The 56079-nt window shown below is 58.8% G+C and carries 57 protein-coding genes and 1 pseudogene (2 of these 58 cut by a window edge); 25 read left to right on the forward strand and 33 right to left on the reverse strand.

Annotated elements, in window-relative coordinates; all coding sequences use genetic code 11:
- Window positions 1–130 carry the end of a LysR family transcriptional regulator gene (locus GOV87_RS03950; RefSeq protein WP_171210897.1) on the forward strand. The gene continues 812 nt to the left of window position 1, outside the view, so the window shows 130 of its 942 coding nt (coding positions 813–942); its start codon lies beyond the left edge, outside the window; its stop codon occupies window positions 128–130.
- On the opposite strand, the gene GOV87_RS03955 is transcribed toward GOV87_RS03950, so the two are convergent.
- Window positions 127–570, reverse strand: coding sequence for a low molecular weight protein-tyrosine-phosphatase (locus GOV87_RS03955; RefSeq protein WP_171211056.1), 444 nt, complete (start codon window positions 568–570; stop codon window positions 127–129). The two genes, GOV87_RS03950 and GOV87_RS03955, sit on opposite strands and share 4 nt — an antisense overlap.
- Window positions 571–598: 28 nt before the next feature.
- On the opposite strand from GOV87_RS03955, the gene GOV87_RS03960 reads away from it, so the two are divergent.
- Window positions 599–1294 carry an NAD-dependent deacylase gene (locus tag GOV87_RS03960; protein WP_171210898.1) on the forward strand — a complete coding sequence of 232 codons (696 nt, stop codon included), beginning with the start codon at window positions 599–601 and terminating at the stop codon, window positions 1292–1294.
- A gap of 64 nt (window positions 1295–1358) precedes the next feature.
- Complete coding sequence (locus GOV87_RS03965) at window positions 1359–1967, forward strand: HdeD family acid-resistance protein (protein WP_171210899.1); 609 nt, start codon at window positions 1359–1361, stop codon at window positions 1965–1967.
- Between the two features lie 82 nt (window positions 1968–2049).
- Here GOV87_RS03965 and GOV87_RS03970 read toward each other — a convergent pair whose 3' ends face one another.
- From GOV87_RS03970 to meaB, 4 genes are all read right to left on the reverse strand, one after another.
- On the reverse strand, window positions 2050–2517 hold the full coding sequence (locus GOV87_RS03970; protein WP_171125559.1) for a copper chaperone PCu(A)C: 468 nt from the start codon (window positions 2515–2517) through the stop codon (window positions 2050–2052).
- 44 nt (window positions 2518–2561) lie between these two features.
- Window positions 2562–2957: a hypothetical protein gene (locus GOV87_RS03975; RefSeq protein WP_254447306.1), complete on the reverse strand. Its 396-nt coding sequence runs from the start codon at window positions 2955–2957 to the stop codon at window positions 2562–2564.
- A 361-nt stretch (window positions 2958–3318) separates the two neighbouring features.
- A complete protein-coding gene (gene rpmB, locus GOV87_RS03980; RefSeq protein WP_039532366.1) occupies window positions 3319–3606 on the reverse strand; it encodes a 50S ribosomal protein L28 in 288 nt (95 codons plus the stop codon).
- Between the two features lie 163 nt (window positions 3607–3769).
- Window positions 3770–4741: a methylmalonyl Co-A mutase-associated GTPase MeaB gene (gene meaB, locus GOV87_RS03985; protein ID WP_171210900.1), complete on the reverse strand. Its 972-nt coding sequence runs from the start codon at window positions 4739–4741 to the stop codon at window positions 3770–3772.
- A 228-nt stretch (window positions 4742–4969) separates the two neighbouring features.
- Here meaB and hrpB point away from each other — a divergent pair, with 228 nt between their 5' ends.
- From hrpB to GOV87_RS04000, 3 genes are all read left to right on the forward strand, one after another.
- A complete protein-coding gene (gene hrpB, locus GOV87_RS03990; RefSeq protein ID WP_171211058.1) occupies window positions 4970–7402 on the forward strand; it encodes an ATP-dependent helicase HrpB in 2433 nt (810 codons plus the stop codon).
- Between the two features lie 161 nt (window positions 7403–7563).
- A complete protein-coding gene (locus GOV87_RS03995) occupies window positions 7564–8022 on the forward strand; it encodes an NUDIX hydrolase (protein ID WP_171210901.1) in 459 nt (152 codons plus the stop codon).
- 92 nt (window positions 8023–8114) lie between these two features.
- Entirely contained in the window at window positions 8115–9593 is a 1479-nt protein-coding gene (locus GOV87_RS04000) for an inorganic phosphate transporter (protein WP_171210902.1), read from the forward strand.
- 4 nt (window positions 9594–9597) lie between these two features.
- On the opposite strand, the gene GOV87_RS04005 is transcribed toward GOV87_RS04000, so the two are convergent.
- The 3 genes from GOV87_RS04005 to GOV87_RS04015 all read right to left on the reverse strand — a co-directional run bounded on the left by GOV87_RS04005 (window position 9598) and on the right by GOV87_RS04015 (window position 12565).
- Complete coding sequence (locus tag GOV87_RS04005; protein WP_171210903.1) at window positions 9598–10572, reverse strand: 2-dehydropantoate 2-reductase; 975 nt, start codon at window positions 10570–10572, stop codon at window positions 9598–9600.
- 67 nt (window positions 10573–10639) lie between these two features.
- A complete protein-coding gene (locus tag GOV87_RS04010; protein ID WP_171210904.1) occupies window positions 10640–11602 on the reverse strand; it encodes a pirin family protein in 963 nt (320 codons plus the stop codon).
- 117 nt (window positions 11603–11719) lie between these two features.
- On the reverse strand, window positions 11720–12565 hold the full coding sequence (locus tag GOV87_RS04015) for a phytanoyl-CoA dioxygenase family protein (RefSeq protein WP_171210905.1): 846 nt from the start codon (window positions 12563–12565) through the stop codon (window positions 11720–11722).
- Between the two features lie 180 nt (window positions 12566–12745).
- On the opposite strand from GOV87_RS04015, the gene GOV87_RS04020 reads away from it, so the two are divergent.
- Window positions 12746–13225 carry a twin-arginine translocation pathway signal gene (locus tag GOV87_RS04020; protein WP_171125607.1) on the forward strand — a complete coding sequence of 160 codons (480 nt, stop codon included), beginning with the start codon at window positions 12746–12748 and terminating at the stop codon, window positions 13223–13225.
- 3 nt (window positions 13226–13228) lie between these two features.
- Entirely contained in the window at window positions 13229–13825 is a 597-nt protein-coding gene (locus GOV87_RS04025; protein ID WP_171210906.1) for a ferric reductase-like transmembrane domain-containing protein, read from the forward strand.
- Here GOV87_RS04025 and argF read toward each other — a convergent pair.
- Together argF and GOV87_RS04035 are read right to left on the reverse strand one after the other, a co-directional pair.
- On the reverse strand, window positions 13822–14748 hold the full coding sequence (gene argF / locus GOV87_RS04030) for an ornithine carbamoyltransferase (protein WP_171210907.1): 927 nt from the start codon (window positions 14746–14748) through the stop codon (window positions 13822–13824). The genes GOV87_RS04025 and argF overlap by 4 nt on opposite strands.
- Before the next feature lie 75 nt (window positions 14749–14823).
- Entirely contained in the window at window positions 14824–16011 is a 1188-nt protein-coding gene (locus tag GOV87_RS04035) for an aspartate aminotransferase family protein (protein WP_171210908.1), read from the reverse strand.
- 294 nt (window positions 16012–16305) lie between these two features.
- On the opposite strand from GOV87_RS04035, the gene GOV87_RS04040 reads away from it, so the two are divergent.
- The 3 genes from GOV87_RS04040 (at window position 16306) to GOV87_RS04050 (ending at window position 18684) form a co-directional block, all read left to right on the forward strand.
- The gene (locus GOV87_RS04040) at window positions 16306–17229 is read left to right on the forward strand and encodes a DMT family transporter (protein WP_171125616.1); all 924 of its coding nucleotides are present in this window, start codon (window positions 16306–16308) and stop codon (window positions 17227–17229) included.
- Window positions 17230–17299: 70 nt separating this feature from the next.
- Window positions 17300–17875: a GcrA family cell cycle regulator gene (locus GOV87_RS04045; protein ID WP_171125618.1), complete on the forward strand. Its 576-nt coding sequence runs from the start codon at window positions 17300–17302 to the stop codon at window positions 17873–17875.
- A gap of 290 nt (window positions 17876–18165) precedes the next feature.
- Window positions 18166–18684, forward strand: coding sequence for a GNAT family N-acetyltransferase (locus GOV87_RS04050; RefSeq protein ID WP_171210909.1), 519 nt, complete (start codon window positions 18166–18168; stop codon window positions 18682–18684).
- A 139-nt stretch (window positions 18685–18823) separates the two neighbouring features.
- Here the strand turns inward: GOV87_RS04050 and GOV87_RS04055 are convergent, their stop codons facing one another.
- Both GOV87_RS04055 and GOV87_RS04060 read right to left on the reverse strand, forming a co-directional pair.
- On the reverse strand, window positions 18824–19900 hold the full coding sequence (locus GOV87_RS04055) for a DUF2235 domain-containing protein (RefSeq protein ID WP_171210910.1): 1077 nt from the start codon (window positions 19898–19900) through the stop codon (window positions 18824–18826).
- Window positions 19878–22169 carry a xanthine dehydrogenase family protein molybdopterin-binding subunit gene (locus GOV87_RS04060; RefSeq protein WP_171210911.1) on the reverse strand — a complete coding sequence of 764 codons (2292 nt, stop codon included), beginning with the start codon at window positions 22167–22169 and terminating at the stop codon, window positions 19878–19880. Before GOV87_RS04060 ends, GOV87_RS04055 begins: the two co-directional genes overlap by 23 nt.
- 134 nt (window positions 22170–22303) lie before the next feature.
- Here GOV87_RS04060 and GOV87_RS04065 point away from each other — a divergent pair, with 134 nt between their 5' ends.
- From GOV87_RS04065 to GOV87_RS04075, 3 genes are all read left to right on the forward strand, one after another.
- A complete protein-coding gene (locus tag GOV87_RS04065) occupies window positions 22304–25459 on the forward strand; it encodes a valine--tRNA ligase (protein ID WP_171210912.1) in 3156 nt (1051 codons plus the stop codon).
- Window positions 25460–25584: 125 nt separating this feature from the next.
- Window positions 25585–26748, forward strand: coding sequence for a benzoate/H(+) symporter BenE family transporter (locus GOV87_RS04070; protein WP_171210913.1), 1164 nt, complete (start codon window positions 25585–25587; stop codon window positions 26746–26748).
- A 32-nt stretch (window positions 26749–26780) separates the two neighbouring features.
- Window positions 26781–27113 (forward strand): DUF1992 domain-containing protein, encoded by a 333-nt coding sequence (locus GOV87_RS04075; RefSeq protein ID WP_171210914.1) that lies wholly within the window; start codon window positions 26781–26783, stop codon window positions 27111–27113.
- Here GOV87_RS04075 and GOV87_RS04080 read toward each other — a convergent pair whose 3' ends face one another.
- Together GOV87_RS04080 and GOV87_RS04085 are read right to left on the reverse strand one after the other, a co-directional pair.
- Window positions 27114–27896 (reverse strand): crotonase/enoyl-CoA hydratase family protein, encoded by a 783-nt coding sequence (locus GOV87_RS04080; protein WP_171121897.1) that lies wholly within the window; start codon window positions 27894–27896, stop codon window positions 27114–27116.
- A gap of 58 nt (window positions 27897–27954) precedes the next feature.
- Window positions 27955–29031 (reverse strand): SMP-30/gluconolactonase/LRE family protein, encoded by a 1077-nt coding sequence (locus tag GOV87_RS04085; RefSeq protein WP_171210915.1) that lies wholly within the window; start codon window positions 29029–29031, stop codon window positions 27955–27957.
- Between the two features lie 94 nt (window positions 29032–29125).
- Here GOV87_RS04085 and GOV87_RS04090 point away from each other — a divergent pair, with 94 nt between their 5' ends.
- A complete protein-coding gene (locus tag GOV87_RS04090; RefSeq protein WP_171211059.1) occupies window positions 29126–30232 on the forward strand; it encodes a pyridoxal phosphate-dependent aminotransferase in 1107 nt (368 codons plus the stop codon).
- A 28-nt stretch (window positions 30233–30260) separates the two neighbouring features.
- Here the strand turns inward: GOV87_RS04090 and GOV87_RS04095 are convergent, their stop codons facing one another.
- The 6 genes from GOV87_RS04095 to GOV87_RS04120 form a co-directional block, all read right to left on the reverse strand.
- Complete coding sequence (locus GOV87_RS04095) at window positions 30261–31451, reverse strand: alanine--glyoxylate aminotransferase family protein (RefSeq protein ID WP_171210916.1); 1191 nt, start codon at window positions 31449–31451, stop codon at window positions 30261–30263.
- A 50-nt stretch (window positions 31452–31501) separates the two neighbouring features.
- Complete coding sequence (locus GOV87_RS04100) at window positions 31502–32134, reverse strand: bifunctional 4-hydroxy-2-oxoglutarate aldolase/2-dehydro-3-deoxy-phosphogluconate aldolase (protein WP_171125637.1); 633 nt, start codon at window positions 32132–32134, stop codon at window positions 31502–31504.
- Window positions 32135–32137: 3 nt separating this feature from the next.
- Complete coding sequence (edd, locus tag GOV87_RS04105; RefSeq protein ID WP_217360780.1) at window positions 32138–33943, reverse strand: phosphogluconate dehydratase; 1806 nt, start codon at window positions 33941–33943, stop codon at window positions 32138–32140.
- A 2-nt stretch (window positions 33944–33945) separates the two neighbouring features.
- Window positions 33946–35391 (reverse strand): glucose-6-phosphate dehydrogenase, encoded by a 1446-nt coding sequence (gene zwf / locus GOV87_RS04110; protein ID WP_171121893.1) that lies wholly within the window; start codon window positions 35389–35391, stop codon window positions 33946–33948.
- 139 nt (window positions 35392–35530) lie between these two features.
- Entirely contained in the window at window positions 35531–37774 is a 2244-nt protein-coding gene (ptsP, locus tag GOV87_RS04115; RefSeq protein WP_171125639.1) for a phosphoenolpyruvate--protein phosphotransferase, read from the reverse strand.
- 47 nt (window positions 37775–37821) lie between these two features.
- Window positions 37822–39060 carry an aspartate kinase gene (locus tag GOV87_RS04120; protein ID WP_171210917.1) on the reverse strand — a complete coding sequence of 413 codons (1239 nt, stop codon included), beginning with the start codon at window positions 39058–39060 and terminating at the stop codon, window positions 37822–37824.
- 165 nt (window positions 39061–39225) lie between these two features.
- Between GOV87_RS04120 and GOV87_RS04125 the strand changes: the two genes are divergently transcribed.
- Window positions 39226–39579 (forward strand): hypothetical protein, encoded by a 354-nt coding sequence (locus tag GOV87_RS04125; RefSeq protein WP_171210918.1) that lies wholly within the window; start codon window positions 39226–39228, stop codon window positions 39577–39579.
- Here GOV87_RS04125 and GOV87_RS04130 read toward each other — a convergent pair.
- The 5 genes and pseudogenes from GOV87_RS04130 to GOV87_RS04150 all read right to left on the reverse strand — a co-directional run bounded on the left by GOV87_RS04130 (window position 39576) and on the right by GOV87_RS04150 (window position 42620).
- Window positions 39576–40213: pseudogene (locus GOV87_RS04130) on the reverse strand (SDR family NAD(P)-dependent oxidoreductase). The gene GOV87_RS04125 and the pseudogene GOV87_RS04130 overlap by 4 nt on opposite strands.
- A gap of 2 nt (window positions 40214–40215) precedes the next feature.
- Entirely contained in the window at window positions 40216–40671 is a 456-nt protein-coding gene (locus tag GOV87_RS04135; protein WP_171121888.1) for a DUF1178 family protein, read from the reverse strand.
- A gap of 71 nt (window positions 40672–40742) precedes the next feature.
- Window positions 40743–41207: an NUDIX hydrolase gene (locus GOV87_RS04140; RefSeq protein WP_171210919.1), complete on the reverse strand. Its 465-nt coding sequence runs from the start codon at window positions 41205–41207 to the stop codon at window positions 40743–40745.
- A gap of 121 nt (window positions 41208–41328) precedes the next feature.
- Window positions 41329–42072 (reverse strand): EcsC family protein, encoded by a 744-nt coding sequence (locus GOV87_RS04145; RefSeq protein ID WP_171125646.1) that lies wholly within the window; start codon window positions 42070–42072, stop codon window positions 41329–41331.
- A gap of 53 nt (window positions 42073–42125) precedes the next feature.
- Complete coding sequence (locus GOV87_RS04150; protein ID WP_171121885.1) at window positions 42126–42620, reverse strand: GNAT family N-acetyltransferase; 495 nt, start codon at window positions 42618–42620, stop codon at window positions 42126–42128.
- A gap of 72 nt (window positions 42621–42692) precedes the next feature.
- Here GOV87_RS04150 and GOV87_RS04155 point away from each other — a divergent pair, with 72 nt between their 5' ends.
- Entirely contained in the window at window positions 42693–43298 is a 606-nt protein-coding gene (locus GOV87_RS04155; protein ID WP_171210920.1) for a flavin reductase family protein, read from the forward strand.
- Window positions 43299–43437: 139 nt separating this feature from the next.
- Here the strand turns inward: GOV87_RS04155 and GOV87_RS04160 are convergent, their stop codons facing one another.
- Window positions 43438–45072, reverse strand: a complete 1635-nt coding sequence (locus GOV87_RS04160; protein WP_171210921.1) for a SulP family inorganic anion transporter — start codon at window positions 45070–45072, stop codon at window positions 43438–43440.
- Window positions 45073–45239: 167 nt separating this feature from the next.
- Between GOV87_RS04160 and GOV87_RS04165 the strand changes: the two genes are divergently transcribed.
- Complete coding sequence (locus GOV87_RS04165) at window positions 45240–45800, forward strand: hypothetical protein (protein WP_171210922.1); 561 nt, start codon at window positions 45240–45242, stop codon at window positions 45798–45800.
- Between the two features lie 72 nt (window positions 45801–45872).
- Complete coding sequence (locus tag GOV87_RS04170; RefSeq protein WP_171210923.1) at window positions 45873–46745, forward strand: S-methyl-5'-thioadenosine phosphorylase; 873 nt, start codon at window positions 45873–45875, stop codon at window positions 46743–46745.
- A gap of 3 nt (window positions 46746–46748) precedes the next feature.
- On the opposite strand, the gene GOV87_RS04175 is transcribed toward GOV87_RS04170, so the two are convergent.
- Window positions 46749–47606 (reverse strand): alpha/beta hydrolase, encoded by an 858-nt coding sequence (locus GOV87_RS04175; protein WP_171210924.1) that lies wholly within the window; start codon window positions 47604–47606, stop codon window positions 46749–46751.
- 237 nt (window positions 47607–47843) lie between these two features.
- Here GOV87_RS04175 and GOV87_RS04180 point away from each other — a divergent pair, with 237 nt between their 5' ends.
- The gene (locus tag GOV87_RS04180; RefSeq protein WP_171210925.1) at window positions 47844–48860 is read left to right on the forward strand and encodes a DUF418 domain-containing protein; all 1017 of its coding nucleotides are present in this window, start codon (window positions 47844–47846) and stop codon (window positions 48858–48860) included.
- A 52-nt stretch (window positions 48861–48912) separates the two neighbouring features.
- The gene (locus GOV87_RS04185; RefSeq protein ID WP_171210926.1) at window positions 48913–49542 is read left to right on the forward strand and encodes a LysE family translocator; all 630 of its coding nucleotides are present in this window, start codon (window positions 48913–48915) and stop codon (window positions 49540–49542) included.
- Between the two features lie 4 nt (window positions 49543–49546).
- On the opposite strand, the gene GOV87_RS04190 is transcribed toward GOV87_RS04185, so the two are convergent.
- Window positions 49547–49720, reverse strand: a complete 174-nt coding sequence (locus GOV87_RS04190; RefSeq protein WP_219635839.1) for a hypothetical protein — start codon at window positions 49718–49720, stop codon at window positions 49547–49549.
- Window positions 49721–49826: 106 nt separating this feature from the next.
- Here GOV87_RS04190 and GOV87_RS20530 point away from each other — a divergent pair, with 106 nt between their 5' ends.
- The 3 genes from GOV87_RS20530 (at window position 49827) to GOV87_RS04200 (ending at window position 51233) form a co-directional block, all read left to right on the forward strand.
- Complete coding sequence (locus GOV87_RS20530; RefSeq protein WP_255431662.1) at window positions 49827–49961, forward strand: hypothetical protein; 135 nt, start codon at window positions 49827–49829, stop codon at window positions 49959–49961.
- Window positions 49962–50041: 80 nt separating this feature from the next.
- On the forward strand, window positions 50042–50581 hold the full coding sequence (locus GOV87_RS04195) for an adenine phosphoribosyltransferase (RefSeq protein ID WP_171121877.1): 540 nt from the start codon (window positions 50042–50044) through the stop codon (window positions 50579–50581).
- 169 nt (window positions 50582–50750) lie between these two features.
- Complete coding sequence (locus tag GOV87_RS04200) at window positions 50751–51233, forward strand: fasciclin domain-containing protein (protein WP_171210927.1); 483 nt, start codon at window positions 50751–50753, stop codon at window positions 51231–51233.
- Here the strand turns inward: GOV87_RS04200 and GOV87_RS04205 are convergent, their stop codons facing one another.
- Window positions 51234–52685 (reverse strand): FAD-binding oxidoreductase, encoded by a 1452-nt coding sequence (locus tag GOV87_RS04205; RefSeq protein WP_171210928.1) that lies wholly within the window; start codon window positions 52683–52685, stop codon window positions 51234–51236.
- A gap of 38 nt (window positions 52686–52723) precedes the next feature.
- On the reverse strand, window positions 52724–53545 hold the full coding sequence (locus tag GOV87_RS04210) for an MBL fold metallo-hydrolase (RefSeq protein WP_171210929.1): 822 nt from the start codon (window positions 53543–53545) through the stop codon (window positions 52724–52726).
- A gap of 541 nt (window positions 53546–54086) precedes the next feature.
- Here GOV87_RS04210 and GOV87_RS04215 point away from each other — a divergent pair.
- Window positions 54087–54305 carry a hypothetical protein gene (locus GOV87_RS04215; protein WP_171210729.1) on the forward strand — a complete coding sequence of 73 codons (219 nt, stop codon included), beginning with the start codon at window positions 54087–54089 and terminating at the stop codon, window positions 54303–54305.
- Between the two features lie 106 nt (window positions 54306–54411).
- Here GOV87_RS04215 and GOV87_RS04220 read toward each other — a convergent pair whose 3' ends face one another.
- The 3 genes in view from GOV87_RS04220 to GOV87_RS04230 are tightly spaced (at most 58 nt apart) and all read right to left on the reverse strand, a layout consistent with a single transcriptional unit that may run on beyond the window.
- A complete protein-coding gene (locus GOV87_RS04220; RefSeq protein WP_171125668.1) occupies window positions 54412–54810 on the reverse strand; it encodes a cupin domain-containing protein in 399 nt (132 codons plus the stop codon).
- Between the two features lie 58 nt (window positions 54811–54868).
- Complete coding sequence (locus GOV87_RS04225) at window positions 54869–55729, reverse strand: phosphoenolpyruvate hydrolase family protein (protein ID WP_171210930.1); 861 nt, start codon at window positions 55727–55729, stop codon at window positions 54869–54871.
- Window position 55730: 1 nt separating this feature from the next.
- Window positions 55731–56079, reverse strand: the end of a protein-coding gene (locus tag GOV87_RS04230; protein WP_171210931.1) for a Tm-1-like ATP-binding domain-containing protein. Its footprint extends 860 nt past the window's final position; the window shows 349 of its 1209 coding nt (coding positions 861–1209); its start codon lies beyond the right edge, outside the window — the gene reads right to left on this strand; its stop codon occupies window positions 55731–55733.

Genomic DNA, 56079 nt, shown 5'->3' on the forward strand with positions numbered 1-56079 from the left:
CACCGACTGGTCCGATCAGGTGCCGCAAGAGGTCGCTGGCATGATGCGCCGCCTCATGCGCACTCAGATCGTCGATCCAACCTTGGAGCAGTTGCCATGGCTCAGTGACCGGCTCAAGGTCATGGGTTAACCGCCCAAGTACTCATTCAAGCCATCAACGGCGGCCTCTATCAAGTCCAACGCACCGTCGAAATCGCGCGTGTAATACGGGTCGGGCACGTGATCGGCCCCCAGATGGGGTGCGAAATCGGTTAGCAGGCGCACGGGGGTGTCGTTTCCTTCAGGACGCAGCTCCTCAATATCCACGATGTTATTCGCATCCATTCCGATAATCAGGTCGAACCTGCGGAAATCCTCGGCTGCAAACTGACGGGCGCGCAGATTGCTTAAGGCGATCCCACGCGCAAGGGCGGCCTCTTGCATCGGGCCGTAAGGTGGATTGCCAACATGCCAGCCCGCCGTCCCGGCACTGTCGCTGGAGTGGTGCGGCGCACGCGCCCGAAAAACGCCCTCGGCGGCAGGGGAACGGCAGATATTGCCTAGGCAGACAAACAGGATACGGTGGCTCATAGGCCAAGGTGTAGCGCGAAGGGCAAAGATGGAAAAGATCGTCATTCTCACTGGGGCCGGGATTTCTGCGGAAAGCGGACTGGGCACGTTTCGCGACGAAGGGGGCTTGTGGTCACAACACCGGATCGAAGACGTGGCAACACCAGAAGGGTTTGCCCGCGATCCTGCACTGGTGCAGGGGTTCTACAATGCCCGACGCGCGCAGGCGGCAAAAGCGGAACCGAACCTAGCCCATCGCGCGCTTGCACGCCTTCAGCGCGATTGGCCGGGCGAAGTCGTGATCGTAACCCAGAACGTCGACGGCTTGCACGAAGCGGGTGGTGCCCAAGACGTAATCCACATGCACGGTATTCTCGCCGGCGCGCTCTGTGCTGAGTGCGGCCATCGCTGGACCGCGCCGCCAGAGATGTCCGTGGGTGAACCCTGCCCAGCTTGCGCCGCCCTCAACGCACGGCCGGACGTGGTATGGTTCGGTGAAATGCCCTACCACATGGACACGATTTACGACCACCTGGCCGGGGCTTCGGTCTTTGCATCCATTGGTACTTCGGGCCAGGTCTACCCCGCCGCCGCGTTCGTGCACGAAGCCGCCATGTCCGGGGCGCGCACCGTTGAGCTTAACCTTGAGCCGTCGACCGGGGCGTCCAGCTTCGATGATGTGATACTTGGCCCGGCGTCAGAAACCGTGCCTCGCTGGGTGGACGACCTGCTGGGGCCACGATAACCGGCAGACAAGAGCCCGAATTATCGTTAACATTTAAGGAGTAACCATTCTCAAAGGGGCTCCCATGACCGATCCCAATACCCAACAAGGCGAAATTCTGGACGATCAGGGACCGGATGGCCGAGACGCGCTTGGCGATCAATTGGCAGACCTGTGGTGGACCTTCCTGCTGCGCGGCATTCTGGCCGGGGTGCTTGGTATCGCCGCGTTGTTCTGGCCTACGGGCAGCATCTCGCTCCTGCTCAGACTGGTTGGGCTCTTGCTGGTATTCGACGGCGGCCTGACCTTGCTGGGCTTCGGGCGGCGCGGCCTGATCGGAGGCGTCGGCATCGGCGCCCTACTGATCGGCCTCATTCTGTTGATCTGGCCCGAGGGTGTCGCCCGCCTGACCTTCTTCCTGCTGGGCGCATGGGCGTTGATCGTTGGAGTGGGCTCGCTTATGGCCTGGCGTCAGATGCCCGACCAGAACCCGGACGCAGCCACGGTGCGCAACTCGGGAATCGTGGCGCTGGTTATCGGACTGGTGCTGTTGTTCTGGCCCGGCAGCGGAATGGTCGCGCTAGGTTGGGCAATCGCCTTTTCGGCGCTGGCCTTCTCGACCGTCATGTTTTTTCTCGCCGCGCGCTTCAAACGGGCCCATGATCGCATCGCAATGCGCGTCGTGAACCGCTGAAACACAACGCAAACAGGCCGGGGAGTTACCCGGCCTGACGCATGGATGACGGCCGCATCGCGACCCGAAGACAGGCGTAACCTTAGTGGTTGTGTGACCCGTGGTCGCCTTTGCGCTCCAGGTCGACCGGGATGTCGACGACGATCTCACCAGCATTTTCAAAAACCAGCGTGACCGGCACAGTTGCACCTTGTTCAAACGGTGCCGAAATTCCCATAAACATGACGTGATCGCCACCACGCTTCAGCATGTGAGTTTCTCCGGCCGGGATGACGAACCCCTCTTCGACATGGAGCATCTTGGCCACACCGTTGGCATCAACCTGATGAGTGTGCAGCTCGACCCGTGCCGCAACATCCGATTCGGCTGCGATCAAACGGTCGTCGGTCTCACCAGAGTTCTGGATCATCATGAAAGCAGCACCCGCCTTTGCGGACTTGCCCGACGAACGCGCATAGGCGTCCTCGACGGTGATGCTATCCTGTGCCCAGGCGGCGGTTGTAAGAGTAACGGCGGCAACGGTGGCCAGCAGTTTGTAGGTGAAGGACATAAAGCCTCTCCTGATTTGAGTTCTTGATAAATTGGAAAACAGTATCAAGCCAAACTAGGAGGCGCGCGCGCCGATTGTGAGGCAACCGACGGCGTGATGAGGTCACCCACGCCACGCTTCAACCTCGGCTGGGGTTGTTTCGGCGCGTCGGGAATCGCAGCCTCCGCCATGGAAACAGCGCCCAACACGGTCAAAGCAAAGTCAGGGCAGAAATGCGGGGCCTGCGTCGGTTGCCCTTCGGCATCGACATAGACAACCACCGGACCGTTTCCGGTGCACAGCACCATTTGACCGACCGCAGCATCGACCCCGCGCGAAACTGCAAAACCCTGCCCCGTCAAAATAACGAGCAGCGAAAGCGCAAAGGGCAGAATTCTGGTCAGAGCGGGTTTCATTCTGCCTAGGGTATAGGCCAGAGACAATTCCGGCTTCAAGCGCATTCAGACGCTTGAAGCCTTGGGGTCCTAGGAAAGTGTCAGCGGTCTAATTCCGGGCGTTTGACGGACCCTTTGGTCAGACTCGTATGCAGCCGGTTCACCTGACGTTGCATCCGAAAGCATGTCCCAAAGGTCTTGCCGAAAAATGCGGCCAACACTGAGAAAGAATCGAAAGATTTAAAAGACATGAGGGCAAACTCCGCCAAAAATATGCATAAACATATTCCGTTCAGAATTCGCTGTATGTGATCAAAATTACGTTTCAGGGGTCAATTGTGCCGAAATCGCGAACATTCTTAATCCAGACAAAAGCAAAGGCCCTGCACCAGGTGGGTACAGGGCCTGAAATTCGCAGTAAAAAGGTTTAGGCCGAAGCTTGTGCCTTAGCGATTTCCTTTTTCACTTTCAGTGCGTTCGCGGACAGTTCTTCGTCCTTGGCTTTGGCCAGGAACGCGTCCAGACCACCGCGGTGATCAACCGAACGCAGAGCAGCAGCAGAAATGCGCAGCTTGACGCCACGGCCCAGAGTCTCGGACTGCAGGGTAACGTCGTTCAAGTTGGGCAGAAAACGACGACGAGTTCTGTTTTTGGCGTGGCTGACATTGTTGCCAGTCATCGGGCCTTTTCCGGTCAGTTCGCAACGGCGCGACATGGTTTCTTCCTTTGTTTCTGGAGGCCGGGCATACTGCCCTCGGCCAAATCACAAGGGGCGCAACCCGAAGTCGCGCCCGAAAACTGGTTGGATGCGTGTAGTGGGAATCGCCGGAAGGGTCAAGACGGGCCAGCAGAATTCTTTGACTTTACCTGTCACCCCTTCAGGCCAGCGTTGTCAGCATCTGTTCCGCCGCCGCCGCAGGGCTTATCCGGCCGTGTGAAACTTCGGTGCTCAGACGTTCCATCTCGGCCCGCGCCCGCGCAGTCGACAGCCGCGACAGAAGCGCCGAACGCACTTCCTGCTCGAACCAATACTGCGCCTGCACCGCCCGGTTCCTTTCCCAATGACCCGAGTCGCGACGCCATTGGGTCAGGGATTGAATTTCGGACCACGCATCTTCCAACCCATGTTCCTCGACCGCAGAAACCGTCATGGCCTTGGGAAACCCCTCGGGATCCTGCGGGCGCTTGCGCAGCAGACGCAGGGCACCGGCGTAGTCAGCGCAGGTGCGGGTGGCAGTCGCCTTGAGATCGCCATCCGCCTTGTTCACCAGGATCATATCCGCCATTTCCATGATACCGCGCTTGACGCCCTGCAACTCATCACCGCCCGCAGGCGCGAGCAGCAGCAGGAACAGGTCGGACAGTTCGGACACAACGGTTTCCGATTGGCCAACACCCACGGTTTCGATCAGCACAACGTCAAACCCAGCCGCTTCGCACAATGCGATTGCCTCACGTGTGCGACGGGCCACGCCGCCAAGATGCGACTGGCTGGGCGATGGACGGATGAAGGCGGCGCGCTCACGGCTCAGACGCTCCATCCGGGTCTTGTCGCCCAGAATTGAGCCGCCCGATCGGGCAGAGCTGGGATCAACAGCCAGAACCGCGACGCGAAGCCCTAAACCGATCAGCATCATGCCAAAGCTCTCGATAAAGGTGGATTTGCCCACCCCCGGTGTCCCTGACAATCCGATCCGCAGCGCCTGCCTCTCCGACCCCGCCAACTGAGCCAGCAATTCCATCGCCTGCGCCCGATGATCGGCGCGGCCACTTTCAACCAGCGTAATGGCACGGGCCAAAGCACGCCTGTCTCCGTTCAAAATCCTGTCTGCCAGGCCGTCTATTTCCATTTTGACCCCAATCTTTTGCGGCAGGTCTACTTGCCGCCCCAAAGGGGTGTTTGTCCAGACCATAGGGATCGAGAAATGCACCCACGGCAACCTATTCGCGCCCGGGTGTTGCCGCCGATCCTCTGCCGGACGTCCACGGGTGCGGCGTCCAACGTGCCGTCGCGCAACTCCGGCCAAGTGCCGATAGGGGAACTGGACGTTGCCGGGCCATTCGCGGATAAAGCCACCATGACACGCCTGCCTATCGACGACGCTATTCCCGATCTTATCGAAGCTTTGAAAGCTTCGGGCCGCGCTGTGCTTCAGGCCCCTCCGGGTGCGGGTAAGACAACTCGGGTGCCGTTAGCGATACTGGATGCCGGGCTGTGTGACGGTCGGATTGTCATGCTTGAGCCGCGCAGACTGGCGGCGCGCGCAGCCGCTGAACGCATGGCGGAAACTCTTGGTCAACGCGCGGGCGAAACGGTCGGATACCGCGTGCGTGGCGAAACAAAAGTGTCCAAGACCACCCGGATCGAGGTTGTAACCGAAGGGATTCTGACGCGTATGCTGCAATCCGAGCCCGATCTTCCCGGCGTGGGCGCGGTTATCTTTGATGAATTTCACGAAAGATCCCTGAACGCAGACCTTGGACTTGCCTTGTGTCTTGAAGTAACGGGAGCGCTCAGGGATGACCTTATCCTTCTGGCCATGTCTGCGACATTGGATGCCGAACCGGTAGGACGCCTGATGGATGCCCCGCTGGTCACCTCCGAAGGCCGCAGCTTTCCCGTTGAAACGCGTTGGCTTGACTATCCGTTGGGGACACAGGCGCGACGGCTGGACGCATTAGTGGATCTGGTCACTCAGGCCGAACGGGAAACCGATGGTGGAATGCTGGTTTTCCTGCCCGGCGAAGGTGAAATTCGCCGCGCCGAGGCCGCGTTGACCCGTCGCTTGCCCAAGGACTGCATAATCAGGCCGCTTTTTGGGTCTATGCCTTTCGCGGAACAGCGCAAGGCGATCGCTCCGGTTGATAGCGGCCGCAAAGTGGTATTGGCCACGTCGATTGCCGAAACATCGCTGACCATCCCCGATATTCGGGTGGTCGTCGATATGGGACAGGCGCGGCGGGCAAGGTTCGACCCGGGCTCGGGCATGTCCCGCCTCGTGACGGAACGCGTCACACGCACCGAAGCGACACAACGCGCAGGTCGCGCCGGGCGGGTGGCCAAAGGTGTTTGCTATCGCCTTTGGTCCAAAGGGGAGGAAGGGGCGCTGGCCGCCTACCCCCCGGCCGAGATCGAAGCCGCCGACCTGACCGGGCTGACCTTGGAATTGGCCCTTTGGGGTGCTTCGCCCAGTGATCTGGCCTTTCTGACCCCTCCGCCCGACGGAGCGATGGCCGAAGCACGAAACCTGCTGCAAATGCTGGGCGCGCTCGACAGCAACGGCCGGATTACCGATCACGGACGAGCTTTGGCGGCGCTGCCTTTGCATCCGCGCCTTGGGCATATGCTGGTACAGGCTGGACCCGATGCAGCAATTCTGGCGGCGCTGACGGCAGAACGTGACCCACTTAAAGGTGCTCCGGCGGATGTTCTGCTGCGGCTTGAGGCGTTGCGGGACACTCGGGCTTTTCAACGCAATCGGGTCTGGCAGGTGAACACAGGCGCGGTGGACCGGATCAAGGCCGAGGCCAAGCGGCTGCGGGACCGGGGCAGTCGTTCGGACCTAAGCCCCGCATCCATGGCCGCGCTTGCATATCCCGACAGGATCGGACAACGGCGAAAGGGTGATGTGCCACGCTATGTCCTGTCCGGCGGCAAAGGGGTCGTGCTGGGCGGTGAAGATACGCTGGCAGCCGCCCAGTATCTTGTGGTCACCGACACCGATGGAAATCCGCGAGAAGCGCGTGTACGCATGGCCGCCCAAATTACCGAGCGGGAAATCCGCGACCTGTTTGCGGATCAGATCGATTGGGTCGAAACGTGTGATTGGTCGAAACGCGACCGGCGGGTCATCGCCCGACGACAAGAACGGTTTGGCGCAATCACTCTGGAGGACCGGATATGGAAAGAGGTCCCGTCCGATGCCGTCGCCCACGCCATGCTAGATGGCGTGCGAGACCTCGGGTTGGTCCTGAACGGCGCCGCCGCGCGTCTGGCGGCGCGCGTGGAACTGGTTCGGGCCGAAGGGGTGGACCTGCCGGACTTCTCGACTCAGGGCCTGATGGACACAGTGGAAGACTGGTTGCTGCCCATGCTTGAGGGAGTGCGCAATGCTGAAGACTGGAAACGGTTCGATCTGCTGCCCGCGCTTCGCTCTCGTCTGGATTGGGGACAGACGCAAGAATTGGATCGCCGCGCGCCCGGCTCTTTTGAAACACCGCTCGGGCGTAAGGTTCCCATCGACTATGGCGGCGCGGTTCCCGAAATCTCGGTACGTTTGCAGGAATTGTTTGGCGTCACGCGTCACCCGATTGTCGGGGGTGAAGCATTGAAGATCACCCTGCTGTCTCCGGCGCAGCGACCGATACAGATCACGCGCGATCTGCCGGGGTTTTGGGCGGGATCCTATGCCGATGTGCGCAAGGACATGCGCGCGCAATACCCCAAACACCCTTGGCCCGAAGACCCAACGCAGGCCGACCCCACGTTGCGGGCGAAACGGCGCAGCTAGAACGCTGTTCGGCAAATAATCACCTTTCCCGCTAAAAATTGCAGCCCTTCGGCAGCAATCAGCGCCGAGATGACGCAGGGTAAAGATAGGTGCATTGAAGATATTCCATTCCGTTGTTATGTGACACACGCACACGTTTCACCCACTCAAGTGAGCCTGTTTTGACAAAATGGTTGCGAAATATCTGGGAAGAGGTCGCCAGACCTTTGTTCCTGCGCCCCCGCCGGGTGCAGTTCGCCGCCCTTTGCCTGAGAAAAACGCAAAACGGGCCCGAAGTTTTGTTGATCACCAGCCGCGATACGGGCCGATGGGTCATTCCCAAGGGCTGGCCCATGGACGGTTTGGACGGCGCCGAAACAGCCCGGCAAGAAGCATGGGAAGAAGCCGGCGTAAGGCCAGCGAAGCTTGGCCGCAGCCCTGTCGGGCAGTACACATACGACAAAATTCTTAAAGACGGATCGGCTCAGCCGGTTTTGACGAATGTGTACCGGGTGGACGTTCAGGAACTGGCGGATGACTTCCCCGAAGCAGGTCAGCGCACGCGCGAGTGGGTCTCGCCCCAGACGGCCGCTGACCGCGTTTGGGAGCCTGAACTCAGCGAAATCCTACGTCACTTGTAACAAAATCGCTACAATTTGATGACAGAGCGGTTGCCCGCACAGGCGAAACCGTTTAGCGGCGTGCGTCAAATCCAGAAAACCGATGAAACCTCATGTCGAATTCGAATTCCAAAACCCGCTGGCAGGCACTGGACAGCGACTTGCACCGCATTTCACGCGTTGAATCTGCGAATGTTTACGTCGCACGCCCCATGCTTGCCCCCGGCATTGCGCTGGCATTCATCGCGCTGGCCGGGCTGACCGCTGCCGTTTTGTTTGGTCAGGCCGACGGAGGGCTGATCGTTGTCGCGGCAGCGGCGTTCGGGGCGTACATGGCGATAAATATCGGTGCCAACGACGTTGCCAACAACATGGGCCCTGCCGTGGGTGCCAATGCGCTGACGATGGGCGGCGCGATTGTGATCGCCGCCATCGCCGAAAGCGCAGGGGCTTTGCTGGCAGGTGGGGATGTGGTCTCGACAATATCCAAGGGCATTATCGACCCGGCCTCGGTTCAAAACAGCAACGTGTTCATCTGGGCGATGATGGCGGCGCTGATTTCCTCGGCATTGTGGGTAAATCTGGCAACGTGGGTCGGCGCACCGGTATCCACCACGCACTCCGTCGTGGGCGGCGTGATGGGGGCTGGCATCGCAGCAGCAGGTCTGAGCGCGGTCAGTTGGGGTACGATGAGTGCGATTGCTGCAAGCTGGGTGATCTCACCAGTACTTGGGGGCGTTATTGCTGCCGGGTTTCTGGCGTTGATCAAAGCGAAAATCCAATATCAGGACGACAAGATTGCCGCCGCACGGCGCTGGGTTCCCATTCTGGTCGCGGTAATGGCCGGGGCATTTGCGACGTATCTGGCGGTCAAGGGTCTAAAGCGGATCGTCAAAGTGGACCTTGAAGTCGCCCTGCTGGTCGGCTTGGCCGCTGGTTTGTTGGCCTGGGCCGTTACGGTACCATGGGTTCGCCGCAAGTCCGAAGGGTTGGAAAACCGCACGAAATCCCTCAAGACGCTTTTTGGGCTGCCACTGGTCATCTCCGCCGCATTCCTCAGTTTCGCCCACGGAGCAAACGACGTGGCCAATGCCGTTGGCCCCTTGGCCGCCATTGTCCACGCCGCCGAGTTCGGCGATTTCGCGTCCAAAGTGACGATCCCAAGCTGGGTGATGGTGATTGGTGCCTTTGGCATTTCCTTCGGCTTGTTCCTGTTCGGCCCCAAGCTGATCCGCATGGTCGGCAGCCAGATCACCAAGCTGAACCCCATGCGCGCCTTCTGCGTCGCCTTGTCCGCAGCAATCACGGTGATTGTGGCCAGTTGGCTGGGCCTGCCCGTCAGTTCCACCCATATCGCGGTTGGTGCGGTCTTCGGGGTCGGGTTTTACCGCGAATGGCATTCGGACCGCCGATGGAAAACCTCGAACTATCAGCGACCGCCGGAACGCCGTTTGGCGCGCGAAGAACACAAGCGGCGCAAGCTGGTGCGGCGATCCCATTTCATGACGATCGTGGCAGCATGGGTCATCACCGTACCCGCCGCCGCAACAATGTCAGCGGTTATTTTCTGGATACTGACGGCCTTTCAATAAGGCGTTAGGACGTGATCCCCTCTGGACCCATTGCGGTTTGCGGTTTCTGTTCGATCAGAGTTCGCACCCGCCGACAGATTGGCGTGGGAATACCGCTGGTTTCACCCAGCCGGACGATTTCCCCCTGCAGGCTGTCGATTTCTGTCGTCCGTCCCGCCAGCAGGTCGTAGGCCATGGATGTGCGCGCCGAGGGGTCAATGCTGACCATCCGCGCAGCTATTCTTGAAAACACGGGTGTCGGCAAACGTAGAATATGCGGCGTCATCCACGCCGGCAACGGCGTGGTCGAGGCGACAGGAAGACCGGCTGCCTTCAGAACCGCCAGCGCCTCGGTCATCTGGTCCGCCATCAGGCGACGCCAGTTTCGATCGAGAAGTTGCTGTTTCAGGGTCAGCCCGGAAAGCGCGTTCAGCGCGTTGTTAAGATTGATGACCAGTTTGCCCCATTGCACGGCATCGATGTCGTCACTTTCGACCACAGGCATATCACTACTGCTCAGAAGCCGCCCCAAGTCGCCCGGGCCACTTTGAATTACAATCTCGCCGGATGTCGCCCTGTGGAAACTGCCAGCACCAGATGGGACGACGTTGAAAGGCACCATTCCTGCACGGACATCATAGTCCGGTAGAGCGGCGCGCAGAGTTCGGACGTTTTCCATCCCGTTTTGCCACGACAGTACAGGGGCCGTTTTGGGCGCATGTTTCGCGATCTGTGCCGCCATATCTGCCGTCGCGCCGGTTTTGACAGTCACGATCGCCAGATCGGCGTTTTCCATCCCTTCTGGCGATTGGGTCAGGGTCAGTTTCACAGCGGGCACGCGGCGATTCAGGTCCGCAAAATCGCTGACCCTAAGCCCCTGTGCACGGATTGGATCAAGAACATAGGCACGCCCCAACAAGGTCACGTCATGCCCAGCCTCCGCCAACAATGCCCCGCAGTAACATCCAATGCTGCCCGCGCCCGCAATCACGATTTTCATGGCATCCTCCGTCTAGGCGCAAGGATTGCCGGGATTTAGGACGCGGACAAGACCCCATTACGTTCGGTTAGCGCGCCAACCTCGGGCGGGTACGTGCCAATTCTTCCGAGATCGGAATGAACTCCTGATCGTCGCCGGGCGGCAGGTGAAATGCCCCGTTTGCCCAGTCGGCCGTCTTCCACTCGCGGGTCGCTGTCTCGATCTTTTCTTTCGAGGACGACACGAAATTCCACCAGATATATCGGTCCTCATTCAATGTCGCGCCCCCCAGAAGCATCAGGCGCGCGCCCAACGGGCCTGCCTTGACCGACAGGCGATCACCGGGACGAAAGACCATCATTCGACCCTCCTCAAACGTGTCGCCCGCAATCTCGACAGAGCCTTGGGTGACATAGACGCCGCGATCCTCATGATCATCCGGCAACGGGAAAGAGGCGGCCGGATCCAACTGAACGTCGAGGTAAAAAGTCTCAGACAGCATCGTAACGGGGCTGGTCTCACCATATGCCGACCCGAGGATCAATCTGGCGCTGACGCCATTGTCCTGAATATTGGGCAACGCACCTTGTTTGTGATGTTCAAAATCAGGGGCCATGTCCTCATGCGCTTCGGGCAGCGCGATCCAGGTCTGGATACCGAACAGGTTGTGCCTTTTGCTGCGTGTTTCTTCGCTTGTTCGTTCAGAATGGGTCACGCCGCGACCTGCCACCATCCAATTGACCTCACCGGGGTAGATCATCTGATGCGTGCCAAGGCTGTCGCGATGCTCAAATTCACCCTGATACAGATAGGTGACGGTTCCCAAACCGATATGGGGATGTGGGCGCACATCAATACCACCATCCGTGATAAATTCAGCCGGACCCATCTGATCAAAGAAGATGAAGGGCCCCACAAGCTGTCGTTTGACCGACGGCAAAGCGCGGCGCACTTCGAACCCGCCCAGATCACGAGCGCGGGGTATGATCAGCGTTTCAAGGGCTGAATTCTCGGAAACACATTCGGGGTTGTGTGTGGGATTCCAACTCATTCCTGCACCTCTTGCGTTCAAAGAACTTTTGTTCACTGGTACAGGATATAGGGTTAAATTTACCGAATAAACTTGCAAAACTGCACATAAATCGTGCGGAACTTTCCCGACATATCCTCATTCGCCAATGGGTCGCGGCCAAAGCCGGGGAAAGAACGCACCGTCTAGCCGATCACCTTCGCGATACCCCGCCGCTTCGAATTGCGCGCGTTCCTCCTTGGCCCAGTCCCCTCGATACCGAATGAGCCCGTCCGGGGCCGTCATCCGCAGCGTAAAACGCCGCACCGTTTCGGTCGGCGTGACGGAGGAAAGCCCCCCGTGCAGGGTTCGCATATCGAAAAAAATACAATCCCCCAGCTCCATATCCCATTGCAGCAGGTCAAAGGCATCGGGATTTGCATTGACGTCTGGCGGAGGGTGGTAGGTGAGGCCGGCCACCTCGGTCGGTTCATAACTGGGATGCCCATCCGCGAAACGCACCCGCATGAATAGCTTGTCCCACAAATGCGATCCTTTCACGAATGCGATGCCATTCTGCTTGCTCACTGGCTCCAAAGGAAGCCACAGGACACACATCGTTCCCTCGAAATCGAAATAGGACAGGTCCTGATGAAATGGAGGGCGAGACATCGACCCGGCCTCACGTAGAAACCAGTTATCCATGACCAGATTGATCGAGGGCGCGCCCAACAACTGCGCCGCAAGCGGGGCACAGGGTGAGTTGAATACGAAATCCGTAAATTGTGGGATTTTGTTCCACGCCCAAAAATCTTCGAAGTAACCCGGCGCATCCGGGTCTTTCGTGTGGCGGGTAAAATTTTCAGTAGGTGCTGTCAGGTCAGCGTCGATCCCATCGCGCAGTGTCTGCAGCCAAGACGCAGAAAATTTTGAGCGTAAGACGACTGCTCCGTCCCGCTGGAACGCAGCAACTTCTGCGGCTGAAACGTGCTCGGACTGGGTCATGGGCGAGGGCCTTCCGACAGGAGGGGCGAGTACAAAGGATCGCACCCGGCGGGCGGGCCGTCAAAGCAATTCACAATTCCCTCTGTTGGCTCGAAATATCGTTCGTTCGTGCTACTCTGTCATGGCGATAGCGCCCGGCTGAACGCGGGCACACGAAATGGCTTTGAAAGCGAGGGGCCCATGACCCGTGTTTCAATCACTCGACGCTCTTTGATTGCTGCAGGCGGAGCTGTCCTTGCATCCGGTCTGCTGTTGCCCGCCCGCGCCAATGGCCTTGCAGCCACCCCGTCAATGCGGGGAGGGGCCAACAATTATCGGCCTGGTGCTCCGATCGTGCAGCGCATTGGCGGCGGCGGGTTCTGGATGACCGGAACAGTCCGGCGCGCGGGAGACGGTGCCCCCCTGCCCGGTCAACGTATTCAGATCTGGGCTCATACGACCGAAGGGCATGAACGCGACCCCCACAGCCACGGCGCGACCTTGACGGATGAAAAAGGAGAGTTCCGGCTGGAAATGCCTCAGATCGTACCCGCCTTTGGTCAGCCGCATGGCCACCTGGCCTATGATAACGGTGAATTCGAAACCGTGTTCCTGCGTCCGGTCATGGCAAGCGCAAGGGACAAGACCTTGGCCGCTCACTTTGTATTGCAACCCGCCTGAGACGTGACGCGAACCGTTGCAGCCTGGGCCGCGCTAACGGTCGTCTTGCTGGTTCCCATCCTTGCGGCCGCAACCAGCCCCTACCTGGCGTGGCGAAGCCCCTTCTACATCGCGGCTGGGTTTGCCGGGATTATCAGCCTGAGTTTGCTATTGCTTCAACCCTTGCTGGCAGGTCGTTGGCTGCCTGGGCTGTCTTCCATGCAAAGCCGTCTATGGCACCGCAGATGCGGCCTTGCCCTGGTGGGTGCCCTTGTCATTCACGTAGCCGGATTGTGGATCACCAGCCCCCCTGACATGTTGGATGCCCTGCTGTTTGTATCACCCACCCCGTTTTCAGCGTGGGGCGTCGCGGCAATGTGGGCTGCTTTCGCCGCAGCCTTTCTGGGTTTGCTGCGGCAGCGCATTCATCTTCGGTTTCGCGTCTGGAGACTTGGGCACGCGGGGCTGGCTTTCATCACGATCGTCGGCAGCGTTGTTCATGCCATGCAGATCGAAGGCACGATGGAAGTTATGTCCAAAACCGCACTTTGCATTCTGATCTTAGTGGCGAGCGTCCGGACGCTCGCCAAACTTCGAGTGTGGGATATAAGCAGGCGCTAGACGCCCAGGCACCAGCGCATGATCGCCTTTTGCGCGTGCAGACGATTTTCCGCCTCATCAAAGATAACCGAGTTCGGACCATCCATGACCTCGGATGTCGCCTCTTCCTCGCGGTGTGCTGGCAGGCAGTGCATGAACAGCGCATCTGGCTTGGCATGCGACATCAACTCTTCATTGACCTGATAAGGTCGCAGCAGGTTGTGACGCCGTTCCTTGGCCGATTGGGAATCGTGCATAGAGACCCATGTATCGGCAACGACAAGGTCCGCGCCTTCGACCGCTTTGAATGGATCGCGTTCGACCACGATTTGCGATCCCTTTTGGCGGGCAAAGCCCATGAACTCTTCCTCCGGGTCGAACTGCGCGGGGCCGGTGAAAGTCAGGTTGAAGCCAAACTGACCAGCCGCGTGCAGGAACGAAGCGCACACGTTGTTGCCATCGCCGGTCCAGACCACTTTTTTACCCGCGATGGGGCCACGGTGTTCTTCGAAAGTCAGGACATCGGCCATGATCTGACAGGGATGGGTGCGGTCGGTCAGGCCGTTGATCACAGGCACGTCCGAGTATTCCGCCATTTCGGTCAGGATCGTTTCATCGAACGTCCGGATCATGATCAAGTCGACATAGCGCGACAGGACGCGGGCGGTATCGGCGATCGTCTCGCCATGGCCAAGCTGCATGTCCTTACCGGACAGCAGCATGGTTTCACCGCCCATCTGACGCACGCCAACGTCAAAAGAAACCCGTGTTCTGGTGGATGGTTTCTCAAAGATCAGCGCAACCATGCGACCTGCAAGCGGTTGGTCGTCATCATGGGCGGCTTTAGGCCGCCCGAGGCGGGCCTGTTTCATCGCTCCGGCCTGGTCAATCATCTTCCGCAGGTCAGCGGCATCAGTTTTGTGAATATCGAGGAAGTGGTTCATATCTTGTCGCTTTTGGTTGGCGGTGGGTGGGGGCCAGCCCCCACACCCCCGAAGTATTTCGGAACAGAAGAAAAGTCAGGCGGTGGTCAGATTGGCGTGAACCTGTTGCGCGGCTTTCTCGAGGCGGATAACGGCCTGCGCGATGTCGTCCTCGGTCAGGGTCAGCGGCGGTAGCAGGCGGATCACATTATCGGCGGCTGGGACGGTGATGACCTCGTTGTCATAGCCCGCATTCACCACGTCGATATTGGTCGGTTTGCATTTCAGACCCAACATCAGGCCGGTCCCTCGCACTTCTTCGAACACATCGGGGTGGTCTGCAATCAGACCTTCGAGCTTTTGCCGCAAAAGGCCTGCCTTTCGGTTGACGCCTTCCAGAAACGCAGGTGTGGCCACCTGGTCGATCACGGCGCAGCCCACCGCACAGCCCAGCGGGTTGCCACCATAGGTCGAGCCGTGTGTTCCCGCAGTCATACCGCTGGCCGCGCTTTCGGTTGCCAAAACTGCGCCAAGGGGAAATCCGCCGCCGATGCCCTTGGCGACCATCATGATGTCCGGGGTGATCCCGGCCCATTCATGCGCGAACAGTTTCCCGGTACGGCCAACACCGCACTGGACCTCGTCAAGGATCAAAAGAAGGCCGTTGTCGTCGCAAATTTGGCGCAGCGCCTTTAGCTCGGCGTCGGGAACCGGGCGAATTCCGCCCTCGCCCTGAACCGGTTCAATCAGGATCGCGGCGGTTTTGTCGGTGATGGCATTTGTAACGCCGTCGAGATCGCCAAAGGTGACATGCACGAAACCGGGAAGCAGCGGGCCGAACCCCTTGGTCATCTTCTCGGATCCTGCGGCAGCAATGCCGGCCGAGGACCGACCGTGGAACGAACCATCAAACGTTATGATCTCGACCCGCTCTGGCTGATCCTTGTCATAGAAGTACTTGCGCGCCATTTTCACGGCCAGTTCGCAGGATTCGGTGCCGGAATTGGTGAAAAACACTGTGTCGGCAAAGGTATGCTCGACCAGTTTGTCGGCCAGCGCCTGCTGCTGCGGGATGTGATAGAGGTTCGAGACATGCCACAGCGCATGCGCCTGTTCGGTCAACGCGTTCACCAACGCCGGATGTGCGTGGCCCAGCGCATTTACCGCTATACCTGCGCCCAGATCCAGAAAACGTCGGCCATCTGCCTCGGTCAGCCAGGCACCTTCGCCTTTCACAAAGGTCAGGGGTGCACGGTTATAGGTCGGCAGAACGGACGGGATCATAGGATCATCCTTTTCGATAAATTGAGCCTCGTGAGTGATACACGAAGGCCATGTTAGTCAACTGATTTGGTGGGAAGTGCGTGGATTCTCAGCGCACACAGGATCAAACGGGCCGATTACGCGGCAATGCGTCGGCGTCGGAGTCGCAGGATATATGCGTGTTTGATCATGGTGGCTCCTATAGCCGTACTCCACTCATCTGAAAACCCCGAATTGCCCGGGACAGTCTGATTTCCTTAACGAGCCGTACAATTGCCGCTTGCCATTTGCCCCGCGCTAGCGCACCGGTGACCTATGACACCCACGCGCCAGAACCCGCCGCTTGCGGCCCTATTGATCGTTGCGGCAAGCGCCCTTCTTGCCGGAACCACCCTGCTGGCCAAGGCGTTGGGAACAGACGTGTTGGGCCCGGCTCTGCACCCGTTGCAGATCAGCCATGGCCGTTTTCTGTTCGCTTTTCTGGTGATCATTGGCGCAGTGGCCGTTCTACGCCCCCGCCTTACCCGCCCGCATTGGGGGCTTCATTTGGGAAGAACCAGCTTTGGTTGGCTGGGAATCACTTTGATGTTCGCCTCGGTCGCATTCATCCCGATTGCCGACGCAACCGCGATTTCCTTTCTGAATCCAGTCTTTGCCATGGTTTTGGCCATCCCCTTGCTGAAAGAAGGTGTTGGCCCCTGGCGATGGCTGGCCGCAGCGGTCGCGCTGGCTGGGGCGCTGATCCTATTACGTCCAACGCCTGAAAGCTTTCAGCCTGCGGCGCTTTTGGCTCTGACTGCCGCCGCCGTGATCGGAATGGAGCTGATCTTTATCAAGAAACTCGCTGGCCGCGAAATTCCGATTCAGATCCTTTTGATCAATAATGCAATGGGGCTGACCATCGCCTCTGTCGCGGTGAGTTTTGTGTATCAATGGCCCACGCCCCAGCAATGGGCGGCTTTGGCTGGGATCGGCCTGCTGATGGCCTGCGCGCAGGCGTGCTTTGTAAACGGGATGGCGCGCGCTGATGCGTCTTTTGTGGCACCCATCAGCTATGCCACGTTGGTCTTTGCCGCGCTTTACGATTTTGCCATATTCGGCGTGATCCCGGATGGAATCAGCATGATCGGCTCTGCGATCATCTTGACCGGGGGGCTGATTCTGGTCTGGCGCGAAGCCCGACACCGTCACACAGCAGCTGATTCGAGAACCGCTTGTAACTCGGCACACAGTGATTAAAATAGGGACCGAGACGAATTCCCAAGGCGGCCCGAATCCGGGGCCGCTTTCCGCTTTTGAAAGGCAAATGATGTCCTGGACTGACGAGCGTGTAGAGCTGCTGAAAAAGATGTGGGGCGAGGGCCAGTCGGCCAGCCAGATCGCCAAGGAACTGGGCGGTGTGACCCGCAACGCGGTGATCGGCAAGGTGCACCGTCTGGGCCTGTCGAACCGCGCAACTGGCGCGACCCCAGCCAAGGCCGAGCCCAAGGAAAAACCGGCACCAGCACCAAAGGCCGAGGCCAAGCCCAAACCCGCGCCCAAAACTGAACCTGCGCGTCCTGCGCCTGCTCCGGCGACCGAGGCGAAGCCTGCCGTGCCCGCCCGCCGTCAGATCATCCCGGCCGGTCAGCCCCTGCCGCCGCAACCCTCGGCCAATGAGATCAGCCCCGAGGCGCTCGCCAAGGTCAACGAGGTCGAGAAAAAGGCCAAGAAGCTGACGTTGATGGAGCTGACCGAGAAAACTTGCAAATGGCCCGTCGGAGACCCCGCGACCGAGGATTTCTGGTTCTGCGGCCTGCCGGTTGAGGCAGGCAAGCCCTATTGCGAAGCGCATGTGGGCGTGGCGTTTCAACCAATGAGCTCGCGCCGGGATCGGCGGCGGTAATTGAGAACCTAAACTCAAGTCTCCATTGTCGAATGCGAAAGGGGCGCAGGCGTTTCGCCACGCCTCTTACCGGAAGTGTTGCATAGTAAAAAACAATGCAAGGCGTAACTAGCTCTGACAAAGGAAACACCTTCACTGAAAGCTGCGAAGGTGTCTTAGATCGAAGTGTCGACTGTGCGGACAAAGCGCCGATTCGCTGCTTTTGCGCCAATGGCGGCTTTCGGTTCGCGGCTGATTGACTCATGCACCCCGTTTCAGCACGCTTTCTATACTTTGTTCGGGGTACCAGAATGACCAATATAATTGTCCGGCTCGCAAGCTGCGAAGACGATATTGAGGCGGCACGTATGCTGTGCCGAGAATGGTTGAAGTGGCACTGGGAAAACTACCCCTCCGATTGGCCTAGGGGTGACGATCATCCAATGGACCCAAAAAGCTTCGAGGCCATATTGAAGGAACTACCCGCTCTGCACGAGCGACCATTGGGCGGAATTATCGTTGCATCGGTGGATGGCAAACCGATGGGGTGCGTCATGTACAGTGAAGCCCGTCCCGGCACCGCCGAGTTCAATCGAATGTTTGTAAGTCAGGCAGGGCGCGGCCTCGGACTTGGCCGCAGACTGCTGAACGAAATGTTCGAGCAGTTGGCAGCAGATGGGTACAGTCACGTCTTCTTCTCTTCAGCTACGTTTCTGACACAAGCCCGGGCGATGTATGAGGACGCTGGCTTTGTTCCCATGCCGCAACCAGAAAGCTTCCCGGATAAGTGGCAAGACAAGGTCTACTTCATGGAGCGTTCGCTCGCCTAGCCGCGCAAAGTTTGCGACTTTTCCTGTGTCCATGTCGTGCAAAGCGGGCTTTCGCCCGTCGCGCAGCATCTTTCAAAATGGGTTCGACTTGACATTGAGCCGTAAGTGATCTTGTAACCCCTGGCCCACCTTCAGCCTTTCACTGCGCCGGATGTGACGGCAAATCCGGCATCGGCACCCAGCCGGGTAGTTCATCCGGCGACACAGAGACATGCAGACGCTCGGACCGGTCCCGCCCAACTTTGCGATGCTTGCGCAGCAGGAAAATCTTGCCCCAGCCGCGCCATGTTCCCACCGAGCGCGCCTGGGTGTCGGTCGGGAACCGCTCACGCCAACCTTCGGGCAGGGGCAAACCGTGCATCTCGGCCTTGTCCAGCATCCAGATGAGGGAAATGTTGCTGAGGGGTCTGGCCTCTTCGAACCCGTTCAACTGGCCCCCGACATCGCCGTGGGTACCTCGGAACCAGACCTGCTCGACGTGGCCTTTGAACTCGGGGGTACATTTCCACAATACCGGTTCGAACACTTCGCGCGTCTCGTCCAGCGCCATGGCATGATAGCCGTGGCGGGTGGCGGGGCCAAGCTGGTGGTTGTGGAAAGCATGGCGTTCCTCGGCCCAGCGCCACAGCAGCGGCAGGCGCAGGCCCAGCGCTTTCACCGTGTCCCAAACGCCGACCATCTCAATTGCCACATCCTCGTGACAGAACTGTTTGCGGAAAGCGCCTGCAGCGGCACCATTGGCGTTGCACTCATAATGGCGGTACGCCTGCTTGATATTCCGCTCGGTCGCGTGTTCGGCCTTGAGCAGCCCGATCAGGTCGATCACCCCGGCAAGGCTGCGCACCCCGTAAGCCCCGCGTGAATAGCCGATGAAATAGATACGATCGCCGGGCTTGTAGCGCGACGCCAGATAGCCATAAGCGCGCCTGATCTGGCGGTTGATCCCCCGCCCCATCATCACGTCCAGCGAGGACTTCCAGCTCTCCCACTGCACGCCGGATTCATAGAAAACCGAGACCTTGCTGCCCATCTCACAGCACAGGCGCAAAGTCTGGCCTGCATGGGTCTCCCGGCCCGGTTCCAGCGTCGACATTGTGCCGTCGAGGATAATCACATGGCTCATCGGTTCGCGGTGGCGTGACTCGGCCGAGTGCTCGGACCGCAGAGGCCGTCCGAGCCATCCTAGTACCTTTCTACTCAGCCGCGACAGAACCATGCGTCAGCAACTCCCATACTTTGTGAGGTGTAAAAGGCATATCCGCCTGCCGCACCCCGTAATCCCAGAGCGCATCCTGAACCGCATTTGCCACAGCGGCCAGCGCGCCCACGGTGCCGGCCTCACCGCATCCCTTCATCCCCATCGGGTTGGAAGTTGACGGAACCGGCACCGACGTAAACTTAATCATGGGTATCTCGGCGGCGCGCGGCAAGGCATAGTCCATCAACGAAGCCGTGAGCAGTTGCCCCTGCGCATCATGCACAACACGCTCGGTCAGCGCCTGTCCGATCCCCTGGACCACACCGCCATGAACCTGCCCTTCGGCCAGCATCGGGTTGATAAGGTTACCAAAATCATCGACGACTGTATAGCGGTCGACCCATGTTTCTCCGGTGTAAGAATCAATAACGATTTCGGCAACATGCGCGCCATTGGGATAACTGCGCGCATCCAGGTTGGCGCGCGCCTGATGTTGCAACAGATCGGTTCGGCCATCGGCGCGGGCCATGTCAGCGGCCTCGGTCAGGGTTGGTGTTAGGTTCGACCCTGATGCGCGGAATGTTTCGTGGTCGAAGCTGATATCGCTTTCCTCGACCCCCATCTTATCCGCCAGATACGGCGTGAACGCGGCAAGCATGACGTCGATTGTCGCCAGCGTTGCCGTACTTTGCACCGTAACGGACCGAGACCCCCCGGTGCCGCCCCCATGTGGCAGTTGATCGCTGTCACCCTGCACTACATTGATCCGGTCTACCGGAATCCCGGTCTGATCCGACAGGAAATGGGCATAAACTGTCTCATGCCCCTGCCCATTCGATTGGGTGCCGACATAGAGGTTCACGGCGCCATCCTCGCAGAACTCAACTTTCGCGTTCTCGGAAGGGTCCCCCAGAATACTTTCGATATAGTAACAAAGACCCTGCCCCCGGATCAGGCCGCGTTCGGCATCGGTCGCCTTGCGCGCGTTGAACCCCGCAGTTTGGCTAGCTGTGCGTGACAGGATCATATTGAAATCACCGACATCGTAAGTCTCGCCGGTCGCAGTTCTGTATGGAAATGCCTCGGGGCGGATGAAATTCTTGCGGCGCAACTCCCAGGGATCGATGCCCAATTCACGCGCGGCGCGGTCCATGACACGTTCAAGGACATAGATCGCCTCGGGTCGTCCGGCCCCGCGATAGGCATCGACCTGCGTGGTGTTGGTGAAGAACCCCTCGACCCGCAGATAGGTGGTCTGGACGTCATAGACCCCCATCAGCACCCGGCTGAACAGGTTGGTCTGGATCGCCTGACCGAAATGGCTGTTATACGCACCCAGATTGACCTTGCTGTGCACACGATAGGCGGTGATCCGGTGGTCGTCGTCAAATGCCAGTTCCGCAAGTGAAGTCAAATCGCGGCCATGATGATCGGCCAGCATCGCCTCGGACCGGTCCGACATCCAGTGGACGGGTTGTCCCAGCTTCATCGCGGCAACGGCGGTGCAGAAATACTCGGGGTAGGGCATTACCTTCATGCCGAACCCGCCCCCAACATCCGGGGTGGTGACGCGGATCACCTCAGGCTCCAGCCGCAGTTTTTCGGCCAGCTGTGCACGCATCGCCCACACCCCTTGCCCGCCATAGGCAAAATGCAGGCGGCCATCGACCCAGTTGGCCTGACAGCCGCGCGGCTCGATCGAGGTTATGATGACCCGGTTGTCGGCCACATTCAGCGAAACCCTATGCGCTGCAGCCTGAAATGCGGCCTCGGTCGCCGCCTCATCGCCCAGCCCCCAGTCAAAGGCGCGATTGTCGGGAGCGTCTTGGTGTAAAACTTCCCCACCCGCATCTACGTCCAGCTTTGCGGGCAATTCGTCGATCTCGGCCCAGATCATCTCGGCTGCGTCGCGGGCCTGTGACGGGGTATCGGCAATGACAACAGCGATCGGCTCGCCGACAAAGCGCACACGGTCGCTAGCCAGCATCTGACGTTCCGGCGCGGCGGCTTTCGATCCGTCCCGATTGTCCACGATTGCGGCGTTCATCACGGTGTCGATCCCTGCGGTTTTCAGATCGTCCAACGTCATCACCAGACGCACCCCATCCGCCGACCGCGCCTCTTCTAGGTCCAGACTGGATATCACCCCATGCGCCACCTGAGAGCGCACGAAAACAGCGTGCAGCGCACCCTCGGGCACCACATCATCCATGTAATGCCCCTGCCCGGTCAGAAACCTCTGATCCTCGGTCCGTTTGACCGGCTGACTCTTACCGAACTTTTCCATGGATCGCTCCTGCCGCTGCTCTACCGCGCGACACTAGCCTGCGAGGGGACGATGTCCATAGGGGGCCTTCCCCTTGGCGCATCCATTCGCTATTGCAGGCGCTAACCCAAGATTGATGACGCAGGACGCACCCCATGGCGATGGAAAAGACATTCAATGCGGCAGAGGCCGAGGCCCGTATCTATAAAACCTGGGAACAGGCCGGAGCCTTCAAGGCAGGCGCGAACAAATCGCGCGACGAAAGCTTTACCATCATGATCCCACCGCCCAACGTGACCGGCGCGCTGCATGTGGGTCATGCGTTCAACAACACGCTGCAGGACATCCTGATCCGTTGGCACCGCATGCGTGGCTTCGACACCCTCTGGCAGCCCGGTCAGGACCACGCGGGCATCGCCACACAGATGCAGGTCGAAAAGATGCTGGCCGCCACACAGCAGCCCAGCCGGACCGAACTGGGGCGCGAGGCATTTCTTGACAAGGTCTGGGAGTGGAAAGGCGAATATGGCGGCACGATTATCGAACAGTTGAAGCGTCTGGGGTCTTCCTGCGACTGGTCACGGAACGCCTTCACCATGGCAGGCGCACCACGCGATCCGCGCACCGGCCACGAAAACTCAGCCAACTTCCACGACGCGGTGATCAAGGTTTTCGTCGACATGTACGAAAAAGGCCTGATCTATCGCGGCAAGCGGCTGGTCAACTGGGACCCGCATTTCGAGACCGCGATCTCGGATTTGGAAGTCGAGAATATCGAAACGCCCGGCCACATGTGGCACTTCAAATACCCGCTGGCCGGGGGCGAGACCTACACCTTTGTCGAAAAAGACGAGGACGGGAATGTCGTTCTGACGGAAGAGCGCGATTACATTTCCATCGCCACGACCCGCCCCGAAACCATGCTGGGCGACGGCGCTGTTGCGGTTCATCCCTCGGATGAGCGTTACGCGCCAATCGTAGGCAAACTCTGCGAAATCCCGGTTGGCCCGAAAGAGCATCGCCGTCAGATCCCGATCATCACCGATGAGTATCCGGACCCCGACTTCGGCTCGGGCGCGGTGAAGATCACTGGTGCACATGACTTCAACGACAACATGGTCGCCAAGCGTGGCGGCATCCCGATGTACCGCCTGATGGACACCAAAGGAGCGATGCGGGCCGATGGTGCACCCTACGCAGAAGAAGCGGACAAGGCGCAGGAATACGCGCGCGGCAAGGACTTCACCGAGAACGAGATCGACGCGATCAACCTGATCCCTGATCACCTGCGCGGGCTGGATCGGTTCGAGGCGCGCGCGAAGGTGGTGGAAGAAATCACAGCCGACGGACTGGCCGTCGTGACTCGCGCAGATGACCCGCGTCTGGGTGTGAAGCTGGGTGAGGATGACGACCCGGCAGCGCTGGTTCCGCTGGTTGAAAGCAAGCCGATCATGCAGCCCTTCGGCGACCGCTCGAAAGTGGTCATCGAGCCGATGTTCACCGACCAGTGGTTCGTCGACGCCGAAAAGGTCGTCGGTCCCGCGTTGGATGCGGTCAAGGACGGCACGGTCAAGATCATCCCCGAGTCGGGCGAGAAGACCTATTACCACTGGCTGGAAAACATCGAGCCTTGGTGCATCTCGCGCCAGTTGTGGTGGGGGCATCAGATTCCGGTTTGGTATGGGCTGGACCTGTCCGCCGAAGACTTCGTCGACGACGAGAATGACGGAGACCTGGATCTGGTCGAATTGGGCCGTTTGCTGAACGAAGGCGGCATGCTGCACCGTGGCAATATCATGGAATGCGCTGCGAGCCTTGAAGCTGTTACCGAGAAATTCCTCGACGACAACGCAAACATTCCCAGCCCTCTGAGCCACGCTACCGTTGTCGAAGTCGCCGACAAGCAGGAAGCGATCCATCAGTTCGCGGAAAGCCTTGCTCAGTACGCAGTTGAACAAGACCCGACCAAGTTGGTTTACCCGGTCTGGCGCGACCCCGACGTGCTCGACACGTGGTTCTCCTCCGGCCTCTGGCCCATCGGCACTCTGGGCTGGCCTGAGCAGACCGAGGAGCTAAAGCGCTACTTCCCCACGGACGTTCTGATCACCGGCGCGGATATTCTGTTCTTCTGGGTCGCCCGGATGATGATGATGCAACTGGCCGTGGTGAATGAAATCCCGTTCCACACCGTCTACCTGCACTCGCTCGTCCGCGACGAGAAGGGCAAGAAGATGTCCAAGACCACCGGCAACGTCATCGACCCGCTGGAGATCGTGGACGAATTCGGCGCCGACGCGCTGCGCTTTACCAATGCGTCGATGGCGGCGATTGGCGGCGTACTGAAACTGTCTCGTGAACGCATTACCGGCTATCGCAATTTCGGTACGAAACTGTGGAACGCCGTCCGCTTTGCCGAGATGAACGAGGTCTTCACCGACGCCGTCCCGCAACTGGACGTGGCCGACCTGAAGCCCAAGGCGGCCGTAAACCGCTGGATCATCGGCGAAACCGCCCGCGTGCGGGCCGAGGTTGACGCGGCGCTGGAAAGCTATCGCTTCAACGACGCCGCCAACGGGCTTTATGCCTTTGTCTGGGGCAAGGTCTGCGACTGGTATGTAGAACTGTCGAAACCCCTGCTGCAAGGCGATGACACCGAAGCTCAGGCGGAAGCCCGCGCAACCATGCGCTGGGTTCTGGATCAGTGCATGGTCCTGTTGCACCCGATCATGCCCTTCATAACCGAAGAACTTTGGGGTTTGACCGGCACGCGGCCCAAGATGATCGTCCACGCCGACTGGCCAACTTATGCTGCTGCCGATCTGGTTGATGCCGATGCAGATCGTGAGATGAACTGGGTGATCTCGGTGATCGAAAACACCCGCTCGGCCCGTGCGCAGATGCGGGTTCCGGCTGGTCTATACGTGCCGATGCTGGTGATGGATATCGACGCGCATGGCCAAGCTGCTTGGGACCGCAATGAGGCGCTGATCAAACGTCTGGCGCGGATTGACAGCCTGACCAAAGCGGATGAGCTGCCTAAGGGCACCATCTCAATCGCCGCCCCCGGCGCGTCTTTTGGCCTGCCGCTGGCCGATATCATCGACATCGGTGCCGAAAAGGAACGGTTGGAGAAAGCCAAAGGCAAGCTGGCCAAGGAACTCGGCGGTCTGCGCGGGCGTCTGAACAACCCCAAATTCGTGGCTTCGGCCCCGGAAGAGGTTGTGGAAGAAGCCAAAGCCAACCTCGCCGCCCGCGAAGAGGAAGAAGCGAAGCTGAATGAGGCATTGGCCCGCCTGTCCGAGATCGCCTGATCCGTCTTCACGCCCCAACACTCTAACCCCGCCTTACTGGCGGGGTTTTCTTTTGCGCAACTGGGGGTTGCCGCCCCACCCTCACGCTTGGTAGCACGGTTCGAGGCAACCCCACCGAGGCCAAAATGACGCGCGCAGCCCCTCCGATCCAAACTGTCTCGACCGGGTTGGTCGTGGCCATCGTCGGCTTCTTCAGCTCATTTCCCATTGTCCTTCAGGGTTTGACTGCGATGGGGGCGTCACCGGCCCAAGCAGCCTCGGGGTTGATGATGGCGGCTATCGCCATGGGTCTGGCGGCCATAGGTCTAAGCCTGCGATATCACCTACCTATCAGCGTTGCATGGTCCACACCCGGAGCGGCCCTGCTTGCCGTGTCCGCCACGCCGGCGGCGGGCTTTTCAGAGGCCGTGGGTGCGTTTTTGTGCGCTGGCGCGTTGACAGTTCTGGCCGGGCTGTGGATACCGCTGGGCCGCCTTGCTGCGGCGATCCCAACCACGCTGGCACAGGCTATGTTAGGCGGTGTTCTGTTGCCGCTTTGCATTCTGCCCTTCAAAGCCGCCGTTGACCTGCCATGGCAGGCCCTTCCCGTAATCCTGACATGGTTTGTTGCCGGGCGTTTCAACCGGCTGCTCGCCGTGCCCGCCGCCGTCATCGCGGCGGCCATCGTGGTCGTTCTAAATGCCAAGGGTGCATCTGTTGCGCCGGCACAGGTGGTGGCCACTCCGGTCTGGACGTGGCCCACATTCTCAGTGGCTTCCATTATCGGCATCGGTCTTCCGTTGTTCATCGTCACGATGGCCACGCAGAACATCCCCGGTATCGCCGTGATGCGCAGCTTTGGTTACCAGCCTGTCTCAGGGCGCCTGTTTTCGGCCGTGGGTGGCGCAAGCGTACTGTCGGCGACATTCGGAGCGCCAGCAACCTGCCTTGCTGCGATCACCGCAGCGATGTGTTCGAACGAAGACAGCCATCCCGATCCAAATCAACGCTATTGGTCCGCTGTGATGGCCGGTGTGTTTTATTGCGTGTTCGGCGTGTTTGCCGTCGCAATTACAGGGTTTGCCGTTCATGCCGATCCGTTGCTGATGGGCACGCTGACCGGCGTTGCCCTGATCGGCGTGATGGCCAATGCAACCTTTGCGGCGCTCGAAGTGCCTGCCGAACGCGAAGCCGCAATCCTGACCTTTGCGATCACGGCCTCGGGCATATCAGTCTTCGGGCTGGGTGCCGCAGTTTGGGGCCTTTTGGCAGGCGGCGTCGCCTATTTGATTGCAAATCGAAGCCGCTAGCCGCGCGGCCCGGCACACTGTAGAAAAAAGATATGTTTGGATCGCTGGGAAAGCTCATTGAGCGTCAGATCAAAAAGGCGCAAGCCGAAGGCCAATTGCATGGGCTTGAAGGCGAAGGCCGCCCCCTGCCCGATCGCTCTGGCGAGGAGCAAAGCGACCCGGCAACTGCCGCCGGATACAGAATAATGGCTCAGGCCGGGGTGCTGCCCGAAGAGTTCAAGATCAAGAAATACCTGGACGCAGCGCGCCAGGACTACACCACCCTGACCGATCCGCAGGCGCGCAAACAGGCGATGGCCCGCATCGCCGATCTGGAGATGCGGTACAACATGGCACGAGATGCACGGCGCGCCTTTACGCGCTAGTTACTTGAATACAGGCTTGCGGCCCTGCATCTGGGCTGCAATCACCTCCATCTGGTCCGGTTTTCCGATCAGTTCTACCTGCTCGATGGATTCCTCCATAAGAGTTTCCGCGCGGCTATGGCTTTCGGCGAAATCTATGACCCGCTTGGCCGCGCGAATACCTGATGGGCTTTTGGACGCGATGTCCTCGGCAATCGCCGTGGCCTCGGTCAAAGGATCGTCGGAAAGCTTAGTCACAAGCCCCCAATCCGCCGCCTGCTGCGCCCCAACGGGCCGGGCGGTATAGGTCAAAAGGCGGATCACATCGCTGCCAACCAGATGCGGCAGCATATACATCGCGCCCATATCCGGGATAATGCCCCACTTCATTTCAAGCACGGCGAGTTTACTGTCAGGGTGCGCAATACGGATATCGGCCCCCAGCGCGATCTGAAGACCGCCGCCATAGGCCACGCCTTCGATAGCGCAAATCACCGGGACCGGAACGCGGCGCCATGTCAGCGCCAGTTCCTGAAGGTCGTTGGCATCCCCATGGCTGCGGGTCATCAGCCATTCGGACGGGTTGTTATTGGCGTATTTCGCAAGGCTGGCCATATCCAGACCAGCGCAGAAATTTCCGCCCTGCCCCGACAGCACAACCGCACGCGCGTCCGAGGCGGCAACCTCCTGCCCTGCGGACAGAATTGCATTGAACATCGCATCATCCAGCGCGTTCATCTTCTCGCCGCGCGTCAAAGTGACGTGGGCAATGTGATCTTTGTATTCTACTGATACACGCGACATGTGAACTTCCCTATTCCAGTTTCGGCAAAGATGCCTGCAACACCCACAAAGTTCCAGATCAACGTAGGGGCAATCCCTCGACGGCCATGCGCCCAAACCACGGGGAATCCAGCGTCATGACATAGAACTGGTTTCCAACGATCTTCCCGCCGGTTGTAATCCCCAACCGGCCCTGTGGGTCCTGCAGGTTTTGTAGGATGTTTCCCTCTCCGTCGAATTGAATCAGCATTCCGCGATGGATCGGTGCAGGCCGCACCATCGGACCCAGCCGCCAAATCACCTTGCGCAGGAACGGATAAGGCATCAAAGCTTCGGTCGGCACGCGCGGGCTGGCGAACGCCATCCAATAGGTGCCGTCACCCTGCGCCTCGATATTGTCCGGATAGCCTGGCAAGTTGTCCATCAGAACTGCGCGCTCGCCCGCATTTGGACCGGTCAGCCATAGTTTATGGACCTGTGCACGCCCGGTTTCCGCGATCAGCAGAAAATCTTCGTCCGGAGACAGCGCAACACCGTTCGTGTAGACGAACCCATCGGCCACCTTTTCGGTGCTGCCGTCGGGCGCGTACTTGGCGACATACCCGGTGTCCGATTGCTCCCAGATCGTCATCACGGATGTGGGTTTGGTACCGCCCATTGTTTCGGGGTCGAAACGATCTGAAGAGTTGGAGAAATATACCGTCCCGTCCCGGGCCACATCCAATTGGTTGGCATAGATCAAAGGCTTCCCGTCAACTTCAGAGGTAAGCAACTCTAACGAACCGGGACCATTCCAACGCCTCAACCCACGAAAGCTGTCCGCGATATACAGCGCACCGTCCGGGCCCGCCTTGAGGCCCAACGGACGCCCACCAAGTTCGTCGACCTTGATGGGGGCTTCGCCGTCAATACGGAACAGAGCGCCGGACGCTGTGGTTGTATAAGCGGTTCCATCCGGCAATACGGCGATGTCTTCGGGACCCACCTCATCATCAGGAAATGCGATCAATTCAAGCTGATCCAGCGCGTTGTTTTCGGCAAACTCGCCTGCGAACTCAGGTGCTTGTGGTGGTTCCCACGCGACCGGCTCAACCTCAACCGGCCAAAAAATCAGATAGGCTAGCCCGATCAGGATCAGCCCCAACAAAACGCGCATCTGCACCCCTCCCTCAACAATTTTGTGTAGGGTGGGCGGCAATCGCGCACAACACAAGGTTGCTCGCCCCGTGACCTTACGTTTATCTGCCTATATGACTGACCCACGCTACACCCCGCTTGCCCTGTCCCTGCCTGCGACCGTGCCCTTTGTTGGCCCCGAAACACAGGAGCGCCAGCGGGGTGCGCCTTTCATTGCCCGGCTTGGCGCGAACGAAAGTGTCTTCGGCCCCTCGCCGCGCGCGGCCGAGGCAATGGCAAATACTGAAATCTGGATGTACGGCGATCCCGAAAACCATGACCTGCGCCACGCATTGGCTGAACATCATGGCGTTGGGGCAGACAATATCGTCGTAGGGGAAGGGATTGATGGGCTTTTGGGCTACCTCGTCCGGCTTTTGATCGGACCCGGCGACGCCGTTGTCACCTCGGACGGTGCCTACCCGACATTCAACTACCACGTGGCAGGGTTCGGTGGTGTGTTGCACACCGTTCCCTATCGCGACGATCACGAAGACCCGGCGGCCCTGTTTGCTCTGGCCGCAGAAACGGATGCCAAGCTGGTCTATCTGGCCAATCCCGACAACCCTATGGGAAGCTGGCATTCCGGCAAGGATATCGTCGCGGCGCTGGACGATCTGCCTGACGGGTGCCTGCTGGTTCTGGATGAGGCTTACGTGGAATGCGCGCCCGAAGGGACCGAAGCCCCTGTCGTAGCCGATGATCCCCGCGTTATCCGGATGCGCACCTTTTCAAAGGCTTATGGAATGGCAGGGGCGCGCGTCGGATATGCGATTGGCGCACCCGAATTGATATCGGCGTTCAACAAGGTACGGAACCATTTCGGCATGAACCGCGCAGCGCAAGCTGGGGCGCTGGCAGCGCTGCAAGACGACGCCTGGTTAAAACGGATTCAGAACAAGATCGCTGAGGCCCGCACCCGGATCGGACAGATCGCAACAAAGAATGGTCTGACCCCCTTGCCGTCGGCCACGAATTTCGTTGCCATTGATTGCCGGCGGGACGGTAACTTTGCTAAGGCGGTTCTCGAGTCGCTTGTCGCGCAGGGTGTTTTCGTTCGAATGCCCTTTGCTGCGCCTCAGAACAGGTGCATTCGGGTAAGCTGCGGCGAGGCGTGCGATCTGGATGCCTTTGCCGCAGCTCTGCCAAAGGCGCTTGAGGCCGCAAACGCGCGCGCATGAACTGCGCCAATACGCTCGGCAGTTCGCGTTACGAAACCAACGCAGCCGCCGCAGCCTCCAACGCGCCTGTGCCGCGCGGGATCCCGAGCGCGGCCAGCCCGGTTTCAACCCCGCCCAAAATGGCCATGACCATCTGCCCATTCACATGCCCCATGTGACCAAGACGGAAACATCCGTCCCAGTCCTCCATCCCAAGGCCGATGCCCAAGGTAAGGCCCAGTTGGGTTTCCGTAAATTCCCGAAGGGCCGTGCCCCGACCGTCGGTCAGCCGCAAGGCGGTTACGGCACGGCTACGGTCTTGGCGATCTGCGACGTTCAAGTGCAAAGCACCGCCCTCGGCCCAGATTTCGCAGGCCGTCCAAATAGCTCCTGCAAGTCGTTCGTGGCGCGCCCAGACCTGTTCGATCCCCTCGGCATGGATGATATCCAAGGCAGCGCGCAGACCATATAGGTGATGGGTCGGAGCTGTCCCGTTGAAATACTGATAAAACAGCTCCGGATTAGCCCGCGGCACCCAATCCCAATATTGCGACACCCGGGGCATAGTGGCGCGCTTGGCCTGCGCCTTGTCATTAAAAAAGACAAACCCCACACCTGCAGGCGTCATCAGCCCCTTTTGACAGGCAGTGACCATGACATCGACGCCCCAGGCATCCATTTCGAACCGATCACACCCCAGCGAGGCGATACAATCCGCCATCAAAAGCGCCGGGTGGTTCAAGTCATCCAGTAACGCGCGAAGTGTTGGAATATCGTTTCGGATCGAACTTGAGGTATCCACATGCACGGCCAGAACCGCTTTGATTTCATGCGCTTTATCAGCGCGCAACGCGTCACCGATACGTTCGAAATCCCAGGCAGATGACGTGCCGAAGTCGATCAATTGCGCCGTTCCACCGATCCCTTCCGCCATCTCTGCCCAGCCGTGGGTGAACCGACCCGAAGCTGGTGCCAAAACACGTTCGCCGGGGGCAATGACGTTCGACAGGGCAGCTTCCCAAGTGCCGTGCCCGTTGGCGATATAAATTGCGACGTTGTGCTCGGTTCGGGCGACGCGACATAGGTCGCGGGTCAGCGCGGGCATCATTTCGATCAACTCGCCATCATAGATATTGGGCGAGGGACGGTGCATCGCTTGCAAAACGGCGTCGGGCATTACCGACGGCCCGGGAATAGCCAAATACTCACGCCCCTGCGCGAGAGAGTTGTGATTTTTCATGGGATCAACCTGTTAGAATTGGCCTCACCCTAACGTGTGGCCCGGCAGCGTCAATCCATCAGCTTGGACGCCTCGCGCGCAAGTGTTTCGATGCCCGCCCAATCTTGATCCAAAACCATCTGCTTTGGCGCAACCCAACTGCCACCGGCGCAGACAACGTTGGACAAAGACAGGTAATCGCGGGCATTCGCAGGCGAGACACCTCCGGTTGGACAGAACGTGATCTGCGGAAGCGGAGCACCAATTGCCTTCAATGCAGGCGCACCGCCTGAAGCTTCGGCAGGAAAGAACTTGAGCATATCATATCCCTGCTCCAGCAGACGCATTGCCTCGCTTGCCGTGGCCGCGCCGGGCAAGAGGGGCAGACCTTCGGCCTCGCATGCAGCGATCAAAGCTTCAGTCGCGCCGGGAGAGACACCAAATTGTGCGCCGGCCTCTTTCGCGGCACGGACGTCATCAGGGGTCACCAGTGTTCCAGCCCCTACGACACCGCCCGGCACTTGAGACATTGCGCGGATTGCATCCAGCGCCGCAGGCGTGCGCAGCGTAACTTCAAGCGCGGGAAGCCCACCAGCGACAAGCGCCTCGGCCAGTGGGCGCGCATCCTTGGCATCGTCGATAACCAGCACAGGAACGATAGGGGCAAGCGCGCAAATTTCGCGGGTGCGTTGGGTTTTGGACATGAATTAAACTCCGAAAATGCTGGCACCAGTGTCGGCCGACCCGACATTCTGGCGGAACGCGCCAAAGAGGTCGCGGCCAACGCCGTGCTGGTTTGCCGAAAGGTCTGCGGTTGCCGGGGCGCGATCAAGTACGCCGGGGGTCGTGATCTCCAATTCTCCGCTGACCGCATCTACACGCAGGATGTCGCCATCCCGTAAACAGGCGATGGGACCACCATCCAGCGCCTCGGGCACCACATGAATCGCGGCTGGAACTTTGCCCGATGCTCCAGACATCCGGCCATCAGTTACCAAAGCAACCTTTTGCCCCCTGCCCTGAAGGATCGAAAGCATCGGCGTCAGCGAGTGCAGTTCGGGCATTCCGTTGGCTTTCGGTCCCTGAAAGCGGACAACGACGATGACGTCATCCGTGAACTCACCGGCCTTGAACGCTGCTTTGACCTCTTCCTGGTCATGGAAAACACGTACCGGAGCTTCGACCACCTGATGCTCGGGCGCGACAGCAGATACCTTCATGACAGCGGTGCCCAGATTTCCGGTCAGGCGCGACAAGCCGCCTGTGGGCTGGAACGGATCCTTGGCCGGGCGCACGATCTTTTCGTTCAAGCTGTGTGCAGTGCCTTCTTCCCAGACCAGTTCACCATCTTTCAGCTTTGGCTCTTTGGTATAGTTGTGCAGCCCCTGCCCGGCGACCGTCAGCGTATCGGGATGCAGCAGGCCGTCTTCGAGTAGCGTGCCGATGCAATAGCCAAGGCCCCCCGCGGCATGGAAATGGTTCACATCGGCCAATCCATTCGGATAGACCCGCGCGACCAGCGGAACCACGGCGGAGATGTCCGAGAAATCCTCCCAATCCAGAACGATACCTCCGGCACGTGCCATGGCGATCAGGTGGATCAGCAGGTTCGTGGACCCTCCGGTTGCCATCAACCCGACGATACCATTCACAAAGGCGCGTTCGTCCAGCACCTGACAGACCGGCGTATAGTGATTACCCAGCGCGCTAAGTGACAAGGCACGGCGCGCGCCTTCTTCGGTCAACGCATCGCGCAAAGGTGTATTCGGGTTGATGAAGCTGGAGCCAGGAAGATGCAGGCCCATAAATTCCATCAACATCTGGTTGGTGTTGGCGGTTCCGTAAAAGGTGCAGGTGCCCGGCCCGTGATAGGCGGCCATTTCCGCCTTCATCAACGCGTCACGGCCGACTTCTCCGGTGGCAAACTGCTGACGAACCTTGGCCTTTTCGTCGTTCGGCAGGCCGCTTGTCATGGGTCCTGCAGGCAGGAACACGGCGGGCAAGTGACCAAACGCCTGCGCGCCGATGACCAGACCCGGCACGATCTTGTCGCACACCCCAAGGAACACGGCGGCGTCATACGTGTTGTGGCTAAGCGCCACTCCAGTGGCCAGCGCAATAACATCGCGCGAGAATAGCGACAGTTCCATCCCCGCTTCGCCCTGCGTGACGCCATCACACATGGCGGGAACGCCGCCTGCGACCTGCGCCGTGCCACCCGCCGCACGGATCGCGTCACGGATCAGCGCCGGATAGCGTTCGAACGGCTGATGCGCCGAGAGCATGTCGTTATAGGCGGTGACGATGCCCAGATTGCCAGCCGTTCCAGTTGCCATGGATTGCTGATCTTCACCCGCCCCGGCATAGGCATGAGCCTGACCGCTGCAGGATAGGTGCGCACGGGCTGGCCCTTTGGACTTGGCGTGCTCCATCCTCTCAAGATGCGGGCCGCGCAATTCGGCGCTGCGGTCGATGATGCGCCGGGTGACGTCGGTGATGACGGAATGTACCATAATTACCCTCCGATCTGACGCCAACGGCGTCCATCGCGATGCATCAGCATCAATGCTTCTTCCGGCCCTGAACTGCCCTGATCATATTTGGCTGGCCGGTCACCCCGATCTTCCCACCCCTGAATGATGGGATCGACCCAGGCCCAGGCGGCCTCGGCTTCGTCACCGCGCATGAACAGGGTTTGATCACCCCGGATCACATCCATTACCAGCCTCTCATAAGCATCCTGAGCACGCGCATCCGTGCCCAGCGCCTCGGCGAAGCTCATGTCCAGCGACACATCTGACAGGCGGAATCCACCGGGACCGGGGTCTTTGATGGTTGTGCGCAATGTGATGCCTTCGTCGGGCTGCAACCGAATGACCAGAACGTTGCCACGCAAGGGGCCTACGTTGGGAAAAATGGTATGCGGTGGGTCGCGGAAGAACACGGCAATTTCGGATTCGCGTGCGCGCAGACGCTTTCCAGTCCGCAGATAGAACGGCACTCCGGCCCAACGCCAGTTACCAAGATGCACCTTTAGGGCGATATAGCTTTCGGTGCGGCTGGCCGGGTTGCCGACATGATCCAGATAACCGTCCTCTCCCTGATCAGCCCGATATTGGCCCCGCGCGATGTCCGAGGGGTCCACGGGCTCTAACGCCTCAATAACCTTGACCTTTTCGTCGCGCACCGCATTGGGCGAAAACTTGGACGGAGGCTCCATCGCGGTCAGGCACAACAACTGAACAAGATGGTTCTGCACCATATCGCGCATTGCGCCAGACTGGTCGTAGTAAGCCCCCCGCCCTTCAACACCTACGGTTTCCGCAACTGTGATCTGAACATGATCAACATGGGTCGAATTCCAAAGCGGCTCGAACAGGGAATTGGCAAAACGCAGGGCCATAAGGTTCTGGACGGTTTCCTTACCCAGATAATGGTCGATGCGATAGATCTGATGTTCTTCGAAACAGGCACGCAACCCTTCATTCAGGGCCTTGGCAGAAGCCAGATCATGACCGAACGGTTTTTCCACCACAATTCGGCTGTCCGGTGTTGCCAGCCCGTTATCATTCAACCGCTGTGCAATGCCGGAAAACAGGCTGGGGCCTACAGACAGATAGAACGCGCGCACCACGTCGGGGCGCAATTTTTCAGCAAGGTCTGCCCACCCTGAGTCACCCAGCGCATCAACGGGGACATAGTCGACCCGGCTAAGGAACCGGTCCAATACATCCTGTTTGAACCCGGGGGCATATTTCTTCATGGATGCGCGAATCTGCTCTCGAAATGCATCACTGTCCATGTCCGACCGTGCTGTTCCGATGATACGGGCCTCTTCGGGCATTTGGTCCACTTCAAACCGGTGATACAGACCCGGCAAAATCTTGCGCTGCGCCAGATCGCCCGTTGCGCCGAACAACACAAGGTCGAACGGATTTACCGGAATTACGCGTGAAACCATCTGCAGGCTCCTTCAGTTGTCGCTGGCACATCGTTTTGCCACGCCAGTCATGTTATCGCTAACATTCAACGCGGGAGTATAAAAAACCATACTAAGAATCAACACTGGATTTGAAAAAATTTCAAAATCGACGACTCGGTCACCCTTGGTTTCGCAGCCATTCCATTACTGCAGGGCGAACGGATTGCTCACCCCGGTGACGTGCATCGGCAATGATCTTCCGCAGCGATTGCAAATCGGCGCGCAACAACACGCTTTTGACAGGCCCGATCGAGGCAGGCCGCATCGACAACGAACGGATACCCATAGCCGCCAGACACAACGCCTCAACCGGGCGGCCCGCGTCTTCGCCGCAAAAACTCAGCGGTGTATTCGATATGTTGCAGCGCTCGACAATACGTTCGATGAAACTGAGGAAGCTTACATTCAACGTATCATACCTGCGGCGCACCAGTTCATTTTCTCGGTCAGCCGCGAAAAAGAACTGCTTCAGATCGTTTCCCCCAATCGAGACAAAATCCACCTCATCATAAAATTTTTGAGGGGCAAAGCCCAAGGACGGGGTCTCAAGCATTGCGCCAACTTCTATTCTTTCGGGCAGGACATGCCCCAGCCGCTTTTCGCGTTCGATGGTCTTGTTGACTTCCCAACGGGCCTCGCGGAACTCATCTGCCTGCGCCACAAACGGGAACATCAGTGTCAGGGGGCGCCCGTTCGCTGCGCGCATCAGGGCCTGTAACTGCATCCGCATTACGCCGCGCTTGTCCAGACCGACCCGGATCGCACGCCACCCCAATGCAGGATTGGGTTCTTCTACGTGTTTCATGTAGGGCAGAACCTTGTCCGAGCCGATATCCAGCGTTCGGAACACCACTCGTTTTTCCCCGGCCGCGTCCAGAACGCGCTGATACTGGGTTACAAGTTCCGACCGCTTTGGCATCTGGTTTCTGATCAGGAACTGCAACTCGGTCCGGAACAGGCCCACGCCCTCGGCTCCGGAATTGTCCAGCGAAGGCAGGTCCGCCATAAGACCGGCATTCATCACGAGATTGATGCGCTCACCATCCCGAGTGACCGTCGGAGTATCCCTGATCGAGGCATATCGCTCCTGCGCCTTTGCCTGCATTGCAATCTTGTCACGAAACGCACTGACGACCGTATCTTCGGGCCGCAATTGAACGGTGCCCTGATCCCCATCCACAAGAATATGGTCACCGTTCAGCGCCTCGGTCGTGATCCGGCCGACATGTACCACCAAAGGAATCGCCAACGCACGGGCCACGATGGTGGCGTGGCTGCCGACTGAGCCTTCCTCAAGCACGATGCCCTTCAGCGACCGGCCATATTCCAGCAAGTCGCCCGGGCCGATGTTACGGGCGATCAGGATCGGGTCGGGCGGCAGATCCGCCCCGTTGGTGTTGCCCTGCCCGGTAAGAATACGCAGCAAGCGGTTGCTGAGGTCGTCCAGATCGGCGAGCCTCTCGCGTAGATAAGGGTCGGTAACCTGCCCCATCCGCGCACGCGCTTGTGACTGTTCCTTTTCAACCGCAGCTTCGGCACTCAGGCCACGGGCGATGTCTTCTTCCATCCTGCGCATCCAGCCCTTGGAGTTCGCAAACATCCGGTAGGCTTCCAGCACTTGTAACTGCTCGGTGTCGCCGTCCTTGGAAATCTCAAGCATTTTGTCGACGCCCACGCGCAGTTCCTCGACCGCTTCGGCCAAACGCTCACGCTCGCGATGGGGGTCTTCGGCGATGGGGTTGGTAACCACCACGCGCGGCTCGTGCAGCCAGACATGCCCTTCGGCGGAACCTTCCTGCGCCGGACCACCGGTTAGCTGCACAGATTGTTGGTGGCGGGGCGACAGGGCGGCGCCCTCACCCACGAACGCGCCCAGCTCGGTCATTTCGGCCAGAACCATGGCGACCACTTCCAACGCGTAAACCTCATCCGCCGAGTATTCGCGCGCATCGCGGGATTGCACGACCAGAACGCCCAGCTTTTCACCCAGACGCTGAATGGGCACCCCCAGGAAAGACGAAAACCGTTCTTCGCCCGTTTCGGGCATGTAACGGAAACCCTTGGCAGCAGGCGCATCCGGTGTGTTCACGATCTTGCCGTACTTCGCGACGCGCCCCACAAGCCCCTCACCCATGCGCATACGGGTCTTGTGAACCGCCTCGGGCGACAGACCTTCGGTCGCGCAGAGTTCAAGCGTATCCTCATCCCGGAACAGGTAAATCGAGCACACCTCGGCCCGGATACTGTCAGCGATCAGATGAGTGATCCGGTCAAGACGTTCCTGACCGGCGGCTTCGTTCGCCATCTCTTCGCGCAGCCGCCCCAGCAGCTTGCGGGATTCTGTTTCAGTGCCGTCCGCCATGGCCCACCCAAATTAGTGCGTCAGGCGAGACCCTTGGCAGAAAATGCTCAGGCCGCCTTGTCCAGTTCAAAGGCATCATGCAGTGCCTGAACCGCAAGTTCCATGTATTTCCTGTCCACAAGGACGGAAATTTTAATCTCAGAGGTTGTGATGACCTTAATGTTGATCCCCTCATCCGAGAGTATCTTGAACATTTTTGCCGCCACGCCGGATTGCGACCGCATCCCGATCCCCACGACCGAGACCTTGCAGACGTCTTCATCCGCGACCAGTTCGGTGTAGTTCAACTCGCCCGCGTCCTTAATCGCCAGCAATGCTTTTTCCGCCCGCGCCACCTGATCGGTCGGGCAGGAAAAGGTCATGTCCGTGCGCCCCTCATCAGAGATGTTCTGCACGATCATGTCCACGTTCACGCCTTCATCGCTGAGCGCGGTAAAGATGATCGAGGCGATGCCGGGGCGGTCGGCCACGGACACGACAGTCATCTTGGCTTCGTCACGGGAATAGGCAACACCGGCCACAACATTGGATTCCATGATATCCTCCTCATCGACGACCAGTGTACCGGCCTCGTCGGATTGTTCTTCGAAACTAGAAAGAACGCGCAGTTTCACCTTATAGCGCATCGCCAGTTCCACCGAACGGGTCTGCAAAACCTTGGCCCCCAGCGAGGCCAGTTCGAGCATTTCCTCGAACGAGATTCGATCCAGCTTGCGCGCTTTTTCACAAATGCGCGGGTCGGTGGTATAGACGCCATCCACATCGGTGTAGATATCGCAACGCTCGGCCCCAAATGCTGCGGCAAAGGCCACAGCCGTAGTGTCCGACCCACCACGGCCCAGCGTGGTGATACGCCCTTCGGGGCTGATACCCTGGAACCCGGCGACGACGGCGACTTTCATACCCTCGTCGAATTTCTGGGTCAGGTTCTCGGTCGGGATTTCCTCGATCCGGGCCTGACTGTGGGCGCTGGTCGTCATCAGCGGAACCTGCCAGCCCTGCCAGCTGCGCGCCGGAATATCCATTTCCTGCAACGTCAGAGCCATCAAACCTGCGGTGACGTTTTCGCCCGAAGACACAACCGCATCATATTCGCGTGCATCAAACAGCGGAGATGTTTCGTTCACCCAGCCAACCAACTCGTTGGTTTTGCCTGACATGGCCGACACGATGACAATCACATTATATCCCTTGGCCACTTCAACGCCGATGCGTTTCGCCGCGCGGCGAATGCGGTCCAGATTGGCGACCGACGTGCCGCCGAATTTCATCACGAGTACGGGCATGGGGGCTAGTGTCTCCGCGCCTTGGAATTCAGGTTTCGTGCGTCTTATGTCAGGGGGGGCCCAAGGGCAAGTGTTCAAAACCGTTTAGGTCCTTGCGCTCGATCGCTTTACATCGGATCACGGGGGTGTCAGCTTGCCAACATCAGATTTACCAAGGGGTTCCCCATGCCACGTTTCGTCTTCGCTTTAGCTGTCCTTGCAACGCCCGCGCTAGCACAGGAAACCACCCTGGCCGGAACCGACGGCAAGAGCTCTTTGGGCACCATCCCTTGCGCGACCATTGCAGGCGACGCCCTGCGTAGCTGCAACGCCGAGCTTAGGCGCCGTGACGATGGCGGTGCAACGCTGGCCGTAGGCATGGGCAATGGCGAGGTGCGCAACATCTATTTCACGGATGGCATCCCGGATTCGACCAATTCAACCGCCAAGCTCAGCTATGAAACGCGGGGCGACATCATGGTCATTTTTGTTGAGCCGGGAGAGGTGTACGAACTCCCCAAAGCCGCTTTGAATAATTAGTAATCGTGCGGCTGACCGTCATAGGTCTCAAAACATCCCGAAGTATCCAGAGACAGGGCTGCAAAACGGTCAACCAGACCATTCGCAGCCTCATCCACCGTGATCGCAGCCGCAGCACCGCCCATATCCGTCTGTACCCAGCCCGGATGATATATACCCACAGCAATCCCGTCGCCGCGCAGGTCTGCGGCAAGGTTACGCCCCAGATTGAGCGCGGCCGCTTTCGACGCGCGATAGATATAGCTACCTCCCGGTGCACGCGTATGTGATGCCATTTGCGAGGACAGGATCGCGATTTTGCCTTGCGATGCGCGAAGATTGGGCAGCAAAGACTGAACGGTCAGGAAACACCGGTCACATTCGCCGCAAATGTCTGCGCCCACATCTCGGCGGGATAACCATCAATGCGTTCCGCCTTGTCCAGATACACTCCGGCATTGCAGATCAAAAGGTCAACAGGCTGATCGCCCAATTGCGCAGCCATATCCGCATGGTGACCGGTGTCGGTCACATCCAGCACCACCTCGGCGCTGCCGTCCCGAGCGGTTCCTGTCACGTCATGGCCCTGCGCCCGATACCGGCCGGCAAGTGTCTTTCCGATGCCCCGGTTGGCTCCGGTAATCACGATATGCATGATCAGTTCGTCTTTCGGCTGGGCATGAAAGGAAGCGGTGCGACCGGCACCCCATCTTCGATCAGGGCTTTGGCCTCTTCCGGCTTCGCCTCGCCATAGATCGACCTCTCTGGTGCGTCGCCCAGATGCATTTTCCGGGCTTCGCTTGCAAAGTCCTTGCCGACGTAATCCGAATTTTCTTCGACCTTGCGCCGCAACTCGCTCAGAGCCTGCTCAACCTCCGGGGTCGGGCTGGTCATGTTCACGGCGTCTTCGGATGGGGCCGCCGTTTCGGTCCGTGCCTCAACACTGCGGGCAGAACGAACGCGCGGGGTCATGATCGCCTTCTCAACCTGCGCATCGCCGCAAACAGCACAGGTCACCATACCGGCGGCTGCCAACTTGTCGTAAGCTGTGGCCGACTGAAACCAACTATCAAAGGAGTGTCCCTTGCTGCACTTCAACGCGTATTGAATCATGATCCATCCAAAGTTCGATTGCAAAATAGATACTGACCCGCAAACCAATAGCAAGGGTCGTTAAACCCGCGTCAGTGTGCAAACAGGGCTACCTTGCGTAACAATTGGGCAAGATCGGGTGAACGAACCCGACTGGCAGCCTTTTGCGGCGATAGCCACGCACGCTGACGCTCATGGCATTCAGGATAAAACGCCGCCGTGGAACGGACCAAAAGCGGAAACACGTCCACCACACATAACACCGGCCCTTTCCTGCGCCGGTTTTTGTAATAGAAGAAATTTCCGATCACGTCGGGCGTGCAGTCGCCGATTGCCCCCGCCTCTTCCCACGCTTCCTGTCGCGCTGTGGCTGACGGCGATAATCCATCAATCAGCCCACCCTTGGGTATGATCCAACGGCCTGACTTGCGCGTTGTCACAAGCAGGACCTCGGGACCGTTTTCCAGAACACGATAGCACAAGGCAGCCGACTGCCTTTTGCCCGGACCATGTCCGGTGAGTTGTTGATTTTGCTTCCAAAGCCTGTGCTCGATCACGCTTTGCCGCCCGTCGTCTGCCTCCGTCTCCGCAAGCCCCTTTGCGCTTTGACGCTTATTTGGTGGGACTTGGCAACAACCCTACCACATGAAGTGTTTTATTCCAAGCACTTACGGGAATTTACATACGAGCCGCCAGCTTTCGGAGCAGATCATCATGCGGAATGTCGGCATCCAGCGCCAAACGCCGCAAGCCAAAATGAACACGCGCAATCTGTTGGTAATAGCGGGTGTAGACAAAATTTGTCCCTCCCCCCGCAATCGCCCCCAGAACAGGAACAGACTGCGCTGCCAACTTCTGTCCCAAGACAACGGACAATTTTGGCGCAACAGCAGCGATCAACCGCTGCATCGCGGGTCCCGTCAGGGTCAGCCTTACCGAGAAAAAACCAAGATCCGCGCCATCGTCAAAAGACAGCGGACCAGCAGCGGACAATACGCGGACACAGTCGAATTTCACGCCATCCTCCGAAGGATTAAAACCCTCTTGCGCTGCGGCACCCTGAATGGCCCGCAATAACATGGTGGTTGTCGCTGGCAGTTCCATCAATGCGGTTGAAACGCCGCCAATCCCTCCAGCCGCACCCATCGCCGTCGTCAGCGCCGTGTTGACCCAAGGCCGCTGATCCGGCACAGCCCGACGAGAGCTTTCCGCCGCATGCATCGCCATCCAAAGCGCCTGCTCAGTTGCCCCTGTCAAACCTTGCCTGACGGATGCAGGCAATTGTTCCAACAGGGATTCAGCCGATCCCCCGAGGCTGTTCAACAACTTGATACCTGGCCCACCGGCAGACTTGTAGTAGCGGGCCAAGCGGTCAAGTTCGGCTTCTGCATCCAGTTTTTCGACAAGAACCACGTCCTGCATACGTTCCCTCCTGCCCTAAAAACATTGGAATTTAGCTTTGCAAATTCAATAGCTCAGCGCGTCCAACGTGTAACAGGACCGCTCACACCACGCCAAACGCCCGGTTCCAACTCTGCACCCAATACACGGTCAGGGTTGGTAGGGGGCGGCATTTCCACACCATTCAGACGCGAGAATCCAAAGCGCGCGTAATATGGGGCATCTCCGACCAACATAACCCGCTGCCAGCCCTTGTCGCGCCCGGCCTGCAACCCTTCGTGGATCAGAAAACCGCCAAGGCCCTCTCCCTGATGGGTCGGGTGAACTGCGACGGGGCCCAACAGCAATGCGTCGTGACCTCCCACATGCACGGGCCAAAACCGGATCGCGCCCGCCAGAATACCCTGCGCGTCGCGTGCCACCAAGGAAAGTCCCGAAACCGGCGGGACATCATCGCGCAGCCGATAAGACGACAGCGCCTCGCGGCCAGGCGCAAAACACAGGTCATAAAGCGCCTCGACCTCCCACCAATCGTCCGGCTCTTCCGGCCTGATCCCGAATTGCTGCACGCCTGCCCTCTTTTCCTTGCTGGAATTTGGCCTAACACTTCGTTACGCCTTGGGCAAATGCTTGGAGACCACATGTTCTATCGCCCCGAAGACGGCCACGGCCTGCCACATAACCCCTTCAATGCCATCATAGCCCCGCGGCCCATCGGATGGATTTCTTCGCGAGACGTCGACGGGATAAACAACCTTGCGCCCTACTCGTTCTTTAACGGGGTTGCCTACACGCCCCCGCAGGTGATGTTCGCAACAACGGGCACAAAACATGATCAGGATGGTGGAAAAGACAGCGTCGCGAATATCGAGGCTACAGGGTTCTTCTGCGTCAATGTGGTTGCTCATGCACACAAAGACGCAATGAACGCCAGCTCAGCCGGGCTCGCGAAACACGTTGACGAATTCGAGCACGCAGGACTTACACCGATAGAGTGCGAAACGATCCCTTGCGCCCGTGTTGCGGACGCGCCTGCGGCGTTGGAATGCAAGCTCACCCAAATCGTGACGCTCCCCGGCGAGGCAAATCGCGTTGTGTTTGGGGAAGTTACCGGAATCCACCTGCGCGACGATTGTCTGAAAGACGGACTGTTCGATGTCACATCCTTCCAACCCCTGGCCCGGCTGGGGTATCGCGACTATTCGGTGGTCACCGACCTTTTCTCGCTGAATCGACCGGATGACTGAACGCGCAACAAGGGGGCTCTGCCCCCGCCGCCCTTGCAGGGCGACTCCCCCGGGATATTTCCAGCCAGATGAAGCGGGGGATCCGTACTTCATCTGGCTAGAAATATCCCGGAGCGCGAGGCAGAGCCTCGCAGAAGACTCAGTGACCGCCCAGAATTCCAGTTCGGACAGAATAGTCTACTGCGATTTCGTAATCCGGGTCATCGTCGCTATCGACCATCAGGTGACCTGCCTTGTTCAGCAGTTTGTGACAGTCGCGGCTGAGATGGCGCAGCATCACGCGCTTGCCGGCTGCCTCGTATTTGGCTGCGATGTTCTCGATGGCCTGCAATGCCGACTGGTCAACGACACGGCTTTCGGCAAAATCTACAATGACCGTTTCCGGGTCATTTGGAACATCGAACAGTTCGACGAACCCATCAGAAGACCCGAAGAAAAGCGGGCCCTGGATTTCATAGACCTTCGCACCTTTTTCGGTTTCGGATTCACGGGTGATAGCATGAATGCGCTTTGCGTTGTTCCAAGCGTAAGCCAGAGCCGAAACAATGACGCCGACGACAACAGCCACGGCTAGGTCTTCCATAACCGTAACAACAGTGACCAGAACGATGACGAATGCGTCCATCAGCGGCACCTTGCGCATGATATTGAACGAGTTCCAAGCGAAGGTACCGATCACAACCATGAACATCACACCTACCAGAGCCGCAAGCGGGATCTGCTCAATCAGGGGTGAGGCGAACAGGATGAAGACCAACAGGAACAAGGCCGCTGCGACCCCGGCGATACGTGTGCGGCCACCAGATTTCACGTTGATCATCGACTGGCCAATCATCGCGCAGCCGCCCATGCCGCCAAAGAACCCGGTGGCGACGTTCGCGACGCCCTGAGCGATACACTCCTGCGATGCACCGCCACGTTTTCCGGTGATTTCACCGACAAGGTTCAGGGTCAGCAGGGATTCGATCAGGCCAATGGCCGCAAGAATGACAGCATAGGGCAGAATGATTTCAAATGTTTCCCAGTTCAGCGGGACCATCGGAATGTGGAAGGGCGGCAGACCTCCCTCAATCGACGCCAGATCCCCGACGCGCGGAACGTCCAGACCAAAACCAATCACCAGAGCGGCCACCACGGCAATCCCCGCCAAGGGTGCGGGAACGACGCGGGTAATGCGTGGCATGATCCAGATCACCGCCATGGTCAGCGCCACAAGCCCCAACATGGTATAGAGTTGGAGGCCCGAGAGCCACTCTCCGCCGCCAACGCCATGGCCGGTGTTCTCCATTGTACCGGGCACTTTGAACTGGCCCAACTGCGCCAGAAAGATGACAATTGCCAGACCATTCACAAAGCCCAGCATGACCGGGTGCGGGACCAGTCGGATAAACCGGCCCCAGTGCATAGCCCCGGCAATCATTTGCAGAATGCCCATCAAGACCACCGTCGCGAACAGGTATTCCACCCCATGTTCAGCCACCAGCGCCACCATCACAACGGCCAAAGCACCAGTCGCACCTGAAATCATACCGGGTCGGCCACCGATCAGCGCCGTGATCAGGCCCACCATGAAGGCCGCGTAAAGCCCCACCAGCGGGTGCACGCCGGCGACAAACGCGAATGCCACCGCCTCGGGAACCAAAGCCAACGCGACCGTAAGGCCGGACAACAGCTCAATCCGCAACCGCGAGACCGTTAGACCCTCGTCCGGCACCCAACGCAGGTCGGGTTTGGCAATTCGAGAGGCAAAGCTTGCCAGCATAGCTCGGGGCATTGGTTGGTCCTGTCGGTCTGATCTATTCGCGCGAAAGGGGTCTTCTACCCGGCATTGCCCCGCAAAGCCACCGCGTCCAGTGGGAGGCTGGTATGCGCCAGGCGCATATCAGGTATCTCGCAAAGTCGTGAATTGAACAGTTGAACCACCGCAGGCACCTATGCGGCATGCGATGGTTGATCCTTTTCCTACTGGCCCCGATCACTGTGCTTGCACAAGACCTGCAGGGCAATGACACTGCCAGCAATTGGCGTGTGACGCATTTCGAATCCCACGGCGTTTGGAATTCGATCTGCGATGAACGCGAAGAATACGGTGCCTTGAAACAGCGGTGCTACATCCGGCGCGCCGAGGTCTTTTCCTATCGCCCAAATTTCGGGGCGCAGTACATATTCATCACACCGGCCCCCGACGGCGTGGAAATCGAGTTTGGTATTGAACCGGGTACGCTGTTCTCGCCCTCGGGCTTTCGCATTGATCGAGAACAGGGCGTTTCTTGGCGTACGCGCAGGCCGGGCTGCCTGACTGGGCTTGGCTGCACGTTCAAAGGGCCGCGCGCAGATGAAATCGTTCAGGCGATGCTGGAGGGCGATGAATATCGCTTTGTTTTCCGCGACCGGCACGGGCAGGCGCAGGACCTGACTTGGCCGTTGCAAGAATTCGACGCAGCCTGGCAGGATTTTCAACAGCAGGCGCAAGCTCGTAACCTGTTGACGTCACAGCATTAGGCATTCCCTCTTGTCAATCAGAACGACACAGCCCACAAATCCAGATGCAGCCATCTCAACCGGAGAATTCACGTGACCCAAACCAAGATTGCAGTCATTGGCGGATCAGGCATCTACGACATCGACGGGCTGGAGAACGCCGAATGGGTCACCGTTGAAACCCCTTGGGGTGACCCTTCAGATCAAATCCTGACCGGATCGTTGTGTGGCGTGGGCATGGCATTTCTGCCCCGTCACGGGCGGGGTCACGTTCATTCGCCAACCGATGTGCCTTATCGCGCCAATATCGACGCGCTGAAACGTCTGGGCGTGACGGATGTGATCTCGGTATCTGCCTGCGGGTCGTTCCGCGAACATATGGCGCCGGGTGACTTCGTGATCGTCGATCAGTTCATTGATCGGACCTTTGCACGGGAAAAAAGCTTCTTCAGTTCGGGTTGCGTCGCCCATGTCAGTGTCGCCCACCCGACCTGCCCGCGCCTGTCGGATGCGTGTGAAACAGCAGGCAAAGCCGCTGGTATCAATATCCATCGCGGCGGAACCTATCTGGCCATGGAGGGACCGCAATTCTCGACTCTGGCAGAATCCAAGATGTATCGGGAACAGTGGGGCTGCGACGTGATCGGCATGACCAACATGCCCGAAGCCAAACTCGCGCGCGAAGCCGAGCTTTGTTATGCATCAATCGCGATGGTCACTGACTATGACAGTTGGCACCCCGACCATGGTGAGGTCGACGTGACATCAATTATCGCAACGCTGACAGGCAATGCCGAGAAAGGCCGCGCGTTGGTCAAAGGTCTGCCGAACCTGCTGGGGGCCCAGCGCGCACCATGTCCGCACGGATGTGACCGGGCACTGGAATACGCCATCCTAACTGCGCCTGACAAACGCGACCCGGCGTTGCTTGCCAAGTTGGATGCTGTTGCCGGGCGCGTGCTCTGACGCTTATTGCGCCAGCGTTTGCTGAACTTCATCCCACAGCCCGTGGGACCACAGGTCGTTATGGCTGCCCTCCGGGATAACGTGAAGCTGCGCGGTGTCGCCTGCCATGTCAGCCAGTGCCTGACCGTGATGCAACGGAACCGTTTCATCTTCGGTTCCGTGAAAGATCAGGGTGGGCACGGTAACGCGGTCGATTAAGTCTCGGGTCGCGAACTGATCTTTCATCAAAAGAGAAACCGGAAGGAACGGATACCGTTCTGCGGCCACGTCGACAGTTGCAGTAAATGGTGCCTCCAACACCAAGAGTTGCGCATTGGGACGCTGTTCCGCCACGGCTGCGGCAACACCCGTGCCAAGGCTTTGGCCATGCAGCACGACATCCGCGCCCTCGCCCGCCAATTTGTCGTACATCTGGATTGCGTCCGCTATCAGCGCAGGCTCGGATGGTTCGCCCTCGCTGCCGGGATAGCCGCGATAGCTGGGGGCGAACAGACCAAAGCCGCTATTGAGAATCTCGCGCATGCGATCCGCACGATCCCCCAGATTTCCGGTTTGGCCATGAAAAAACAGGACCGTCGGTGCACCTTCTGTTGCCGGAGGCGCGCTCCACGCTGTCAGGACTGCGCCGTCTGCCATCGGGAGTGAGATCACATCCACATCGGCCAGACCGACTGCGCGGGGCTCTGGCAGGTCTCCGTCCGGCTTGAACAGCAGAGATTGCTGGTTGAGGTACATATACCCAACGATGCCAGCGTAGACCGCTGCACCAAGGACGACCGCCAAAATCAGAACGCTCTTGAATACTGCGGACCTTCCCTCGCGCTTGAACACAGTCGCGGTTTCGTTGTGCGTGTCGGTCATTGCTCTCCTCCCGGTTAGGTGCCGGATGATCTGAGTTTGGGGGAGCTGCCGCTCGTTTCAAGGTTCAGGCGCACGGCTTAATACAATCTTTAAATTGTTACCGATACGCCAGACGCCCGGCCAATTCGCAGTCAGCCGTTGAAACTGCGTAGCTGACCTCCCGATTTGTTTACTGACCGCAGCCCCAGTTGCGCCACAAAGTTGCGACAAGCAGGGGCAGTTGAGGCAAGGACAGACATGAAACGACTTGAGGCATTAGACGCCGCTCGCTTTCTGGCATTTTGCGGCATGGTTTTGGTAAACTTCCGTATCGCCGCGCAGGTGGCGCGCAGCAATGACTGGGCAGCCGCCTTTGTCGATGCGCTGGAAGGGCGCGCGGCTGCGCTGTTCGTCATTCTGGCCGGGGTAGGCGTGGGTCTGTCCAGCGTCGCGGCTTCTGTCCTGTTGCGGCGCGCAGCATTTCTGTTTGTGCTGGGCCTGATCAACATGACCGTGTTCGATGCCGATATCCTGCATTTTTACGCGCTGTATTTCGTGGTGGGCGCTGCGTTTCTGACCTCGACAACACGCGGCCTATGGGTGGGCGCGCTTGTAATCGTCGGTCTGGCAATCGCGGCGAACCTTGTATTCGACTATGATCGCGGGTGGGATTGGGCCACGCTGACATATACAGACCTTTGGACAATGCCGGGGTTCATGCGCAACACGCTGTTCAACGGCTGGCACCCCGTTCTTCCTTGGGCCGCGTTCCTTTTGATTGGAATGGCGATCGGTCGGTCAGAGCTAAACACAATCTGCATTCAGCATCGTCTGATCATGTGGGGGTTTGGTGCGGCTGTACTGGCTGCATTCCCTCAGATTCTAGTGTCTGACCCCGAACTTGCGACCTATCTGGGGACTGAGTCCATTCCGCCGGGGCCGTTCTACATCCTCGCGGGAAGTGGCACATCCTGCATGGCAATCGGGTTACTTTTGAAACTTTGGCCACGGATTGAAAAATCCGGTCTCGCCCCTGCCCTCACCGCGCCCGGACGGATGAGCCTGACGCTGTATATGGCGCATATCCTGATCGGAATGGGCATTCTAGAGGCCGCCGGACTTCTGAACGGTTCGCTATCCGCGCTGCAAATCGTAACTTATGCGCTTGGGTTTTGCGCCGTGTCATCGGTTTTTGCGGTGATATGGGCGCGCAAATTCAAACGCGGCCCGCTTGAAGCGCTGATGCGCCGTGTTACCGAGCCTCGCCGGGCTTGACCTTCGCGCTTGGGCAAGGCTTGGTGTCACGACTGTCCCGAAAGGAACCCTCATGTCCCTAGAGCTTTGGCTGGCGTTTGTCGCTGCATCAACAGCACTGTTGCTGATCCCTGGACCGACTGTTCTGCTGGTTCTCAGCTACGCTTTGTCAAAAGGTCGAAGTGTCGCCGTTGCATCGGCCACTGGTGTGGCGTTGGGGGATCTTGTGGCAATGACGGCCTCGTTGCTTGGACTGGGCGCGCTGGTTCTGGCCTCAGCTACACTATTTTCTGTTCTGAAATGGGTTGGCGCGGCGTATCTGGTTTGGCTGGGGATAAAACTGCTGCGCAGCGCCCCGTCTGGCGGGCTGGAAACCGTGGAATCTGGGCGGGATGTCACGGCGCGCAGCGTGTTTGGCCATGCCGCCGCCGTCACCGCCCTGAACCCCAAGTCCATCGCATTCTTTATTGCGTTCGTGCCGCAGTTTCTGCGCCCGTCAGAGCCTTTGGGCCCTCAGTTCGCAATTCTGATCGCCACCTTCGTGGGCTTGGCCTGGCTCAACGCGCTGGCCTATGCGCTGTTGGCTGATCGGTTGCGCGTTATGATCGGACGCGCGGGCGTCATCACCGCAATTACACGGTTCGGCGGATTGACCTTAATCGGTATGGGTGTGGCGACCGCGATATTACGTCGCCCGGCCTGACCCGTCAGTCGCTGGCGTTTTCCTTCATGAAGCCGCGAATGAACCGACGGATTTCCCGTGCGGCCGACGTATCCAATTCCTTGCACAACTCGACAAAAGCGTCGCGTTCATCCTTATCCAGGCGCAAGACCAATTGACTGTTTTTCTTAGTAGAACCCTTGCCGTCTTTCTTTCCCACGCGCTTTGTCCCCATCAAAACCTTGATTCTTTAAGCGATGCATTGTATATACATAGCATAGAAGATGTAGTTATCGAGCAACTAACAACAAAATAGGATTATGGCAATGAACCTTCACGCAGCTCAGGCATTTCTGTTGCGAGATCAGCGTAACTGGCGCAAACCTCACCTCTCGTGGCTGCCTGCCGCATTGTATCGTTATTACGGGTTGCCGAACTCGGTTTCGAAAAACCGCAAGTAATGCGGCGGCAATCTTTTCTTGCATGACCGATGCCAATGGGCCAAACAGCCCAGCGTGTTTTCACGCCAAAGGGGTTGGACATGTCCAGAAACAAGTCGGTCAAGGATTACATACGAACAATCGTTGATTTCCCGCATGAAGGGATCATGTTCCGCGATGTCACGACGCTGTTTGCTGACCCTCGCGGGTTCCGCATGGCCATCGACCAGATGCTGCACCCCTATGCAGGAGAACAGATCGACAAGGTCGTCGGGCTTGAGGCACGCGGCTTTATTCTGGGTGGGGCAATCGCACACCAACTTAGCGTTGGCTTTGTGCCGATCCGAAAAAAGGGCAAGCTGCCGGGGACCACAATCAGCCAAGATTATAAGCTGGAATACGGCGAGGCGATTGTCGAAATCCACGATGATGCCATCCAGCCCGGCGAAAAGATCCTGGTTGTGGACGATCTTCTGGCAACTGGCGGAACCGCCGCAGCCGGTATCAAGCTGATCGAGCGGCTGGGCGGTGAGATCGTTTCGTGCTCGTTCATCATCGACCTTCCCGAATTGGGGGGCCGCAAAGTGCTGGAAGACATGGGTATGGATGTGCACGTTCTATGCGAATTCGAAGGGCTTTAGCGGTCAACCGATCACAGAATCGTGAGTGGAAACTTCAGCTCAGGCTGGCTTAGCGCCGGCCTGCCCTAGATCAACCCGACAAGATAGACATATTCAATGATCCTGTTTCGAGGGTTCACCGTACCCCTGTTGATGCCGCTGAAGGCATGCCAACAAGGGAAAGTCTATCATGTTTCGCAAACTCGCAATCGCTGGCGTAGCAAGCCTGTTCGTCTCATCAACCGCTTTCGCGGATGGTCACTCGAAAGACATCGTTGACACAGCCGTCGGTGCCGGCAGCTTTGAAACTCTTGTCGCTGCGGTTCAGGCGGCTGAACTGGTCGATACCCTGAAGGGCGAAGGCCCCTTCACGGTATTCGCGCCAAATGACGAGGCCTTTGCAGCCCTGCCCGAGGGCACGGTTGAAACCTTGCTCAAGCCCGAAAATAAAGACCAACTGGTTGCCATCCTCACCTACCACGTGGTTCCCGGCAAAGTCATGTCAGGGGACCTGTCCGATGATATGAAGGCCGCCACAGTCCAAGGAGGAGAGATTACGATCGACCTGGACAATGGCGTCATGATCAATGACGCATCGGTCGTTCAGGCGGATATCGAAACGTCGAACGGCGTGATCCATGTGATCGACAAGGTCATTCTGCCCGACTCGTAATTACCTTCTAGCGGTCCGGGTGATCCCGGGCCGCTCTAACGTCTTCAACACCGCACCGGGGTTCATGATCCCTTTCGGATCAAGCGCCGCCTTTATGGCGCGCATCGCGTCCAGCTTGACCGGGTCTCCGTATCTTTCCAGATCCCCCACTTTCAGACGCCCTACGCCATGCTCCGCGCTCACGGATCCACCGAACGCGTGCACAAGGTCATGGACCGCGCCTTTGATTTCGGCTCTCACCCCATCAAATTCTGATCGGTCACGTCCCTGCGTAGGGAAGACGTTGTAATGCAGGTTGCCGTCGCCCAGATGCCCAAAGCAGTTGATGCGAAAGCGACCTATCTTTTCGATCACACCCGCGCCTCTGCGAATAAACTCAGGTATCTCAGCGATCGGGACCGAGATATCGTGGCTGGACACCGACCCGATTAACCTGTTGGCCTCGGGAATATGTTCGCGAACAGACCAAAGGTCCATACGCTGCGCTTCACTTTGCGCGATCACTGCATCCACGACCAGATTTCGCGCATCCGCCGCTTCATAGAGACTTTCAAGTGCATCCATTGGCGACTGCCCGGCAGACAACCCGACCTCGATTAATACAGACCACTCAGGATGCGCGGCGAACGGCTGTCGGATGTCGGGCAAAACCTCGGACAGGAATTGCAAACCCTGGCGGTGGATCAACTCAAACGCGCTGACGCTGTCGCCCATCTGGTCGCGGGCCAAAGCCAGCAGATCAATCGCCGCTTCGGGTGAGGCCACCTGCACCATCGCAGTTCCGGCGGCTGCCGGACGCGGAAACAGCTTTAGCGATGCTGCCGTGATGATCCCCAGCGTACCCTCGGCCCCAATCAGCAGGTTGCGCAGGTCGTACCCGGCGTTGTCTTTCCGCAGGCGGCTTAGGCCATTCCAAATCTCGCCGTTCGGCAAGACGGCCTCCAGACCCAGACAAAGATCACGCGCATTGCCGTAGCGCAGCACATTGACCCCGCCCGCGTTGGTTGCAAGGTTCCCACCAATCCTGCAAGACCCCTGCGCCGCCAGCGACAGTGGAAAAATACGGTTCTGACGCTGCGCAGCCAATTGAACATCTGCCAGAATTGCACCCGCCTCGGCAATCATCAGGTTTTCAGCAGGATAGACGGCTCGGATGGCGGACATCCGCTCCAGCGAAACAAGCAACGGGGCCAGGCCGTCGGGCATGATCTGGCCACCAACCAGCCCCGTACCGCCACCATACGGAACTACCGGTACAATCGCCTCTGACGCCAACCGAACCAGAGTCGAAACCTCCTGAACCGACCGCGGCAGGGCCAACAGCCCGGCCTTACCGTGGAACCGGCGGCGAGGTTCCTCAACATATCGTTCGGATACGGGTCGCAGCACATCGACACCCAAAGCGGCGCGAATGCGATGGGCAAAGGTATCATCTGCCGGGTTCAGTCTCATGCCCTTTCCATGCCCAAGCCGCGCCTGCGCCACAAGCCCTATTCCAGATCGATCAGGTATTGCGGCTCCAGAACAACAACGGTTGGCCGGTCGGGAAGTGTCTTCAAAGACACCGTAATTTCCGAAACCCCGTCCCGCTGCATAGGGAATTCATCGCGGATATCGACCAGAAACCGATCCAGCGAAAAGCCCGAAAACCAGTGCATCGGAATAATGACCGAGCTTTTCAACCGTTTCAGCACCTGGATCATATCCGGCAATGGCATGGTCGTACCACCATCCACGGCGGCCATTACCACGTCCAACCGGCCCAGCGCCGCGAATTGTTCGTCTGACGGAACATGATGCAGATGACCCAGATGCCCGATGCACAGCCCTTCGACCTCGAATACGAAGATGGAATTGCCGCGTTCTTCGATACCACTATAGGCCGAGCGGATGTCGGTTGAGACATTGCGCACCAGCATCTCACCCAGATCAAGGTAATGGTCGATACCTTGCCCGAACTCTCCCCAACCGGGCAGAACGTGCGGAATGGCTGGATCAGGATGAGCGGTCCAGTGGGTGCTATGGGCGTGATTCATGGTGACAATGTCAGGAATCAGATCAGCACCGCCAATGAAGCCGGTGAAATCCGTCACCGCGTTCAATCCACCCTGCGTCTGAATCAGGAAAGAGGCATGAGCGACATAGCTGATCCGAACCGAAAATTCGGGAACCGGGTCCTGCCACGAAGCCTTATGAACATATTCAATCCCCGGCGCCGTGTCGGCGATGGCAATACAGTGGCTGGGCCGTCGTTCCTGCGCCACCGCCCCACCCGAGATCACCAACAATGCCGCTGCTACCGTCCAACGCATGACTTGATTGTAGCGCAAGCGTTCGCCAAGTCATGCCCCTTGTTCTTCTGTTCAAAAATACTTCGGGGGAGGTGCGGCTTGCCGCGACGGGGGTAGCGCCCCCTACCCCGTTCGATCGGTACACTTCTCCTAAGGTCGAGAAACCATCGCCCGTGAATGCGATCGCTAAGACAACGCCCCAAGCGCAAACGCCAAATTCTACCCTGAACGGCCAGTCGCCGCTGGATAGGCGGCAAGGGACGCTTCAATAGTGCCAGTCTCACTTATTCCGGAATTCCAGCTGCGCGTATTCGCTCATCAATCCTATCAGCATGACGGTTGTAGTTCCGGTTTTGCAGAAACAACGATCGGTATCTGCTGACCGAGGCGTCCGGCCACCTTGCAAAAAGCTCACGCTTCGCCACAGCACACGCCTGCTCTTCACCAGCTTCGTGCAAACAAGTTACGAATTGGACGTATGTCGAGAAAATCGTCGGGTATTGGGCAAGTGCCGCGCGACCATGCGAAAGGTACTCAACGCCAGGTCGGTTGGAGTAGAAAATTGAACAACACATGGCGAGATGAGCTCGGAATGCCAGTGGGTCGCGCGGGCAAAGACAAATGGCGTGCGCGGCGCTCCGGTAATGCACGTCTCCAAGAAGACGGGCAACATTCGCGCCGTGCCTTTGTTGTTAAAGACGCAGAGATGAATGGCACAGTAAGATACCTTGGCGTCGAACTCGAAGATGCCTTGGCAATAAAGGTGGCCATTGAAATCTGAGCCTCCCGCAACGATCCAGCGTCTTGGCCTACGTGCCAAATTCTGAAAATCTTTGGGTATCGCTCACCCGTGACTGTCGCTGGTGCTTGAGGCTTTTGCCGCGGACTTACCGCAGACCGTTCCAAGGCGCTTGATCCGCGACGTCTTCGATCTCGTACCCCATTTCTCCGACGCATGGTCCCAAAATGGCCAGAAGCGTTGCATCATGATCACCAATGTTAAAAGTGGCGTGGACCACGTCTGCGCCGATAAAAACCGAATCCCCCGGTCCCATCTCGCGCTTTTCCTCACCAAGCCACTGCTCGACCTTGCCTGCGACGCAATAGATAACCTCTTCCTGATCGGGGTGCTTGTGAAAATCGTGGCCATGCCCCGGCGCAAGGCTGACCTCAATCACAGTGAGTTGCCCTGCACCTGTTGCGGGCGGATTGCTCATCCATTTCAACTTGCCCCAATCAAGCGTTTCCTGCGGTGTCTCCGCCGACAGCATGAATTTTCCGATCATCCCAATTCTCCGGTAGTGTTTTGGTTTCGAAATACTTCTGAACCTTGTGGCTTTGTCGTCAAGCGACTCCTTTGGAGCGTTCCGCACCCCGCCGCAGGTTGCCGAACTCGGCGGTCTGGGCTGTGATCGCCCGTTCGGTCGGCAGACGCTCCATTGATGATGCACCGTAAAAACCGTGGCAATCCGGGCAGAGGTCAAGGAATCTCTGTGCGTCCTCCGGCTCGGCCAGCGGACCGCCATGGCAGATAAAGATCAGGTCATCGCGATAGGTCCGCGCCGCTGCGGCCCATTCGTCGTAAAGCCGCGCACATTCTTCAATATCGGGTGCGCTGTCGCCTGCCCCGATTGATCCGCCTGTGGTCAGGCCGAAATGCGCCACGATCACATCCGCGCCCGCCTTGGCCATCTCGGCGGCGTTGTCGGCACTGAACACGTAGGGCGTTGTCAACAGATCGCGCTCATGCGCCTTGGCGATCATCTCGACCTCCATGTCATAGGACATGCCCGTAGCCTCAAGTTCGCGCCGGAAGCGGCCGTCAATGATGCCGACGGTGGGAAAGTTCTGCACGCCCGCGAACCCCATTGCCCCCAGATCGTCCAGAAACTTATCCATCAAACAGAATGGGTCGGTGGCGTTCACACCTGCCAAGACCGGCGTGTTTTTCACAACGGGCAGCACCTCACGCCCCATGTCGACCACGATTTCATTGGCGTTCCCGTAAGACATGTACCCCGCCAGCGACCCGCGACCGGCCATGCGATAACGGCCCGAGTTGTAGATGACGATCAGGTCGATGCCGCCGGCCTCTTCACATTTGGCGGATAGGCCAGTACCTGCACCGCCTCCGACAATGACCTGATCTGCTGCGATTTTGGCCCGCAGGCGGCCAAGGATTTCTGCGCGTCCTGTGACTGCCATCTCAATTGTCCTTCCGGTTGTAAATTTCGTTGAAATTGCTGATCGCGGCCTCGGCAAAGGCGGGATCGTTGATATGCAGATCCAGCTCGACAAGTTGCCGGTCAGGAGTCTGGACCACCGTGTCGCGCAGCGCCTGGAACAGTGCCTCATTTGCCGCTGGATCGTAGAAAGCACCGCCTTCGATATCCAGCGCCGAGACCCCACGCAGAGGCAGCAGGAAGCGCACCGGCCCCTCACAGGCGTTTAGCTTGTTGCCTATCCATACACCGATCTGGGCGCATTCCTCGGGGGTCGAGCGCATCAGCGTGACCTGCGCGTTGTGATGATAAAAGTTGCGGCCTTTGAATTGC

Source organism: Ruegeria sp. HKCCA5426, assembly GCF_013034585.1.
Lineage (GTDB): Bacteria > Pseudomonadota > Alphaproteobacteria > Rhodobacterales > Rhodobacteraceae > Ruegeria.

Excerpts from the sequence above, each read along its gene's own strand:
- GOV87_RS03965 (WP_171210899.1), top strand. The coding sequence starts at position 1,359 with ATGACCGATCCCAATACCCAACAAGGCGAAATTCTGGACGATCAGGGA.
- GOV87_RS04045 (WP_171125618.1), top strand. The coding sequence starts at position 17,300 with ATGTCCTGGACTGACGAGCGTGTAGAGCTGCTGAAAAAGATGTGGGGC.
- GOV87_RS04055 (WP_171210910.1), bottom strand. The coding sequence starts at position 19,900 with ATGGTTCTGTCGCGGCTGAGTAGAAAGGTACTAGGATGGCTCGGACGG.
- GOV87_RS03960 (WP_171210898.1), top strand. The coding sequence starts at position 599 with ATGGAAAAGATCGTCATTCTCACTGGGGCCGGGATTTCTGCGGAAAGC.
- GOV87_RS04005 (WP_171210903.1), bottom strand. The coding sequence starts at position 10,572 with ATGAAAATCGTGATTGCGGGCGCGGGCAGCATTGGATGTTACTGCGGG.
- GOV87_RS04090 (WP_171211059.1), top strand. The coding sequence starts at position 29,126 with ATGACTGACCCACGCTACACCCCGCTTGCCCTGTCCCTGCCTGCGACC.
- GOV87_RS04060 (WP_171210911.1), bottom strand. The coding sequence starts at position 22,169 with ATGGAAAAGTTCGGTAAGAGTCAGCCGGTCAAACGGACCGAGGATCAG.
- GOV87_RS04185 (WP_171210926.1), top strand. The coding sequence starts at position 48,913 with ATGTCCCTAGAGCTTTGGCTGGCGTTTGTCGCTGCATCAACAGCACTG.
- GOV87_RS04195 (WP_171121877.1), top strand. The coding sequence starts at position 50,042 with ATGTCCAGAAACAAGTCGGTCAAGGATTACATACGAACAATCGTTGAT.
- GOV87_RS20530 (WP_255431662.1), top strand. The coding sequence starts at position 49,827 with ATGAACCTTCACGCAGCTCAGGCATTTCTGTTGCGAGATCAGCGTAAC.
- GOV87_RS03970 (WP_171125559.1), bottom strand. The coding sequence starts at position 2,517 with ATGTCCTTCACCTACAAACTGCTGGCCACCGTTGCCGCCGTTACTCTT.
- GOV87_RS04225 (WP_171210930.1), bottom strand. The coding sequence starts at position 55,729 with ATGGCAGTCACAGGACGCGCAGAAATCCTTGGCCGCCTGCGGGCCAAA.
- GOV87_RS04175 (WP_171210924.1), bottom strand. The coding sequence starts at position 47,606 with ATGACCGACACGCACAACGAAACCGCGACTGTGTTCAAGCGCGAGGGA.
- GOV87_RS04085 (WP_171210915.1), bottom strand. The coding sequence starts at position 29,031 with ATGCGCGTTTTGTTGGGGCTGATCCTGATCGGGCTAGCCTATCTGATT.
- GOV87_RS04010 (WP_171210904.1), bottom strand. The coding sequence starts at position 11,602 with ATGAGTTGGAATCCCACACACAACCCCGAATGTGTTTCCGAGAATTCA.
- GOV87_RS04040 (WP_171125616.1), top strand. The coding sequence starts at position 16,306 with ATGACACCCACGCGCCAGAACCCGCCGCTTGCGGCCCTATTGATCGTT.
- GOV87_RS04080 (WP_171121897.1), bottom strand. The coding sequence starts at position 27,896 with ATGTCGCGTGTATCAGTAGAATACAAAGATCACATTGCCCACGTCACT.
- GOV87_RS04065 (WP_171210912.1), top strand. The coding sequence starts at position 22,304 with ATGGCGATGGAAAAGACATTCAATGCGGCAGAGGCCGAGGCCCGTATC.
- GOV87_RS04155 (WP_171210920.1), top strand. The coding sequence starts at position 42,693 with ATGTTCTATCGCCCCGAAGACGGCCACGGCCTGCCACATAACCCCTTC.
- GOV87_RS04200 (WP_171210927.1), top strand. The coding sequence starts at position 50,751 with ATGTTTCGCAAACTCGCAATCGCTGGCGTAGCAAGCCTGTTCGTCTCA.
- GOV87_RS03975 (WP_254447306.1), bottom strand. The coding sequence starts at position 2,957 with ATGCGCTTGAAGCCGGAATTGTCTCTGGCCTATACCCTAGGCAGAATG.
- ptsP (WP_171125639.1), bottom strand. The coding sequence starts at position 37,774 with ATGGCGGACGGCACTGAAACAGAATCCCGCAAGCTGCTGGGGCGGCTG.
- GOV87_RS04075 (WP_171210914.1), top strand. The coding sequence starts at position 26,781 with ATGTTTGGATCGCTGGGAAAGCTCATTGAGCGTCAGATCAAAAAGGCG.
- argF (WP_171210907.1), bottom strand. The coding sequence starts at position 14,748 with ATGAACCACTTCCTCGATATTCACAAAACTGATGCCGCTGACCTGCGG.
- GOV87_RS04100 (WP_171125637.1), bottom strand. The coding sequence starts at position 32,134 with ATGTCCAAAACCCAACGCACCCGCGAAATTTGCGCGCTTGCCCCTATC.
- GOV87_RS04205 (WP_171210928.1), bottom strand. The coding sequence starts at position 52,685 with ATGAGACTGAACCCGGCAGATGATACCTTTGCCCATCGCATTCGCGCC.
- GOV87_RS04035 (WP_171210908.1), bottom strand. The coding sequence starts at position 16,011 with ATGATCCCGTCCGTTCTGCCGACCTATAACCGTGCACCCCTGACCTTT.
- GOV87_RS03955 (WP_171211056.1), bottom strand. The coding sequence starts at position 570 with ATGAGCCACCGTATCCTGTTTGTCTGCCTAGGCAATATCTGCCGTTCC.
- GOV87_RS04070 (WP_171210913.1), top strand. The coding sequence starts at position 25,585 with ATGACGCGCGCAGCCCCTCCGATCCAAACTGTCTCGACCGGGTTGGTC.
- meaB (WP_171210900.1), bottom strand. The coding sequence starts at position 4,741 with ATGGAAATAGACGGCCTGGCAGACAGGATTTTGAACGGAGACAGGCGT.
- GOV87_RS04180 (WP_171210925.1), top strand. The coding sequence starts at position 47,844 with ATGAAACGACTTGAGGCATTAGACGCCGCTCGCTTTCTGGCATTTTGC.
- hrpB (WP_171211058.1), top strand. The coding sequence starts at position 4,970 with ATGACACGCCTGCCTATCGACGACGCTATTCCCGATCTTATCGAAGCT.
- GOV87_RS04020 (WP_171125607.1), top strand. The coding sequence starts at position 12,746 with ATGACCCGTGTTTCAATCACTCGACGCTCTTTGATTGCTGCAGGCGGA.
- zwf (WP_171121893.1), bottom strand. The coding sequence starts at position 35,391 with ATGGTTTCACGCGTAATTCCGGTAAATCCGTTCGACCTTGTGTTGTTC.
- rpmB (WP_039532366.1), bottom strand. The coding sequence starts at position 3,606 with ATGTCGCGCCGTTGCGAACTGACCGGAAAAGGCCCGATGACTGGCAAC.
- GOV87_RS04015 (WP_171210905.1), bottom strand. The coding sequence starts at position 12,565 with ATGACCCAGTCCGAGCACGTTTCAGCCGCAGAAGTTGCTGCGTTCCAG.
- GOV87_RS04165 (WP_171210922.1), top strand. The coding sequence starts at position 45,240 with ATGCGATGGTTGATCCTTTTCCTACTGGCCCCGATCACTGTGCTTGCA.
- GOV87_RS04210 (WP_171210929.1), bottom strand. The coding sequence starts at position 53,545 with ATGCGTTGGACGGTAGCAGCGGCATTGTTGGTGATCTCGGGTGGGGCG.
- GOV87_RS04160 (WP_171210921.1), bottom strand. The coding sequence starts at position 45,072 with ATGCCCCGAGCTATGCTGGCAAGCTTTGCCTCTCGAATTGCCAAACCC.
- GOV87_RS04220 (WP_171125668.1), bottom strand. The coding sequence starts at position 54,810 with ATGATCGGAAAATTCATGCTGTCGGCGGAGACACCGCAGGAAACGCTT.
- GOV87_RS04095 (WP_171210916.1), bottom strand. The coding sequence starts at position 31,451 with ATGAAAAATCACAACTCTCTCGCGCAGGGGCGTGAGTATTTGGCTATT.
- GOV87_RS04120 (WP_171210917.1), bottom strand. The coding sequence starts at position 39,060 with ATGCCCGTACTCGTGATGAAATTCGGCGGCACGTCGGTCGCCAATCTG.
- GOV87_RS04000 (WP_171210902.1), top strand. The coding sequence starts at position 8,115 with ATGTCGAATTCGAATTCCAAAACCCGCTGGCAGGCACTGGACAGCGAC.
- GOV87_RS04125 (WP_171210918.1), top strand. The coding sequence starts at position 39,226 with ATGCCACGTTTCGTCTTCGCTTTAGCTGTCCTTGCAACGCCCGCGCTA.
- GOV87_RS04050 (WP_171210909.1), top strand. The coding sequence starts at position 18,166 with ATGACCAATATAATTGTCCGGCTCGCAAGCTGCGAAGACGATATTGAG.
- GOV87_RS04145 (WP_171125646.1), bottom strand. The coding sequence starts at position 42,072 with ATGCAGGACGTGGTTCTTGTCGAAAAACTGGATGCAGAAGCCGAACTT.
- GOV87_RS04135 (WP_171121888.1), bottom strand. The coding sequence starts at position 40,671 with ATGATTCAATACGCGTTGAAGTGCAGCAAGGGACACTCCTTTGATAGT.
- edd (WP_217360780.1), bottom strand. The coding sequence starts at position 33,943 with ATGGTACATTCCGTCATCACCGACGTCACCCGGCGCATCATCGACCGC.